Source organism: Mesorhizobium sp. WSM4840 (genome assembly GCF_055811755.1).
Map to the genome: position 1 here is coordinate 1 of NZ_JBVVQD010000028.1, position 57,671 is coordinate 57,671.

Genomic DNA, 57,671 nt, shown 5'->3' on the forward strand with positions numbered 1-57,671 from the left:
AAAATAGAACTGACTGCAACTTGATCATGATAACCTCCCTATATTGTTTTTCTTGTGTATCCGGGTAAGTGCAACCGCACATTGCACAGGTGGTTTTGCAACTCTTACGGTTGACGCTTCGATTGCTCTGACGAGTCTGTTTGCCAAGCGGCATCTGCTTAGCCTTGTGAGCTTTATAATTCCCCAGATGAATGCCAGTTCCAACATCCCTGGAAGTCGACGTCGGACACACCTCATCGGCGGTTTGTTCGACCTTGCCAACCTCGGCTCACATGATCGCCGAGCGATTGCCTACCTCTGGTTGCGATGCCGACGCGGGGCCGCCAACGACAGGTCGTGCTTCTGACTAAGGCTTGAATTGCCTCGACAACTCCGAGGCGGGCAGCGGCCCAGAGAGCTGGCACAGATGTTAAAGAGGCCGCTGATGCGCCCCTTCAGTGGTGTTCAGTTCGCCATGAGGGCAACTTAGGGCTGCTCGGGGTTCTCGTCGGCCAGTTCCTGCTCTCGCCGCTCAAGCTGCTTCTGAAGCTCCACCGCTAATGCGAAAAGCTTTGGTGGCAGAGTTTGGTCGGCCTCCATGCTCAATCGCTTACGTAGCTTCCGACGATTATCTTCCGAACTGATCAATTCCCGGAAGGCATGATCCCCATTTCGAGTTGCCATAACGGTTACCTTTAGTTTTGTGCGTAACTCATCGATTACTGAAGAGTTCCATAAAAGGTCCGAAATGTTTGCTAGGAGCTTCCGAGCGATATCAGCTAACTACGCTGGATTGAACGGAAAGCTACGAACAGGCCCAGGGCAGTAGCCGTCTCGACAATAGCCTCGGTTATCTCGTCTTGGATGCGACCAAATCAGGCGCAGCCTGCCGAATTTGGTTCAATGCCGCTTTAATCGAGACGGTGTCCCCATAGTCTGCCCTATTGAGGGTTGCGGTAATCGCCTAATCTAGAACTGGACTGACCCTTTGGACGATGCTCATCCACTTCCCCCCGGATAGCGATGGGGCAACAATAACGTGTCCGAAGCCAACGCGCGAAATTTCGGCTCACGACCCCAAGCGGTCATCTGCGGTGCAGGCGATGAACGTCTCAATTGAGCCCATTCCAGACCTTCCGGTGCATGCACAGCAAAGGGCCTTGCGGCGATACAATGCCTCCGACTTCTGCTATGGTGCATTCCTCGGGCATAGGTGGTCTTAAAGAACGCCGTCGTGGATCGCAAGCTTGCTGCCATTCTTGCTGCCGATGTGCTGGGCTACTCCGCGCTGATGGAGCGTGACGGCCAAGCAGGCGGCCGACGCGCGCATGTGGGCCGGGGTCCATTTTCGCTCCGATGTGGTTGCGGGCCAAAAGATCGGTGAGGGTGTGGCCGAGCAGGTCATAGCGTTCGCGGTTCCACCGCCCCAGCGGTGGGCGCGACGCTCGCCTTCGATTGGGGGCTCCTTGGGGCTAAGCACTACGGAGCCCGAGGTTCCGTAGTGCTTAGCCCAGAGCTATCGGAAAAAGGTGGCCGAAGCGCACGGGGGAGAGTCGGATTGTCAACCGAGCATGTAGAGCGGCGACTTACGGCCATTCTAGCGGCCGACATCTCCGGCTACAGCCGGCTGATGGGCAACGACGAGGAAGGTACGCTCGCCCAGCTGAAGGCGCATCGGCGTGCTCTGGTCGACCGAAAGATCAACGAACACCGCGGGCGGATTGTCAAGACCACCGGCGATGGGATGCTGGTCGAGTTCGCGAGTGTGGTCGAGGCCGTGCGCTGCGCCGTCGAGATCCAGCGCGGCATGGCGGAACGCAATGTCGCGGTGCCGGCAGGACAACGTATCGAGTTCCGCGTCGGCATCAATGTCGGCGACATCATCATCGAGGATGACGACATTTTCGGGGATGGCGTCAACGTGGCGGCTCGCTTGGAGGGGCTCGCGGAGCCTGGCGGCATCTGCGTCTCGGGCCGCGTGCAGGAAGACGTGCAAGGCAAGCTCGACATTGCCTTTGAGGATATCGGCGAACAGAAGCTCAAGAACATCGCTCGGCCGGTGCGCGCATTTCGCGTGCGGCTCGACGCCACGGCCGCTCCGGCGCCCGCCGGCTGGCGCCGGGGATTGTTCGCCGCTCTGGCTCTGATGATTTTGCTTATTGTAGGCGCGCTGTGGGCCGGTCTTGGCTCTGAGTGGAAATTTCTCAGCATTCTGCGCTCTGGCGATCAATTCACAAAGAGTGCTGAAGTCAGCACGAAACCCGCGATCGCCATTCTCCCGTTCCTGAACCAGAGCGACGATTCGGCTCGTCAGTATTTCGCGGATGGATTGACGCAGGATATCATCAACGCACTGGGTCGGTTCTCCGCGCTGACCGTGATGTCGTGGAACGCTGTCTTCCCCTACAAGGGAAAGCCCGCAAGCCCGGAGGAGATCGGCCGCGGTCTCGCCGTCAGCTATCTGGTCGAAGGCAGCGTCCGCCAGACCGGCGACCGCGTGCGGGTCATCGCGCAACTCGTCGACACAAGGCAGGGACAGGTGATTTGGTCTGCACGCTTCGAGGAGGCGCTGGCGGACGTGTTCGCGCTGCAGGACAACATTGTCACTCGCATCGTCAGAGTCCTGGCGATTCGCGTGACCCAGATCGAACAAAATCGGGTGTTCGCGAAGCCAACCGAAAATCTCGCAGCCTATGATTACGTGCTGCGCGCCAGGCCGGCATTGCAGAGCCCGACGCATGCAAACAATGTGGAGGCGCGCGCCCTGCTCAGACGCGCCATCGAGCTTGACCCGAACTACGCTGCTGCATATGCGGCACTTGCCGAAACCTATCACATTGCCAGCTCGATGGGCTGGGCGGAATCGCCAACCGCCTTCCTGAGCCGTGCCGAGGAACTGGCAATCAAGGCGCTGAGCCTTGATGATTCCGACGTGCGCGCGCGCATCACTCTCGGCCACATCCACCTCTTTCGTCAGAGATACAACCAGGCAGAGGTTGAGATCGAGCGCGCCATTGCGATCAATCCGAACGATGCTCACGGCCTCGCCGGGCGCGGCACCATCCTGTTGTGGCTGGGACAGACGGATGCGGCGATCGAGGCCTTGGAGCAGGCGCAGCGTATCGACCCCGATCTCAATGCGATCGATCGCTTTGCGCTGAGCCTGGCCTACTATCTGAAACGGCGTTACGACGCGGCGATCGAACAGGCGGAACTTAGTCTTCGAACAACCGCAGGCGCGAACTTCAGCCGTATCCTGCTGGCGGCCGCCTATGCACAAGACGATCGAGCGGAGGACGCCGCGCGTGTCGTGACGATGATACGCCGCATCGACCCAACCTTCGACCCGCAGGAGTTCGGAACCAAGTTTCTAAGCTCTGGCGATCTCGAACATCTGCGCGACGGATTCCGCAAGGCCCGCCTCTACCCCGTCACAGGCGACCTGCCACCGGCCGAGAGAATGAACCGCTAATGTCCTTGAAGTAGCGCGCGGTTCTGGTTGGCCTTCGCGATGTTCGCAGCAAGGTCCTGCTGGAAGAGCGCGGGTCCCATCGGGGCCGGTTTGCCGAAAATATAAAGCTTTCCGTCGCTGATCAGCCAGTTCTCCGGGTTGGCCTCGTCGAGCTCGCCCAGGGCCAGCGCCATTGCACAAAAATTTCCGAACTCTGGCGCGTAGCGAACAGGATCGGCCTTGAAAAGCTCGCGATGTTCGGCGTTCGCGAAGAGGTAGCGGTGCTCATCCCATTCGTACTCGATCTCCGGCAGCCCGCGCGTGGGGCTTCCGATGGTGAAATAGGCGACCGGGTCATAACCCTTGATCGCCAGCGGAACCGCTTCCGTGGCAAAAGAGGGCATCGAGGTCGCAAACAGGGCGGCTGTGACCGCCAGAACGAGGCGAATGGCATTTCGCCGAGAGACATTGTGCATGGCGAATTCCCTGATTTGACCGTCCCGGGCCGCTACCAGCCCCGCGGCAAGCGAAGCCGTCTGCGTCATTCCGTTCGGGCACTAATTATCGCTCTTGTAGCGCTCGGCCGCAACACGTTTCGGAGATTTTCGGAGTTCGAGTGTGGTGAGGCCAGCGCCCATTGCAGGGGCGCCGGGCTCCATTCTTCGTCTGCTTAGTCCGCATCGCGGTCATCGTGCTCATCGCATTGAGGGACTGCTTCCCACCCTTACCCGACATCCGGCATTCTTCGAGTGAACGACCAATCTCGGGCCACAATCTCGATGGACTTAGAGCGGGTGGTTTTAGCCGCATTTCTGCGACGCCAGGAGAAAAGTGATCCTGATCGGTCAAAGCCTTGCCTCATCGGCCGAAAGTGCATGCTCTCGCGTGCCGGAGACGATGATCTCCAGGACCTCATGCTCGTCGGTGTTTTTGATGTAGCGATCGCCGACGTTCTCACCGCGCTTCAGCACCATCACGCGGTCGCCCACAGCGAAGATGTCAACGAGGCGGTGGGAGATGATGATCTGGGCAACGCCCTGCTTCTTCAGTTCCAGCATGGTTTCGAGCAGCCGCTCGGTCGCCATCACCGAGAGATTGGCGGTCGGCTCGTCGAGGATCACCACGCGCGGCTGGAAGGAGATAGCGCGGGCAATCGCCACCGATTGCTGGCGGCCGCCCGAAAGGCTCTCGACCTTTTGATAGACGGAGTTCACGTCGACCTTGAGCCGCTTCAGCACACTGTCGGCTTCCGCGTACATTTTCCGCCGATTGACGAAAAGGCCCCTGCGCGGCCAACGGCCAAGAAAGATGTTCTGACCGACATCCATATTCCCGCAAAGAGCGAAATCCTGGTAGATCATCTCGATGCCGGCGTCGCGGCTTTCGTGCGGGCTCTTGAAGTGCACCGGCTGCCCGGCGACGAAGACCTCGCCGGCGTCGCGCTGGTAGGCGCCGGTCAGGATCTTCATCAGCGTCGACTTGCCGGCCGAGTTGTCGCCGACGAGGCCCAGGATCTCGCCGGGATAGAGCACGAGGTCGACGTTGCGGAGCGCCTGCACCGCACCGAAGGCTTTTTCGATGCCCCGCATTTCTACGATCGGTGCAGGCGTGGTCGGGTCACGCATGGGTGGTCTCCGCCGTTTTTGTGCGCCGCGCGAGGCGCGCCCGCAGGCGGCCAAAGATGTTGGCCTGGCGCACCCAGATGTCGATCAGCACCGCCACGATCAGGATGCCACCGATGAAGACGTTGATCCAGTGCTGCGGCATGGTAAAGCCCTGGACGTTGAGCTGCAGCAGCGCCCGGATCAGGGTGATCACCGCCGCCCCGGCGAGCGCCCCGATCACGGTGCCGTAGCCGCCGAAGATCGAACCGCCGCCGATGATCACCGAAGCGATGGCGTCGAGCTCGCGGAACTGGCCGGCTACCGGGTTGAAGCTGCGGAAGTAGGCGACGTTGATGATCCCGGCCATTGTCGCGCAGAGCGCCGCCAGCATGAGCGCGAAGAACCGCACCCGGTTGGTGTTGATCCCGGCATAAGCGGCGGCGCGAATGTTGCCGCCGGTCGCATAGACCTTCTGCCCGAACGGCATGTAGGCGAGCACGACGCCGGCAATGAGGGCGACCAACAGCATCCAGATGGTCTGGACGCTCACCACCTCGGCGATCGAGCGCAGCAGCCCGTCCGGCAGCGAGATGCGGTAGTGCAGCAGGATATCGTTCACCTTGCGGCCAAGCAGGTTGTAGCCCTCGGGCCAGCCGGTGAGCTGCTGCCCGGCGACGAACCAGGCGGCGAGGCCGCGGGCGATGTAGAACATGCCGAGCGTGGCGATGAAGGCCGGCAGCTTGAAGCCGACGGTGACGATCGCGTTGACGAGGCCGGCGCACATGCCCGCGAGCAGGCCCATTGCCACGGCGGTCACGGGGTCGGCGCCGAGGACCTTGAGGAAATAGGCGGCGGTGCTGCCGGCGAGAGCGAGCACCGCCCCGACGGAGAGATCGATATCGCCGGCGGCGATGACGTAGGTGAGTCCGATGGTGATCAGCGCAAGCTCGGTGTAGTTGAGCAAGATCGCGAAGCTGTTGGACAGGTTCCACCAGTAGTCCGGCCGCAGCGCGAGGCCGGTCAGCCACAGGAGCGCGGTCAGGATGATGGCGAGCGCGTCGCGCCGGGCGAGGAACTTGCCGAACCCGGTGGCCGACAACGCCATGTCGGTCGCCATCGCGCCCTTGGTCTGCACCCCCTCGATCGCGATGCCGCCGATCTCGTAGGCCGGTGGCGGCGGCCGGTCGCGGAGCCAGGCCCAGAGGCGCCCTGCCACCTGGCGGCGGATGAGATAGGGCTCGATGAGCACCGCGACGACGAGCAGCAGCCCGAGGAACACCGGCACCGCGCCGACCGGTAGCGAGAAAACGGCATTGACCGTGATCTCCTCGTCGCCGATCTTGATGATGCGCGTGATCGGCCAGCCCTCGCGCAATACCTTGTCGAGCAGCACCACCAGCAGGGCGCCAAGGCAGGATCCGGCGACCCGGCCGCGGCCGCCGAGGATCGAGGCGCCGCCGATGATCACGGCGGCAATGACGGTCAGCTCACCGCTGACGCCGTAGAGGGGCGTCACGCCCTTGTCCTGGGCAGCTGACATCAAACCGGCCAGCGCCGCGCAGAGCGAGGAGATCAGGAAGGCTCGGATGCGCACCCAGTTGGTCGGGATGCCGGCATAGGACGCCGCCTGCTCGTTGCCGCCGGTGGCGAAGGTCTCGTAGCCCCAGCGCGTCTTGGCAAGCACATAGGCGCCGATCACGGCGACAACGAGGAAGATCACGATCTGGTTGTTGAAGCCGAGGAGGTTGGTCTCGCCGAGGTGAAAAAAACCCGGATAGCCGGTCGCCTTGGCAGGGTAGTAGATCGCCTGGCCGTGAGTGAGCGCCAGCACGAAGCCGCGGCCGATGAAGAGGACGGTCAGCGTGGCGATGAACGCCGGCACCTTGAGGATGGTGACGAGCACGCCGTTGATCAGCCCGATAAGCGTGCCGAGCAGCAGGCAGAGGATCGCCGACGTGACGACGCCGAGGTCAAGGAAGTTCGGCGCGAACAGCCTGGCAAAGACGACGGCGACTAGGCCGTAAGTTGAACCGACCGAAAGATCGAGGTCCTTGTTGACGATGACGAAGGTCACTCCGACCGCGATGATGGCAACCCGCGAGGTGTCGCGGAGCAGCGAGTGAAACGCTCCTGTTGACCCGAAGAACGCGGGATTGACGAGAGCGCCGCCGAGATAGAGCAGCAAAAGCAAGGCAACGAGCCCCACCTCCCAGCCGCCGACAATCTGGGACGGCGCACGGCCGAGCGATGTGGTCGCGGTAAGCGCCATGGTCTCTTCTGGTCGATTTCCTGCTGCCGCATTGCGGGAGAGCCTGCGCCCTCCCGCAATGATTTCAGACGTTCCGAGTGGACTCAGTTCTCGAAGCGCTTGCCGACGTCCTCGACGGTCTCCTTCGTCACCAGTTGGGCGCGTGTGTCGAGGTTGGCCGCCGCGATGCCGCGATCGATCTCCAGATAGAGTTGCATGACCGGCCAGAAGCCCTGCAAGAAGGGCTGCTGCCCGAGCGCGCCGGTCAGATCGCCGCTCTTCATCGCATCCTGCTGGGCCGGGCCCAGGTCGAAACCGTAGGCGCAGATCTTGCCGGTCATTCCGGTCTGAGCGACGGCCTTGGCAAGCGCCGGCGTGAACACGTTGTTGCCGGCGAACGCGCCAACGACATCGCCGCGCGATTCGAACAGCGTCACGATGCCGTTCACCGGATCATTCGGATTGGTGTCTATACCGGTGTTCTCCGGACCCGCGTCGACCTTGAAGGCATCAAGCTTGCCGGCATCCCTCAAGCCCTTGACGATGGCGTTGAAAGCCGAAGTGACGCGATTGTTCACCTCGATGTTGCCCATTGCGGTCGACGACGGCAGGACGATCGAACCCTTCTCGATACCCTTGTCCGCGAGGCACTTGACGAGCGCCTCGCCGGCGATTGCGGCAGCGGAGGCGTCCTGGCCAGTGTGGCCGATGCCGCTGCGGTTGAGGATCGTGCCGTCAAAGGAATTGGTCGTAGCGACCGGTATGCCCTTCGCCTCGGCGGCCTTGACGATGTCGTTATAGGCGCCGACCTGGGGCGTTGTCATGATCAGCCCGTCGATCGTCGGATCCTGCACGATCTGGTTCAGGATTTCGATCTCGCGGGCAGGGTCGTCGGTCGGCGATTCCGAGCCGAGCAGCAGGACCTTGGCGCCGATCAGGTTGCCGGCGACGGTCGCGCCGACGTAGACCGGATCGAAGAAGCCATTGCCGGCAGTGTGTGTCACGATAGCGAAAGTGAGGTGACCATCGGCCGAATGGAAGTCCTTGGTACCGGGGGCCTCCTTTGCGGCTTCTTCGAAGCTGTAGCCGCCGACCGCCTTATCGACGCCGCCCGATTGTGCGTAGGCGTTCGATACGCCGAGCGATAATGCCGCGGCACACGCCGCGAGCGAGAAAATACGTTTCATGATTTTCCTCCCTTGCAACCAACGGTCGGAAGCCGTTCGGGCGCATTTATTCAGGATTCCGAATGCTTCCTCCCACCCCGTATATTCTGCCCAAAGCCTGCCCACGTAAATAGTGCTAGCGCGACGCGGTGTCAGACAGACGAGGAGACTTGGTGTATTATGATCCCTACCTGGGCCGCATTTCAAAAGGGAGCGACACAGAGAGCACCAAGAATAAAGTTTCACAAACGCGTAGGGAGGATACCGCGATGAATCTGCGACCAGACCCCACATTCTATGCGTCACCGAAGCTGGCTATGGAAGGGCCGCCGGAAACTCTGGCCTACACGTTGATGCTTAGCCCGGACTTCTCGCAACCCGACGGCCTGGCTGTGGTGAATGTCGATCCAAATTCGCCGGAGTTCGGCAAGATCGTCCACACTGTCATCATGCCAAACAAGGGCGATGAGTTTCATCACTTCGGCTGGAATGCGTGTTCTTCGGCGCTATCACCACTGACTGGCCACGCCTTTTTGGAGCGTCGTTATCTGATCATTCCGGGGATGCGTTCGTCGCGCATCTACATAATTGATGTGAAGGGCGGGCCGACGGCCGCCAAGATTCACAAGATCATCGAACCCGCAGAAGTCTTTGCCAAGACGGGCTATTCCCGCCCGCATACGATCCACTGCGGACCCGAGGGCATCTATGTCTCGACCCTGGGCGGCGGCGGCAAGGACGGTACCGACGGTCCTCCGGGCATCTTCATCATGGATTGCCAGACCTTCGATGTCATTGGCCGCTATGAGATAGATCGTGGCGCCCAGGACAAGCACTACGATTTCTGGTGGAACCTGCCGCGCGACTACATGGTCAGTTCCGAATGGGCCCTGCCGCCGCAGTTCGAAAACGGCATCGTCCCGGAGGATCTACTGTCCAACAAGTACGGCCACCGCATGCATTTCTGGGATCTGCGTGCGCGTAAGAACATTCAGACGATCGATCTGGGCGCCAATCACCAAATGGCGCTCGAAATCCGCCCGGCGCATGATCCAGTCCAGCAATACGGCTTCTGCGGCGTTGTGGTCGATACCACCAATCTCGAAGGCTCGATCTGGACTTGGTGGCGCGACGCAGATGGCAAGTTCCAGGCCAAGAAGACGGCGATCATCCCGCCTCAACCGGCCAATGCCGACGATCTGCCGGATCTTCTGAAGGGTTTCTCGGCGGTGCCCCCGCTGGTCACCGACATCGACCTCAGCCTCGACGACAAATATCTCTACGTGGCTTGTTGGGGTACGGGTGAAATGCATCAATACGATGTCAGCGACCCGATGAAGCCGGTTCTGGTGGGCAAGGTCGAACTGGGTGGGATCGTCAAGAAGACCAAGCACCCCTGTGGCAAGGTCTTCGGCTATGGGCCACAGATGGTCGAGATTAGCCGCGACGGCAAGCGTGTCTATTGGACCAATTCGCTCTATTCGACCTGGGACGATCAGTTCTATCCCGGCGAGCGCGGCGGGGCTATGGTGAAGGCCGATGTTGGCGCCAATGGTGGCCTGACGCTCGACACCAACTTCTTCGTCGAGTTCCCCAAAGGCTATCGAACGCACCAGATCCGACTTGAAGGCGGCGACTGCTCTACCGACAGTTTCTGCTACCCATCGGTCTAGGTGTCGCCCGAACTCCTTTCGACCACAGCCGGCCTCTGGTTTGCTGTGGTCGCCAGCGGGATTTACCATGGCGTAAACCCGGGTATGGGCTGGCCGCTTGCTGTTTCGGCCGCCCTGATGGAACGGCGGGCCTATGCGCTGCCGGGCGCACTCCTGGCGCTGGCGTTCGGGCATCTTGTCGCCATGACGGTGGTCCTCTTGCCCTTCGCGCTGATGACCGTGCTGGTTGATTGGCAAACCGAGATCCGCGTTGGCGCAGGTCTAATTGTCGTCGCGCTCGGAGTCTGGCTGCTCTTCAACCGGCGGCATCCTAGATTTCTGGCGCGCGTGCCGCCGTCGCGACTGGCGCTCTGGTCCTTTCTGGTCGCCGTCGCGCATGGCGCCGGCCTGATGCTGGTGCCGATCTACCTCGGCCTGTGCGGCGTCGTTGAAACGGATGCTGGGCACCGTGCCGCGACCGCCCTCATTGCACGAACTGCAGCGCTCTCGATCGGCGTGGCAGCGGTCCACACCGGCGCGATGATCACTGCGGGCGGCGCTTTGGCCTTCGGCGTCTATCGGTGGCTGGGATTAAGGTTTCTTTCGAAAAGCTGGTTTGACCTAGATGTGGTCTGGGCGCTAAGCCTAGTTCTGGTCGGGGCGATCGGCGTATTTTCCGCGCTCTAGTTGGTCACCACGATCCGCGTGTTGCGGAAGCCGGCTTGCCGCACCATCGAATAGAAGGCGGCGGCATTGGCCGGGTGCAGCCGCACGCAGCCATGCGACGCCGGGCGCCCGAGAGATTTTACCGCGCCGGTGCCATGGATGGCGTAGCCGCCGCGGTAGAATACCGAATGAGGCATCGGCGACATGTCGTATTTGCGCGAATACCACATCCGTGCCGTTCGTTGCGGCCGGTAGCTGCCGCGCGGCGTGATATAGCCTTTGCGCGCCGTGGATACGCGCCATCGGTAAACCGCCTGACCGTATCTTACAGTCATCGTCTGCGATGACACGTCGATCCTTGCAACCAGCTTGGCTGCCCAGCCCTCGACCGAAGAACCGAGCAGCATCGTTGCCAGTGCCGCCATGAAAACGGTTTTTTTCATGCGATCAAACCCCTTTGACTGCCCCTTGCCTGCTTGCCTTCACGCAATTCTTCATCTTTTTAATCGCAAGTGAATGAGGTAACCACACACCTCTGACGAATTCACCAATCCAAAGCAGCGAATTTGAACGATTTCCCGCGATAGTTGCCGTGACGACACGTAACCACGTAACTAAGGCGCGAACCCGCCAACAGGCTTGCCAAAGCGCATCGTTGGCTGCTCAATTCGCCGAATGAACGAAATGAATGAACGGCTCCTGAAAGCGGTCGGTGATCGGGTCGACGACCTGGTCGCGTTGACCGCGGACCTGATTCGCTTTCCGACCATCAATCCGCCCGGCGAAGCCTATCGGCCATGCGCCGAATACGTCGGAGCGCGGCTGAAGAAGCGCGGTTTCGAAGTCGAATTCATCCGCGCCGAAGGCACGCCCGGTGACACCGACCGCTACCCGCGCGTCAATGTCGTCGCCCGCTTCGATGGCCGCTCGCCCGGCGCCTGCTTGCATTTCAACTCGCATATCGACGTGGTCGAAGCCGGCGACGGCTGGAGCCTCGATCCCTTCGCCGGCATTGTCAGGGATGGCAAGGTCTATGGCCGCGGCGCCTGCGACATGAAGGGCGGCCTGGCCTCGTCGATCATCGCCGCCGAGGCCTTCATGGAGGTCTTCCCCGATTTTCCGGGGGCCATCGAAATATCGGGCACGGTCGACGAGGAGTCCGGCGGCCTCGGCGGCGTCGCCCATCTGGCAAAGCTCGGCTATTTCTCCAAGCCGAAGGTCGACCACGTCATCATCCCCGAGCCGTTGAACAAGGACCGCATCTGCCTTGGCCATCGCGGCGTCTGGTGGGCGGAGATCGAGACCAAGGGGGAGATTGCGCACGGCTCGATGCCGTTCCTCGGCGACAACGCGGTGCGCCATATGGGTGCCGTGCTAAAGGCCTTCGAGGACGAGCTGTTTCCGGCGCTCGACCGCAAGGTCACGCGCATGCCGGTCGTGCCCGACGGGGCCAAGCGCTCGACCATGAACATCAACTCGATCCACGGCGGCCAGACCGAGGATTTCCGGCCTGGCCTGCCCTCGCCCAACGTCCCCGATTCCTGCCGGCTGACCATCGACCGCCGCTTCCTGCTCGAAGAGGACCTCGGCACGGTCAAAAGCGAGGTGACCGATATCCTCGACCGGCTGAAGCGCGAGCGCAAGAAATTCGACTACGAGATCCGCGATCTCATGGAGGTGCTGCCGCTGATGACCGAGCGCGATGCGCCGGTGGTCAAGGCGGTGGCGCAAGGCATCATGGAGATATTCGACCGCGAGCCCGACTATGTGATTTCGCCCGGCACCTACGACCAGAAGCACATTGCAGGCATCGGTCACATCTACGACTGCATCGCCTATGGCCCGGGCATTCTCGACCTCGCCCACAGGCCCGACGAATGGGTGGGGATATCAGACATGGTCGAATCGGCCAAGGTGATGGCGATCGGGCTCAACGTGCTACTGAGGGGCGCGGGCGCTCGGTAGTCGGTGATGGGCGAAAAAACATTCCTGCCGGCGCTGCCGGAAAACACGAAACGCAATTTACTCGTTGGTGAAATCACGCTTCTATCCACCGGGTTTTGAGCATGTTTTTGAGCATATCGGGAGTTGCACGATGAAATTGTGGAAAACCATTCTCACCGCCGCGGCCCTGGTGCTGTCTGCCGGAACATCGGCATTTGCCGCGCGGACCGATCTGGTCATCGGCATTACGCTCGAACCTCCGCATCTCGATCCGACCGCAGGTGCTGCGGCGGCGATCGACGAAGTGCTTTACGCCAATGTGTTCGAGGGGCTGACCCGCATCGGTCCGAACGGCGATGTGCTGCCGGATCTCGCCGAAAGCTGGATGATTTCCGACGACGGCAAGGTCTACACCTTCAAGCTGCACACCGGCGTGAAATTCCATGACGGCACCGACTTCAACGCCGACGACGTGAAATTCTCGCTCGACCGCGCCCGTGCCGACAACTCCGTCAACGCACAAAAGGGCCTGTTCGCCGGCATCGATACGGTCGAGGTGGCCGATCCGGCGACGGTCAAGATCACGCTGAAGAACCCGCAAAGTTCGTTCCTCTACAATATGGGCTGGGGCGACGCGGTCATCGTCGCGCCGGAGACAGCCGACACCAACAAGGAAAAGCCTGTCGGCACCGGCCCGTTCAGGTTCCAAAACTGGGCCAAGGGCTCGTCGATCACGCTGATCAAGTCCGACACTTACTGGGGCGCCCCGGTGTCCCTCGACAAGGCAGAGTTCCGCATTGTTCCCGATGCCGCTGCCGCTGTGCCGGCATTGCTTTCCGGCGACATCCAGGCCTTTCCCTTCTTCCCCGATCCCGACAGTGTCGCCCAGATCAAGGACGACCCACGCTTCAAGGTGGTGATCGGCGCGACCGAGGGCGAAACCATTCTCTCGATCAACAACAAGAAGCCGCCTTTCGACAGACTGCAGGTCAGGCAGGCGATTTCGTTTGCGCTCGACCGCAAGGCGATCATCGACGGCGCCTCGGCCGGTTTGGGTGTGCCGATCGGCTCGCATATGTCGCCCGCCAACAAGGCCTATGTCGACCTCACCGGCCTCTATCCGCACAATGTCGAGAAAGCCAAGGAACTCTTGAAGGAAGCCGGCCTGGAGAACGGCTTCAAGGCGACGCTGAAACTGCCGCCGCCTCCCTATGCGCGGCTTGGCGGCGAGATCATAGCGTCGCAGCTTCGCGATGTCGGCATCGATCTGCAGATCGTGCCCGTGGAATGGGCGCAGTGGCTGGACCAGGTCTTCACCAAGAAGGACTACGACCTGACCATCGTCTCCCACACCGAGCCCAACGACATCGATATCTATTCGCGCAAGGATTACTACTTCAACTACGACAACCCGACCTTCGACAAGAGCATCGCCGATCTGAGCCTCACCTCCGATGAGGCCAAGCGCATGACGCTGCTCGGCGAGGCGCAGAAGATACTGGCCGACGATGCCGTAGTCGGCTTCCTCTACGAACTGCCGAAAGCCGGCGTCTGGGACGCCAAGCTCGAAGGTTTTTGGGAAAACGCCCCGATCCAGGCCAACGACCTGACCAAGGTAAAGTGGACGGAGTGAGGCAGCGTAGCGGTCCTCCCCCATGACCGCCTATCTCCTCAAGCGCCTTGCCATCGCGCTCATCACGCTGGTTCTGGCCTCGATGGTGGTCTTTGCCGTGCTGGAGATCATTCCCGGCGACCCGGCGCGGCTGATGCTTGGCATGAACGCCAGCGCCGACCAGGTCGAGTTGCTGCGCAACCAGATGGGCCTCAACGCACCCCTTGCGCTGCGCTATCTGCACTGGGCCGGCGGCTTGCTGAGCCTCGATTTCGGCCGCTCCTACACCTATTCGGTGCCGGTCATCGACCTGGTCCGCGAGCGCGTCGTCGTCTCGCTGCCGCTGGCCCTGATCGCGCTGGCGCTGTCCACCATCATTGCCATTCCGGTCGGGCTGTTTTCAGCCGGCCGGCACGGGCGGGCCGGCGACACGATTGCGATGGGCGCCGCACAGCTTGGCGTCGCTGTGCCGAACTTCTGGTTTGCGCTGATGCTGATCTACCTCTTCGCCGTCTGGCTGCGGCTGGTGCCGGCAGGTGGCTTTCCGGGATGGAGCGCCGGCGTCTGGCCGGCGCTGAAATCGCTGATCCTGCCGGCGATCGCGCTCGCCCTGCCGCAAGCGGCGATCCTCGCCCGCGTCACCCGCTCGGCGCTGATCGAAGTGCTGAACGAGGACTACATCCGCACCGCCCGCGCCAAGGGCCTGCCCTTTCGCGCGGTGCTGTGGCGGCACGCGCTGCGCAACGCGATGATCCCGGTGCTGACCATTCTCGGCCTGCAGTTCGCCTTCCTGCTCGCCGGCACCATCATCATCGAGAACGTCTTCTACCTGCCCGGCCTTGGCCGGCTGGTATTCCAGGCGATCACCCAGCGCGACCTGATCGTCGTCGAAAGCGTCGTCATGCTGCTGGTTGCCGCCGTCATCGCGGTCAACCTGCTCGTCGATCTCTCCTATGCGGTCGTCGATCCGCGCCTGAGAAGCCGCCAATGACGCTGCGCTTCGACATCCCAGAGGAAAATTTTGCCGACATCCTCGTCAAGGCCTTCACCAACCGCTCGTTCCTCGCCGGCTTCGCCATCACCGCACTGGTGGCAGCGGTCGCTATCGTCTCGTTCTTCTGGACGCCTTTTGACGTCACCAGGCTGATCATCGCCGACAAGACCCAGGCACCCTCGCCGGCGCACTGGTTCGGCACCGATCATTTCGGCCGCGACATTCTTTCCATGATCATGGTCGGCGCCCGCAATTCGATCGCCGTGGCGCTGGTCGCTGTCGGCATCGGCATGGGCGTAGGCGTGCCGCTCGGCGCCTTCGCCGCGGCGCGCGGCGGCATCGTCGATGAAGCGGTGATGCGGCTGAACGATCTCGTCTTCGCCTTCCCTGCCCTGCTGTCGGCGATCATGATCACCGCCATCTTCGGGCCGGGCGCGCTCAACGCCATCATCGCCATCGGCATCTTCAACATCCCGGTCTTCGCCCGCGTCGCCCGGGCCGGTGCGCTGGCGATCTGGCCACGCGAATTCATCCTCGCCGCGCGCGCCGCCGGCAAAGGCAAAACGCTGATCACGCTGGAGCATGTGCTGCCCAACATCGTCAGTTTGCTCCTGGTGCAAGGCACCATCCAGTTCGCGCTCGGCATCCTGGCCGAAGCCGGGCTTTCCTATGTCGGGCTCGGCACACAGCCGCCGATGCCGAGCTGGGGCCGGATGCTGTTCGACGCGCAGACCCGCATGGTGGCGGCGCCGTGGATGGCGATCTTTCCAGGCATGGCGATCGTCGTCACCGTGCTTGGCCTGAACCTGCTCGGCGACGGTATTGCCGACATCCTCGACCCTAAATCGCGGCGGCAGCGATGAGCCTGCTCGAAATCGAGCGATTGTCGCTAAGCATCGGCGATACGCCGATCCTGAGGGATGTCGAGCTCTCCGTCGCGCCCGGCGAGGTGATGGGGCTGGTCGGCGAATCCGGCTCGGGCAAGTCGATAACGGCGCTGACGGTGATGCGGCTTCTGCCCTGGGCGGCGCGCGCCACCGGGCGCGTCGTCTTCGACGGCATCGACATCCTTGCGGCCAGCGAAGACCAGATGTGCGCGCTGCGCGGCGACGATATCGGCATGGTTTTCCAGGAGCCGATGACGGCACTTAACCCGGTCAAGACCATTGGCGAGCAGGTCGCCGAAGGCATCCGCTGGCACACCAGGGCAAGCCGCGCCGACGCCGAGGACCGCGCGCGAAAAATGTTCGACCGGGTCGGCCTGCCGGCGGCACAGTTCCCGCTGTCGCGCTATCCACACGAGCTTTCCGGTGGTCAGCGCCAGCGTGTCGTCATCGCCATTGCCTGCGCGCTGAAGCCCAAGCTGCTGATCGCCGACGAGCCGACGACGGCGCTCGACGTCGTGCTGCAGGCGCAGATCCTCGACCTGTTGCGCGACCTGGTCGCAGAGAGCCGCATGGGCCTGCTCTTGATCTCGCACGACCTCGCGGTGGTGGCCGAGATGGCGGACCGCATCACCATCCTGCGCCACGGCGAAGTGATGGAGGCCGGCGACACGGCGCGCACTTTGTCCGAGCAGCTCCATCCCTACACGCGACAACTGGCGCAGGCCTCGATGCATGTGCCGGCGCGTGCCAGGACGCACAGGGTCGGCCAAGACAACCCCCAGCTCCAGGCTGCCAACCCTCTTCTCCAGGTGGCCAAACCTCTTCTTCAGGTAGAGAGCGTGACGCGGGACTATCCGGGACGGCGCAAATCGTTGCTGAAGCGCGCGGCCCCGATCCGCGCCGTCGACGATGTCTCGTTCTCGATTGATCCCGGGCAGTCTGTGGCGCTGGTCGGGAGTTCCGGTTGCGGCAAGTCCACGCTTGCCCGCATGGTCCTGGCGCTGGACGGGCCGACATCGGGAACGATCCGGTTTCGCGGTCAGGTCATCACCGGCAAGAGCGAAGCTGAGCTCAAGCCGGCGCGACGCGACATGCAGGTGGTGTTCCAGGACCCTTACGGCTCCTTCGATCCGCGCCAGAAGGTCGAAAAACTGGTCGCCGAGCCACTGCATGTCCTGGAGAAGAAGCCGACGGATGCGGAACGGCGCGAGATGGTGGCAAAGGCCTTGCACGAGGTCGGCCTTAGTCCACGCGACATGGACAAATATCCGCACGAGTTTTCGGGTGGCCAGCGCCAGCGCCTGTCGATCGCCCGCGCCATCATCACCCGCCCCAAGCTGGTCGTCGCCGACGAGCCGGTCTCGGCGTTGGATGTCTCGATCCGCGCCCAAATTCTCGACCTGTTCGCCGAGCTCAACCAAAAGCTCGGCGTTGCCTATCTATTTATCACCCACGATCTGACCGTTGCCCGCGCCATCACCGACCAGGTGATGGTCATGCATGACGGCAAGATCGTCGAGCGCGGCAGGACGAGCGAGGTTCTCGACCATCCGCAGTCCGAAGCCGCCAAGGCGCTGGTCGCAGCCGCTCCCGATTTGCATCGGGCGATCGCGAAACGGCTGCAGGAACAGGGGTGAGCGGCTTCGTGGCACGGCTAATTCGTCGGGCGCACGGGCGGGAGAATGGCTATTGACAGCCAACAGTTCTGAAACGCGCGAAGGGCCTGAGCCTCCTCCACTGGGCCTGGGCGGCTCTGCTGCGCTGTTCGGGGCGGGTGCTCTGCTGCTGTTCCTGGTAACGCGGATAGCCGTCCCAACGTTCGTCTCCGCTAGCGGGGCTGAGACTGTGGTGATGTGGTTCTTGGCCGCAAGCATCATTCTTTTTGGCCCCCTGCTTCTCACGGCTGCCCTGCTATTGCATCGAGAGCGGAGACAAGGAAGGCTGGTGTCGTTGGGCGCGCGGCTGTGGCTTCGCACTATGAATGGCGGCGATTGGCTCTGGGCTATTGGAGGGCTGGTGGCTGTCAGCGTGCTGACCGGCGGCATCGGCGCGGCGCTCCGGATGCTGCAAGACGGGAAGACTCTTCATCCCTCGTTCATGGCTTTCGAGCCGCTAGGTCCTGGGCGGTACTGGATTCTCGGCGCGTGGCTGCCGTTTTTTGTACTGAACATCGTTGGGGAAGAGTTTGTCTGGCGGGGTGTCGCACTGCCGCGGCAAGAGGTTGCCTTCGGGGGGTGGGCTTGGCTGGTCAACGGGATAATGTGGTTACTGTTCCACGCTGCCTTCCCTTGGCAAGTCCTGTTGACGCTCGTGCCGATCACGTTGCTCCTGCCCTACGTTGTCCAGCGGCGTCGCAGTACATGGGCCGGGATCGTTATCCATGCCGGGTTCGGGGCGATGGGCTTCCTGGTCCTAGCATTCGGGCTCGCCTAAGCGGCGCTGCTCTCGCAATCGGTTACGACCCGACTCGCCTCCAAGGGGCGGCGACGCTTCCATGGCCCATCAAATCGTTATCACACGATGCCTCAGCCTTGCGGCTTCACCACATCGGCAGGGCTGATTTCGAGCAGGTCGAGCGTGCGCCGCAAGAGCTGCATCTCGCTCCCGGCAAGTTGCGAATCGGCCTTGGCGATCTCGGCCATGTGGCGGGCGAGCAGCTTGCGCCGTTCGATGTCGAGGTCGCGGAACTGAGCGATGGCTTGCGAGCTGTTGGTCTCGTAGCCGAATTCGTTGAGATATTCGATGACGCTGTCGATGCTGGTTTCGGGAATGCCGAAGGCGTCCCGGCAGATACGCCTGAAGGCGGTCATTTCGCTTTCGCTGACCGACCCATCGGCCAGGATCATGCGAAACAGCATGAGCAGTTCCGCCGACAGTACAGGATCGTCCGCGACCTTGCGCACGCCGGGGTCGCCTTCGAAGATCGAGCGTATCTGGTCCAGCAAAGCGAATGACATCAGCGTCCCTTTCCGATTCGTCAAATGCATGTCGCTCAAAAGTGCGCAGCGGTTTTGAGATAACGACATGCATAAAACAAAAGAGCCAAGCGCATCGCGGCGCGCTTGGCATAGGTAGCGCGGAATCGGCCTTGCGCAAACGGGTCGGCTGTGGTTCGAACGCCCACATCTTCCCGCTGGCCAGAAGCCCTTCCCGCAACCATCCGATGTTCGATCTCGCCACCCAGACCGTCGTCATCCTCGGCGTCGCCGCCTTCGCTGCCGGCTTCGTCGATTCGATTGCCGGCGGCGGCGGCTTGATCACCATTCCAGCACTGCTGCTGGCGGGCTTCTCGCCGGTCGAGGCGCTGGGGACCAACAAGCTGCAGGGCATGTTCGGCTCGGGGTCGGCGACCATCCACTACGCCGCCAAGGGCCATGTCGATTTGCGCCGGCAATTGCCTTCGGCCCTGTTGGCGCTTGCCGGCAGTGCTCTCGGCGCTTTGCTGGCGACATTCGTGCCGGGCGACCTGTTGCGGGCTCTTCTGCCGATCCTGCTGATCGCCATCGCGCTTTTCTTCGCCCTCAAGCCAAACATGGGCGACGTCGACCGCGCCCGGCGCCTGTCGCCGTTCCTGTTCGGGCTGATCCTGGTGCCGATTGTCGGCTTCTATGACGGCCTGTTCGGGCCGGGGGCCGGTTCCTTCTACATGCTGGCCTTCGTCACCCTGGCCGGCTACGGCGTGCTTAAGGCGACGGCGCATACCAAGCTGCTCAACTTTGCCTCCAACATCGGCGGCTTCATCGTCTTCGCTGCTGCCGGGGTCGTCTACTGGAAGATCGGCCTGATGATGGGTGTCGCCCAGTTTCTCGGCGCCCGTGTCGGCGCCAGCCTCGCCATCCGCAATGGCGCAAAACTGATCAAACCGCTGCTGGTGATCGTCTGCCTGGCACTGGCCAGCAAACTGCTGGCCGATCCGGCGAACCCGCTGCGCACGCTGATTGGTGTGTGACGACGCGACTGATACTATGCGGTTGTACGAATCATGTTGGAGGAGCCACGCATGAATCTCAGTGCGCCTACGCAGCTTATTTTTATCATATCCCTTGTTATCGCCCTCATCGGCCTGCTCGCCGCTCTCGGCGTTCTTGCATTCATTCCTCTGGCCGCGGTGTGGATCGTCCTCATCGCTTATATCGTGCTTGCTGGCGGCTGCCTGGTTCGCGGCGCTTAAGCACTCAGACCTCAGGCAACTCGGAGCGCCCGGCCACAAGCGGGGCGCTTTTGATTCTGAGGACTGGTCTGCTAGACTCCTTGGGCGGAAGGAAAGCTCATGCCCGCCGAGAGCGAAGACGGAAGCCGCCATGAAATTCCCGGCCTCGGCCGGGTCGAGATGGTGCGGCGTGCGCCCGGCCCTCGGCTCCACGGCTCAGTCACCGACATCTGCGGTTATCGTGAAACCGCGCCCGGCCGCTTCCGCAACGTCGAATATGCATCGCTGACCGTGCCGCTGGTCATCAGCTTTGCCGAACCCTTCGCAATCGGGCTCGGCAAGAATCCAGGCAACAATGACCGCTTCGCCAGTTTCGCCGCCGGCCTCTATGCCGGTCCGGTGGTGATCGAATCCTTCGGCGGCGCCTGCTGCGTCCAGGTCAATTTCACGCCGCTCGGCGCCCGACGCTTCTTCGGCCTTCCGATGAGCGAACTGACCGATCGCATGGTCGGCCTCGACGATGTGCTTGGCCCCGAAGGGATCGCGCTGCGCGAAAGACTTGGTAATGCGCGCGACTGGACCGCACGCTTCGCCATCGCCGAGACGTTCGTCGCCGCACGGCTGACTGAGGCCCGGGAAACGCCGGCCGAAATCGCCTGGGCCTATGACAGGATCATCGTCTCAGGTGGCCGCATTCGCGTCGCATCGCTCGCCGACAGGCTGGGCTGGAGCCGCAAGCATCTCTCGGGAAAATTCTCCAATGCGATCGGCGTCGGCCCCAAGACGCTGTCGCGCATCGTCCGCTTCAACCGGGCGCTCGGCCTGTCAAGGCAGGACAAATCCGGTTGGGCTGATATCGCCGCCGATTGCGGCTATGCCGACCAGGCGCATCTGGTGCGCGAATTCCGCGACCTTGCCGGCGAAACGCCGACGACGCTTGCGCCCGGCCATAGGTTCTGAAACGCCCCTTGCCACGCCCAGTGGGCGCACGGGTAACATTTCTTCAAGACGTGCGAACAGCTTTCGCCCAGACTGGGTTATCGACAATCCAATTGAAGGAGATCGCCATGACCATGTCAGTCGAACCGCCCAGGCTCTATCCCACCTTGCGCTACCGCAATGCCGCGAAAATGATCGACTGGCTGGGTGAAGCCTTCGGCTTTGCCGTTCATGCCCGCTACGGCGAAGGCGACATTGTCCATCACGCCGAACTGACTTTCGGCTCCTCGATGATCATGCTGGGCACTGCACGCGACGACAAGTTTGGCCAGATGATCGGTGCACCGGGCCCGGGTGGCGGCAGATCGATCTATGTTGCCGTCGACGATGCCGATGCCGCTTATGCCAGAGCAAAAAAGGCCGGCGCCGAAATACTGGAAGAACTCACCGACCGCGATTATGGCAGCCGCGAGTTCATCTGCCGCGATCCGGAAGGCAATGTCTGGTCGTTCGGCACCTACTGGCCGAAGGCCGGTGAAAAAGCCTGAACTGGTAACGCTGCACAGGGAATGTGACGGTTGAGGGCCTGTTGGCGGCCAAGGTTTCATCGTTCGTTTCGGTGGGCTATCACAACATTCGGGGTTGACCGAAGCCTCCCCCAACTTCGTCATCCCTGGGCGAAGCAGGAGCGAAGCTCCGTCGCGGAGACCCTGGGATCCATGCCGTTACCTCAGCCGAAAGTGCAGCGGAGCAGAATTCTGCACCGTCGCGACACTTCGACGTTACGGCATGGATCCTGGGGTCTGCGCCGCGTCGCTTCGCTCCTTGCTCCGCCCCAGGATGACGAAGCGATAGGCGTTTCCGCTAATCGCCAAGGTATGCAGTCGGTCAACGCCAGCACATCCGATCCGTCAAAACTTCTGCGCCGGGGAGCTAACGCGCCAAACCAAAAATCGCGTCGCAGTCGAGGTGAGTCTCCAGCTCGGCTGCGACCTCGTCCAGTGCCCGTTCGACCTCGGCGCGATAGTCGATGCCGCCGCCCTTAACGCCAAGGTTTTCCAGAAATTTCGCCCGAAAAGCGTCAGCGGAAAACAGCCCGTGCAGATAGGTGCCCGACACCTTGCCGTCGGCCGAGATGGCGCCGTCAGCGGCGCCGTTGATGACGGCGGATGGTCGCAGCGTGTCCGGACCGGTGGTGCGGCCGAGATGAATCTCATAGCCTTCGAGCGGCAGGTCGAACTGGACCGAGCGCGCGCTGACATTGCGCACCGTCTTTTCCGGCTCCATCACCGTTTCGACGTCGAGCAGGCCGAGCCCTGCCGCCTCGGTAACGCTGCCCTCGATGCCGTCGGGATCGCGCACGACACGGCCGAGCATCTGGAAGCCGCCGCAAATGCCGACGACGTGGCCGCCGCGCCTGCGGTGGGCAAGCAGGTCGCGGTCCCAGCCATTCTCGCGGAATCTCAGGAGATCGCCGATCGTCGACTTCGAGCCGGGAATGACCACCAGCCCGGCATCCTCTGGCAAGTGCTGGCCGGGCGGCACGAACACCACCTCGACCTGAGGCTCGGCGTTGAGCGGGTCGAAATCGTCGAAATTGGCGATACGCGAAAGCATCGGCACGGCGACCTTCAGCGCGCGCTTCTCGCCGGACGCCAGGCGTTCGAGCACCACCGAATCTTCCGAGGGCAATCGCGCCGCCGCCTTCAGCCACGGCACGACGCCAAAGCAGCGCCAGCCGGTGAAGCTCTCGATCGCCTTGATGCCGTCATCGAACAGCGAGACATCGCCGCGGAACTTGTTGATGAGATAGCCGACGATCATGCGCCGGTCCTCTTCCGGCAGGATCAGATGCGTGCCGGCGACCGAGGCGATGACGCCACCGCGATCGATGTCGCCGACGAGGATCACTGGCACATTGGCGCGCGTGGCAAAGCCCATATTGGCAATGTCTCGGCTTCTGAGATTGATCTCGGCCGGCGAGCCGGCGCCCTCGACGATGACCAGATCGGCGCCCTCGCCGACCTTGGCCCAGGAGTCCAGCACGGCATCCATCAGCCGGCCCTTCAGCGCCTGGTAGTCGCGCGCCCGCGCCTCGCCGAATACCTTGCCCTGCACCACCACTTGCGCGCCGACATCGGTCTGCGGCTTGAGCAGCACCGGGTTCATGTGGACGGAGGGCACAACGCCACAGGCGATCGCCTGCAGCCATTGGGCGCGGCCAATCTCGCCGCCGGAGCTGTCGCCCGGAATGTCGGCGACGGCGGCGTTGTTCGACATATTCTGCGGCTTGAACGGTCGTACCTTCAGCCCACGGTTCCTCGCCGCGCGGCACAGGCCCGCGACCAGCACCGTCTTGCCGACATCGGAGCCCGTGCCCTGCAGCATGATCGCCTTGGCCATTAATTCCTGCCCTGTGAAACGCTGCCGGTGATAGTGGATTTCGCCGCCAGCGGCCCGCCGCGCCAGATGTAGAGCGCCAGCAGCGGCTCCTTGCCGGTGCGCATGGCGTGACTGATATCAGAGGCATGGTGGATCACCTCACCCGCCTCGCGCCTACGAAATTCGCCTTCGCCCATGCGCCATTCGGTGCCGCCGGTCAACGGAATGTAAATCTCCTCGGCGACGTGGTGGTGGTCGGGATAGACGATATCAGGTCCGAGGATCAGCAGACCGGCCGCGACCTTGTCGTTGACGAAATGGCCACGCGTGCCGAAGACTTCCAGCCAGCCATAGTTGTCGATGAATGTCTTGCCGAAATCCGCCTCGCTGTAGGTCTGCCCCCAGCACAGATCGCGACGCTCCGCAAGCAACTGGACCAGCGACTTGGCGCCTGCCGGAGCAAGCTCGACGATACGGTCGAGCTGGCGCAGGCAAGCAAGCGGATGCGGCTCGAGCGGACGCGCCGGCATGGCCCAGCCGATCCGGGCCACCGCATCGCGCACCAGCGCATCATCGAACCTTTCGAGGTAGGCATGAAAACACTCGAGCAGTTCATCGAAATTTGTGGTCACGCCTTGCTCCGCACACGCATTCGCGCACGCCGCTCCACAGATGGTTGGATGGAGATGGTCGGCTTGCGCGGCGGCATCATTGGTCTAGATTGGACGGCGCGCAAAGCCAAAAAGCGACAGGCCAGCAAGCCGAAGAACATCAGGGAGCACGCGATGGACGCCGCTGTCGATGCGGGCACCAGCCAGTTCGAACTCAACGAGGACCAGCGCGCCATCCAGGAGATGGCCGAGGCATTCGCTGCCGACCGCGTCGCGCCGAACGCGCTCGACTGGGACCGCAACAAGCATTTTCCGGCCGACGTGATCCGCGAGACAGGCCCGCTCGGCCTCGGCGGCATCTATGTCAGCGACGATGTCGGCGGCTCAGCGCTCGGCCGGCTCGACGCGGTGCTGATCTTCGAGGCGCTTTCGCGCGCCGATCCGGCCTTTTCATCCTTCATCTCAATCCACAACATGGTGGCTTCGATGATCGACCGCTTCGGCAGCGACGAGCAGCGCCAGCGCTTCCTGCCGAAGCTGACCTCGATGGAATGGCTGGCCAGCTATTGCCTGACCGAGCCGGGTTCGGGATCGGATGCGGCAGCGCTGAAGACGCGCGCGGTGAAGAGCGGCGGTGACTATGTGCTGAACGGCGTCAAACAGTTCATCTCCGGCGCCGGCGACAGCGACATCTACATCGTCATGGCGCGCACCGGCGCCGACGGGCCGAAGGGCATTTCCACCTTCGTCGTGCCGAAGGATGCGCCGGGCCTTTCCTTCGGCGCCAACGAGCACAAGATGGGCTGGCACATGCAGTCAACCCGCCAGGTCGTCTTCGAGGACTGCAAGGTGCCGGCGCAAAACCTGCTCTCGGCCGAAGGCGCCGGCTTCGGCATCGCCATGGCCGGGCTCGACGGCGGCCGGCTCAACATCGCCGCCTGTTCGCTGGGCGGGGCGCAATCGGCGCTCGACAAGGCACTGTCCTACACGGCCGAGCGCAAGGCCTTCGGGTCGAAGATCAACCAGTTCCAGGCGCTGCAGTTCAAGCTCGCCGACATGGAGACGGAGCTGCAGGCAGCACGAATCTTTCTCTACGCCGCCGCCTCGAAGCTCGATCGCAAGGCCGCGGATGCCTCGAAATGGTCGGCGATGGCCAAGCGCTTCGTCACCGACATCGGCTTCAACGTCGCCAACGATGCGCTGCAACTGCATGGCGGCTACGGTTATCTGCACGACTACGGCATCGAGAAGCTGGTCCGCGACCTGCGCGTCCACCAGATCCTCGAAGGCACCAACGAGATCATGCGCGTCATCATCGCACGCGCCCTGATCGGCCGGTAAGGCAATAGGCAATAGGCAATAGGCAATAGGCAATAGGCAATAAGCAATAAGCAATAAGCAATAAGCAATAAGATGACCGGCAAGATCAATTCGTACAAGGATCTTATCGTATGGCAGCAGGCGATGGATCTGGCCGTCACCACCTACTCCTTGACCAAGGCATGGCCAAAAGAGGAATTGTATGGGTTGACCAACCAAATCCGCCGCTCAGCAACCTCTATCCCTGCCAACATCGCGGAAGGTTATGGCCGAGACAACAGAGGCTCTTATCAGCAATTTCTCCGGATTGCCCAAGGGTCGCTGAGGAGTTCGAGACGCACCTTCAGATCGCTGAACGCATTGGCCTTGCTACGCATGATCAAGCTTATCAGATCCTGTTAGCGACCGAGGGCATCGGAAAAATGCTTCGCCAACTTATTAGCAAACTCGCGCCCGAATAGGCTGCCTACTGCTACTGCCTACTGCCTTACCCAAACCACGGAGTGCCATTATGACCACCATCGCCTTCATCGGCCTCGGCAACATGGGCAACCCGATGGCCGCCAATCTCGTCAAGGCGGGATATGCAGTGCACGGCTTCGACCTGATGCCGGAAAATCTCGTCATCGCCAGGGACCATGGCGTCGTCGTCATGGCCAATGCCGTTGCCGCGGTGAAGGAGGCCGATGTGGTCATCACCATGCTGCCGGCCGGCAAACATGTCCTGTCGGTCCACGAGGACATCGCGCCTAAGGCGAAAAAAGGCGCGCTGTTCATCGATTCCTCGACGATCGACGTCGAATCGGCACGAAAAGCCCACGCCATTGCCGCCAAACATAAGCTGCTGTCGATCGACGCGCCGGTTTCCGGCGGCACCGGCGGCGCCGCAGCCGGCACGTTGACCTTCATGGCCGGAGGCTCGAAGGAAGCCTTCGCCAAAGCCGAGCCAATCCTCAAGCCGATGGCCGGCCGTATCGTCCATTGCGGCGACGACGGCGCCGGACAGGCGGCAAAGATCTGCAACAACATGATATTAGGCATTTCGATGATCGGTGTCGCCGAAGCCTTCGTTCTGGCCGAAAAGCTCGGCCTGTCGCATCAGGCGCTGTTCGACGTCGCCTCGACATCCTCCGGCCAATGCTGGTCACTGACCACCTACTGCCCGGTGCCCGGACCGGTGCCGACATCGCCGGCCAACAATGGCTACAGGCCGGGGTTTGCCGCAGCACTGATGCTGAAGGACCTGAAACTGTCGCAGGAAGCCGCGCAAAGCGCCGGTGCGGTGACGCCGCTGGGCGCCGAGGCCGCCCAGCTTTATGAGTTGTTCAATGCCCAGGGCCATGCCGGCGCCGATTTTTCCGGCATCATAAATTTCCTGCGCGGTACCCCGGCCTAATGCATGTCGCCCAAAAGCTCGCCCTCGGGCTTGACCCAGGGCTTGACCCGAGGGTGCGCAGCGATTTTGGGACAACGACATGGATAAAAACAAGAACTTAAAGCGCGTCGCATGAGTCCCATCAGACGCGCCGCGCTTTAAGCCTTGAACTCGACTGGGCTTTTCGATTTCCCGGCAAAGAGAAACATCGCAAATTTAGATTTGCTTAAACTCTCGATAACCCCCCGGTAACGATGTGCCTGTAAAACGGAATGCGAGGCGGCATATCGCATCCGCCCGGCGCTCCGGATCAGGTCTCGCGTACCGGAGCCCGTAAGTTTCGCAAGTGTCCTGGTAGCGAAGCGCCATGCGTATCTGGCAAAGCCGCGTTCCCGATGGAGCGCGGTTTTTGCGTTTCGCATTATTCAAGGACAGTGAGACGATCGCCCTGGCGCGTCTCCAGATGGTCGTCTGCCTCGTGGCGGCGGTCCTGACCGATGTCGACCCACAGGTGGTCGCTCCAATGCTCCCCAGCGCGAGGGTTCGGTGAGCGATCTGAGATTACCTAACTCCCGAAGCTCGTCAGTCCAGTCGACAGGACTATCGACAGCATCACGAAGTGGCAGCAGATCAAGGAAGACGCCAAGAACGACGCCGACCACATCCGCGCCGACGTGGAGATCAAGCGGCTTGAGCGGACCTCATGAAACCTTCTGATTTCTAAGCCGTTATCGCCGGTATGTCCGGGGCTAAATTCAAGCCGAAATCGGTCTCCAAATCACGCGATGCCGAGAAGTCGCGCCAGGAGAAGCAGTCGACTGTCGAAGTCGCGTCTGAGATCGGCGCGGCGCCGCCGCCGCTGGATTTCATCGAACCCGATCCGGAGCTGGCTCCTGAGGAGGTCGAGCAGGCGCGCAAGAGATACTTGCTGACGCGTTTCTGGATCAGCGCGCGCGGTTACTGGGGCCGCGGAGGCGATAGGCTCGCTTGGCCGTACACGATCGGGCTATTGGTCCTGATCGTCATCAATGTCGGCTTCCAGTATGGGATCAATGTCTGGAATCGCGCAATTTTCGACGCCCTTGAGCAACGCAATGCTCGCACCGTCTATGTCCTGAGCGCCGTTTTTGTGCCGCTCGTGCTCGGAAGCGGAAGCCTTGTCGTTGCACAGGTCTTCCTTCGCATGACGATTCAGCGCCGCTGGCGTTCCTGGCTCACCAACGCGGTCATCGCGCGTTGGCTTGCAAGCGGGCGCTACTTTCAGTTGAATCTCGTCGGCGGCGACCACCAGAACCCCGAAGCCCGCATCACGGAGGATTTGCGGATTGCCACCGAATCCCCGGTCGACTTCATCGCCGGTGTCATCAACGCGTTTCTGTCGGCCTCGACCTTCATCGTGGTGCTCTGGACGATCGGCGGGGCCCTGACCCTGACGATCGCAGGTTCGACGGTGACCATTCCCGGCTTTCTCGTCATCACCGCGGTATTGTATGCCGCGATCACATCCACCTCGATGGCGGTCATTGGCCGCCATTTCGTCCACCTCTCCGAGGAAAAAAATCAGGCGGAGGCCGAATTCCGCTACACGCTGACGCGCGTGCGGGAAAACGGCGAGAGTATCGCATTGCTCGGCGGCGAGGAGGAGGAGCGTAGCGGCATCGACAAGACGTTCGCCCATGTGCTCAGGCAATGGGCGCTCCTTACAGGTCAGCACATGCGCACAGCGCTGGTATCGCAGGGGGCGAGTTTGTTTGCGCCTGTCGTGCCGGTTTTGCTTTGCGCTCCAAAGTTTCTCGAAGGCAGCATGACGCTTGGACAGGTAATGCAGGCTGCCTCTGCCTTTGCCATCGTGCAGGGCGCGTTCGGATGGCTGGTCGACAATTACCCCCGTCTCGCCAATTGGAACGCCTGTGCACGGCGCATCGCCTCGCTGATGATGTCGCTCGACGGGCTCGAGCGCGCGGAACAGAGCAACACTCTGGGACGCATAAAGCGCGACGAAACTGCAGGCGATGCGATGCTCAGCCTGAACAATCTGTCCGTGTCGCTCGACGACGGCACCGCCGTGGTCAAGGAAACCAAGGTCGTAATCGGATCAGGCGAGCGGGTGCTCGTCGCCGGCGAATCCGGCTCAGGCAAGAGTACGCTGGTGCGGGCCGTCGCAGGTCTGTGGCCGTGGGGTGGCGGCAGCGTCAACATCCACGCCGACAGACGGCTGTTCATGTTGCCGCAACGGCCCTATGTCCCCACCGGGACGCTTCGCCGCGCAGTCGCCTATCCAGGCGCCGCCGATCGCTGGACGCTGGACAAGATCAAGGCTGCCCTCGACAAAGTCGGACTCGATTATCTGAACGACAAGATCGAGGACGACGCGCCATGGGACCAGACCTTGTCGGGTGGCGAAAAGCAGCGGCTCGCCTTCGCGCGTCTTCTGCTGCACAGCCCCGATATCATCGTGCTGGATGAAGCAACGTCAGCACTCGATGAAAAAAGCCAGGACAAGATGATGGAGATGATCGTTCACGAATTGCCGAAGGTCACCATCATGAGCGTGGCGCATCGCGCCGAGCTGGAAGCCTTTCATAGCCGAAAGATCACATTGGAGCGGCGCGAGGGCGGCGCAAAGCTTGTCAGCGATATCGATCTTGTCCAGCGCAAGAGAAGACGGAACTTGCTTGCGCGATTTATGGGGCGCCGGCGCGCCGTAGCGAAGCGCAGCACGACCTTGAGCAAAGCGGCGCTGCCCGAGACAAAAAAGTAAAGTCCGCCGGTCGGGCCTGGTGACAAAGGCAGCAAGGAAGAGGTCGCGTCGAGCGCACTGTGAACTAAGTGGCCCAAGAAAAAGTTCCTGGGCGTCTCTGCCGGCGCTTAAGCCGATGGCAGTGTCAGCTACGAACGTTCAAATGAAGCATCGGATGATGCTCATAATGGCCGGCGCCATTTCTTACGATGGGGTCCTCTGAGGTTATCGCCTGGATGTTTTGATCATCGGCGATCCTGTAGAGCGACACGCCATAGCCGCCACTCGGATCCATTACCGGGCCGTGTGCGACGATCAGCCCACGATCGAGCAGATCGTCCAAAAAGGCTCCATGCTGCTTCATCCACTCTCGCTCTTCGTCCGTCATGGTCGCGAGAAAGTCGGTGCGCGGCGGAATATACTTGCACAGGTAACACTTCATTTTGAGCTCCGATTTAAATCCATTTGCCTGCTTGCCTTGGCGATCGCGTCGCCGCCGGCCTTCGCATTCATTTTTTGATGGAACGTCGACGAGCGATCAGATACTATCATTTTAGGAGTAAGTCGCTATCAAAAAGATATCAACATGAAGGATCTTTCGAACCAACCCTGTCTGATCGCTCGCAGTCTTGCCTTGGTAGGGGATGCATGGAGCATGCTGATCATGCGCGATGCGCATGCCGGGCTCAGTCGTTTCGACGAATTCCGCAAGAGCCTCGGTATAGCCCCGACTATGCTGACCAGCCGGTTGGCAGCCCTGACGGAGGAAGGGCTGCTGGAGAGACGGCGATACTCCGAGCGGCCGCCGCGCGATGAATACGTGTTGACGCAGGCTGGTCAGGATCTGCTTCCAGTGCTGTTCTCACTCGTCGCTTGGGGAGGCAAGCACCGCGGTGGAGGCAATTTCACCCGGTTCTTTGACGCAGAGACAGGATCCGAAATCGACCCGATTAGCATCGACCGTTCGACCGGAGCGCCGATCGGCACCCGTCCCATTCAGATTGTTATGCCCAAGTCCACAACCAACGAGTAAGTAGCGCGGTCTATCGGCCCTTCGGATCACTTGTTGAAGTCGACGAGACACGCCCCGCCGGCACCAGTCGATGTAGACCGGCAGAATGCGGCATTCAAACGCCGGACGTCCGGTTGGACGCCCGGCGATCGTTCTGTCTTATTGCTTGCGCAAATCCGCTTGCGCCAGATCAAGCGCCTTGGCGATACGGCCGCAGGCCATGTCGATCGTCTCACGCGTCCAGATCAACGGCGGCGACAGGATCATCGTGTCGCCGGTGGCGCGCAGCATCATGCCTTGGACAATTGCGTGATCGCGGACAAGCACTGCCGCACTCCCGGCCGGCAGGAAGCGCTCCTTGGTCGCCCTGTCCCTAACGATCTCGATCGCCCCCATCAGCCCGATCGAGCGCACCTCGCCGACCAGATCGTGACCGCCGATGTGCTCCTGCAGCGCCTTGGCGAAATAGGGTCCGGTGTCGTTCTTGACCCGATCGACCAAACCTTCCCGCTCGATGATCTCGAGGTTCTTCAGCGCCACGGCGCAGGCCACGGGGTGGCCGGCATAAGTATAGCCATGATTGAACTCGCCGCCCTTCTCGACCAGCGTCGCGGCGATGCGGTCACCGACCAGCAGCGCCGACAGCGGCTGATAACCGGAGGTCAGCGCCTTGGCGGTGGTGATGGTATCGGGCTCGATGCCGAAGGTCTGAGCCGCGAACCACTCGCCGGTGCGGCCGTAGCCGGTGATAACCTCGTCCAGCATCAGCAGGACATCGTATTTGCGGCAGATGCGCTGCACTTCCGGCCAATAGCTCATCGGCGGTATCTTCACGCCGCCTGCCCCCATCACCGGCTCGCCGATGAAGGCGGCGACCTTGTCGGCGCCGGCTTCGAGGATGGCGTCCTCGACGGCCTTGGCCGCGCGCAGGCCGAAATCATGGTCGCTTTCGCCGGGCAGAGCCAGCTCGTAGGCATACGGCATCATCACATGGACGATGTTGGGAACCGCACCGTTGAGCTGCTTGTGCATCGGCTCCATGCCGCCCAGCGACGCACCGGCGATGGTCGAGCCATGATAGGCTGTCTTGCGCGAGATGATGCGGTTCTTCTCCGGCTTGCCTTCCAATGCCCAATAGTGGCGGACAAGGCGCAGCGCCGTGTCGTTGGCCTCCGAACCGGACGAGCCGAAGAACACCTGGTTGACGTGCTTCGGCGCCAGTTCCGCCAGCTTTTTGGCCAGCAGCACCGGCGTCGGGGTCGAGCATTTGAAGAAGGAGTTGTAGTAAGGCAGTTCCTTCATCTGGGCGTAAGCCGCGTCGGCCAGCTCATCGCGGCCGTAACCGATGTTGACGCACCACAGCCCGGCCATGCCGTCGAGGATTTCCGTCCCTTCGGAATCGTAGATGAACGGTCCGTTGGCGTGGGTGATGATGCGTGAGCCGGCCTCGCGCATCTCCTTGTGGTCGGTAAACGGATGAAGGTGATGCGCAGCATCGATCTGCTGAAGCTGCTTCAGCGAATAATTCTGGTAGGTCATGTCCGATCTTTCCTCTTGAACCAATCCGGCAATTGCAGATCAATCCAGCAATTGCAGCGGGGGCGGATTCGTCAGAGGAAGGCGGGCGGCGAATAGCCGATGCGGGCGCAAAGCCGCAAAAGCTCGGCGCGAAGCGTGCGCGGCGACGGCGTCACCGCCACCCCAAATGCGCAACATGTCCTCACCCGAGCCATGGGCTTCACCTTAGGCGGTCTGATGCGATCAGTTCAAGCCGTTCAGTTCAAGCCGTTCCGTTCAGCGTCCGTTGTAGGAAGACATACTTCATCGCCGCCTGTGCCGCTTGCGGCCGGCGATCGCCGCGCCCGCCATGGCCGCCCTCGGTCTCTTCGAAGAATAGCGTCTTCGTGTGGCCGACAGCCTGCAGCCGCCCGGCCATCTTGCGCGCATGGCCGGGATGGACCCGGTCGTCGGCGGTCGAGGTGGTCAGCAGCACAGGCGGATAGGCAGCATCGGCCTCGACATGCTGATAAGGCGAGTAAGCGGCAAGCCACTCGGCCTCTTCAGGCTTCGCTGGATCGCCATACTCGGCTATCCAGGATGCCCCAGGCGGCAGCTCGGTATAGCGCAGCATGTCGAGCAGCGGCACGTCGATGATCACCGCACCGAAAAGCTCCGGATGCTGGGTCAGCGAAACGCCGGTCAGCAGGCCGCCATTCGAGCCGCCCTGGATGCCGAGCGTGGCCGGCGTGGCGATGCCGCGTTTCACCAGGTCTTGCGCGACCGCTATAAAATCGTCGAAGGCATTCTGGCGATTGGCCTTGAGCGCGGCCTGGTGCCAGTTCGGGCCGAACTCGCCGCCGCCGCGGATATTGGCCTGCACATAGGCATTGCCTTTTTCCAGCCACAGCCGACCGCGCACGCCGGCATAGCCTGGCAGCAGCGGCACTTCGAAGCCACCATAGCCGTAAAGCAGCGTCGGCACCGGCCCGTTCTGATCGCGCCGCCTGACGACGAAGTAAGGGATCTCTGTGCCGTCTTTCGAGCGTGCCTCGAACTGTTCCGAGACAAGGGACGACGCGTCGAAACGTGCCGGCTGCGCCTTCACCGTCGCAAGCGTCGCAGCATTGTCGTCCGACCAGATGATCGAGCTCGGCGTCAGGAAATCGGTGAAGGAGAAGGAGACGCTGGAGCCGAAACGCTCGGCGTGGCTGATGCCGACATTGCCGTTTTCAGGTAAGGCTACCGGCTCCAGTGACCAGCCGCTGCCGCTGCGATCGCAGGCGACGACCTTGCCGCGCACATTGTCCATCAGATTGATGAACAACCGGTCTTGCGTGCGGGCGACGCCGGCGATCGAAACACGATCCGCCGGTTCGAGCACGGTTTCGACAGGTCCCAGCGCATTGGTTTCGATCCAGCGCGCGAAATCCAGTGAATAGAGGCCGTCGGGTCGGCACAGCGTGCCGTCCGGCGCCGTCCACGGGCTGCGCACCCCGAAGACGAGCTGATTCCTGAACAGCATCGTGTCGGTGACGTCGTCCGGCAGCGGGATACGCCTGTTTTCGCCGGAAGACAGACGCAGAAAGCTGTGCGAGGCAAAGAAATCGAGCGTCCGGGTCAGGAACAGATGCCGCTTGTCGCCGTCGAATTCGAGGGAACCGCCGGCAGCGAGATCCTGCTTCTGCGCCTCGAAGATCGGCGTCGCATCCTCCAGCCTGGTGCCGCGCTGCCACAGCTTGACCACGCGCGGATAACCGGACTGGGTTTTTTCGTCCTCTTCGAACGCAGCCGAGACGATGACCGTGTCCTTGTCCAGCCAGTTGAAGCCCGACTTCGAGGCGGGCGCGCGAAAGCCGCCCTCGACAAAGGACTTGGTGTCGATGTCGAATTCGCGCATCTCACTGGCGTCGCCGCCGTCCGGCGACAGGCTGAGCAGGCAGCGGCTGAAGTCGGGGTAAAGCCGGCTGGCGCCGCTGAACACCCATTTCACGCCCTCTTTCGCGGACAGACTGTCGAAGTCGATGATCGTCTCCCAATCCGGCTTCTCGGTCTTGTAGGAAGCGACCGTCGTGCGCCGCCAGAGGCCGAGCACATTGGTCTTGTCCTGCCAGAAATTATAGACGTGGCCGTTGAGCGCGGAGCCGACCGCAATGTTGTCTTCGGCGGTCATCAGGTCGAGTGCGGTTTGGAAGTAGGCCTGGTAGGACGGATCGCCCTGCAATTCACCTGTTGTAGCCTCGTTCTGACGGTGAACCCAGTCGAGCGCTTGCTTGCCTGTCCTGTCCTCCAGCCAGAGAAAGGGATCTTCGTCCGCCGAATTCGGCTGCGTCTTTGTGTTCGACATCGTCAAATGGTCTCCGATAAATTGGTCAAGTTCGGTGCCGCAAACATCGGCATGGCGCTATCAACATTCAATTGGAACACGTAAAATCGACGGATCTCCGCAGTTGCGATAGCCAAGCCTTCAGTGCGGACGGCAAGGGAAACTTCATGCAACGTCTCTACATCGCGACTGAGAGATTTGGCCCTTCCGATGGTACCGAATGGAGGAACTACATCGAGTGGTCAGGCCTCAGCCAGTTGACCGAGGTCGTCACGCTCGACGGAATGCTGTGCCCGTTCGCGCTCCCAGAGACCAAGGAGAGCCACTGGCCGCATATTGTTCAAGAAGACAATATGCTCAATTTCTTCTTGGACCTGGATTTCCTTCTTTCGGAACTGGCCGATACGGGCAACCTCAACATCCTTGGCGTGATCCGGAGGCCAACGGTCGATGTGCGCTCGCTTGATTGGGACGGGTTTGCCTTCATGGGCTACGAGTTGCTGGACAAGGACGTCAGCATCAGCGCATTGACCAATTGCGGCGGATTCCCCGACGTGTTTGCAAATGCAGAACTTTCCAGTGTCGGGCTGATAGATGACTTTGATCGCGCGGCCGAAATTCGGGATTTGCTGCATGAAATGCACCCCGAAGAACATCATGCCGACTGTGACCTCTGGGCTGTTTTCAGACGGCAGGGCAATTAAGCGACTGCACTGCGCCGATAGATGCCTCACGCCGTCCGCCGACGCAAAACCGTGGCAACCGCCAACGCCAGGCAAATCGCGCCAAGCGTGATCGGCAGGCCGTCCGCACCGAGAATATCCATGGCGCCGCCCGCCAGCGGCGGCACGGCGATGCCGCCGACGCCCCACATCAGCGAGAAGGCGGCATTGCCGGCGACCAGCGCCGAGCCGGTGAACCGCTCGCCAAGCTCGATGATCGACATCGTGTAGATGCCGTAGGAGACTGCACCCCAGATAAAGACGCATGGCCAGATCAGCGGCGTCTCGATGAGAACCGGCAGCAGCACGCATCCGAGCAGCGTTAGCGATACACAGATAAATCGGACCAGACGCGCCGTCAGCCGTTCCGCCAGCAGGCCGAGCGGCACCTGCATGGCGATGTTGCCGGCGATCATCATCGACAGCAGCGCCGACATGCGGGTTTCCGCGATGCCATAATGCGCTCCGTAGACCGGCAGCAGCGCCAGCACCGCCTGTTCGAAACCGGCGGCCACGACGACCGCCGACAGCAGCAGCCATGCCATCGGCATGAACCCCATGACCGAAACCCGGTGCCCGGCCTCATCGACCTTCGGCAGCCGTCGCAGCACCAGCGCCAGGCAGGCGCCGCAAAAAACGAATGCGGCGATGCCGACGAGAAACGGCGGCCATCCTTCGGTGCCGACGGCAAGCAGGCACAGCGGGCCGGCGGCGAAGCCAGCCGAAATGACCGTGGAATAGATCCCCATCACGCGGCCGCGGCGCAAGGGTGGCGCCAGCGCGATCACCCAGATCTCGCTCAGCACATAGAGTGGATTGGTCACCACGCCGATCAGGAAGCGCAGCGGAAACCAGAGATAGACATTTTGCGTCCAGCCGATCAGCGCCAGCATGATCGCGGAAAGCGCTGCGCAGGTGAGCGCCGTGCGCCCTGCCCCGAACCGGCGCGCCAGCGCCGGGATGAGCGGCGACGAGACGATAAAGCCGACCGGCGTCATTGCCGCCGAAAGGCCGATCATGGCCGGCGAGACGCCCTGGCGCTGCAGGATGAAGCTCAGCAGCGGATAGCTCAGCCCTTGCGCGATGGCGAACACCGAAACGGTGGCGATCACGCCGGTGATCGCCGCCCACTGCATCGTCTCGCCGCTGTTCTGTTCCGCCAGGTCCATGATCCGCACCAATAAGAACCTGCACGATTAGCGTTTCGGCGCCGTGCCGGGAAGCACCGGCGGCAAGAACCGCTTGCGCCAGCCAGAGCATGACTTGTTCAAGAGTCCCCGGCGCCATTCAGACCACTACGGAAAATACCGGGCAATCGCCCCCTTCCTGCCCTCCGCGTAAGGCTTCAGCCACTTGTCGTCGATGGAGAGCCCATCATTGTCCGACGGTCCTTCTCCAATCGTTCTGCGCCAGGCGCGGAACTTGTAGTGGTCGAACACGTCGAGCATATGCACCGCAAAGGCCGCAGCGAACGTCTTGTCGCCTTCTACAATCACCATGTTCTCGTCGTTTTCATAGGACGCCTTGTAGCCAAGGTTGTGGCTGCCGGCGATGACGGTCGCGTTGTCGGCCATCGGATCGATGATGACGATCTTGTCGTGCACGATCGCATGGCCGACGGTCAGCACTTCCGCCTGGAAATCCCGCGCAACGGAGGTCCCCGTCAGGTTGGCCGCCCTGACGATGGAGACGTTCGGCGCCTCCCAGACCTTCTCCGGAAAGACAAATGGCGATTTGCCGTCCTTGTTCGATCTGTTGGTGACTGGATCCCTGGTCGGGGCAACATAGTTGGGCATGGCGGTGTGATCGCTGATTGCGCCTTGCACGATCAGTTTTGGATTCGCCGTCGCCGCCGCGACCGCCTGATCGACGACCGAATTGTTGCCAAGCCGCGAAGGATTGAACACGAGAAAGAGCACCGCCTCCTTCGCCGCCTTGATCCGTGCGAAAACGTCTTCGAGATCGACAGGCCGCACCGAGATGTCCTTTTTGCTGCGGTCGGGATCGTTTGGCGAGAACCAGATCGTGGTCCCATTGACATGGTTCGGTGTGCGATTCTTCAGGCGAAACGGCTTGCCTTGCTTCTGCGCCACACGTCCGGCGGCGCTATCGCTCGCCGGCGGCGGGAACACGTCGGCCTTCATCCGCTCCCAATAGGCATCGAACACTTTGGCCATGGCAGGGTCGTCGCGGATGAAGGCGTTGTTGGACTGTCCGCAAATGCCCGTCGACGTCCAATTGGTGCTGCCAGTCATCACCGCTTGCGGGTTGCCCTGGGCGTCGCGGTAGACGGCAAACTTGTTGTGGCCGATATGGTTGTTGTTGAACAGACGATCGGTCAGCACGACGCCGGCGTCCCGCAGCCGCTTTCTGAAGGGCGCGTTGCCCGCGTCCCACGCCTTCGTTTGTTCATCCCTGCCCGAATTCGAAAGAATGACGTCAACGAGATCCTTGGCGTCGATGATAGCGTCGCACAACTCGTCATCGCCAAGTTCATAGAGGGCAAGCCTGACAGTGCCGCCCTCGGCCTTGGCCCGTTTCATCAGGCTGGTGAGCACATCCGGAACCTCGCCGTGAAGATAGGCGCGCATCTTGCTGCCGGGACGCTGAAGCTCGGCCCTGATCTTATCGCGCTGCCCGACTTTGATGCCGGCATCTTCCAGGGCGCGCGACAACCATTGCGTCGAGAGCACGCCGTTGGTGAAGGCGAGCCTCGCCTTGCCGAACATCGATCCCAGGAAGATGGTCGGGCTGACGGCACCTTGTCCGAGATAGCCGAGCGGCCGAGCCGCTCCGGTATAGGCTTTCTCGGGGCGCACCGGCACCGGATCGAGGCCGGGGCGCATGTCGCCGACCGGACGCACCCGGTAGGCGACCATTTCGCCATCCGGCCTGATGTCAAGGCTGTCACGGCGCCGCCGCACCGTAAGATCGCGCCAGAATGTCTTCTGCACCGGCCAGACGCCGGTATCCTGCGGAATCCAGTCCTTGTTGCGTTGCCCCCGGAAAGGCACCCAGGACGCCAGACAGCGTTCCTCGCCGGTGCCGGGATAGATGCGGACGATTTCGAAGCCGAGACAGCCGTCGATCATTCCGTCAATATCCCAGGCAATGAAGGCGACTTCATTGTTGGTCGCAGCACGCACGCTGACAACATCCGACATGGAGACAGTCTCCCTCAGGACCGGTTTCATTCAATTTACTTATTTCATATGACGTGATCGCAACGTGACACGTTTCACAGTTCGGGCCAGACCTGGTTTCGCCTGGTCGTCCGGCTGGCGAACGTCCATGTCGCTTCCCTCGTCCTAGTGGTCGCCGCCTCCGCAATGGCGGGGCGGCCGGCGGTCCATTATGCCGCCGCACTGTCGCAGCGTACGAGGACTATCATGACCGCCGCCCTTCATCCCGCCGAGCCGGCATTGGCAAACGACCGCGCCCGTCGCGGCGGTCGCGCGGGAAAGCGCGCCGGCGGATCGGCGGCGTTCGAGCAGCCGCCTTTCCGTCAGCTGAAAATCCCGCTGACGCCGACCAAGCTGGTCTCCGACGACGAGCTGGAATCGATCCATCTCGCCTCGCTGCGTGTTCTCAGGGAAATCGGTGTCGACGTGCTGCACGACGAGGCAAGGCGCATCATGAAGGCGCATGGCGCGGATGTCCGCGAAGGCAGCGAGCGGGTGCGCTTCGACAGCGACATGATCCTCGAGCTGGTTTCCCACTGCCCGTCGGAATTCACCATCCATGCTCGTAATCCGGCGCACAATGTCCGCTTCGGCGGCGACAACCTGATCATCTCGATGATGGCGTCGGCGCCCAATTGTTCCGACATCGATCGCGGCCGCCGGCCGGGCAACCAGCAGGACTACCGCAACTTCCTCAAGCTTGCGCAGATGCACAACATCCTCAATTGCACGGGCGGTTATCCGGTCGAGCCGATCGATATCCATCCGTCCGTCCGCCACCTCGAATGCATCCGCGATCTGAGCGTGCTCACCGACAAGGTGTTCCACATCTATTCGCTCGGCAAGGAGCGCAATGTCGACGGCATCGAGATCACCAGGATCGCGCGCGGCATCAGCGACGAACAGCTTCTTGAAGAGCCGTCGGTGTTCACCATCATCAACACCAATTCGCCGCTCAAGCTCGACGTGCCGATGATGGAAGGTATCATCCAGATGTCGAGCAAGGGCCAGGTCGTCATCGTGACGCCGTTCACCCTGTCGGGCGCCATGGCGCCGGTGACCATCGCCGGCGCGCTGGTGCAGCAGAATGCCGAAGCGCTGTCCGGCATTGCCTTCGCCCAGATGGTGCGCAAGGGCGCGCCCGTCGGCTATGGCGGCTTCACCTCCAACGTCGACATGAAGTCCGGCGCGCCGGCCTTCGGCACGCCGGAATACATGAAGGCGCAATTGGTCGGCGGCCAGCTCGCCCGCCGCTACAACATCCCCTACCGCACCTCCAACACCTGCGCCGCCAACACGGTCGACGCGCAGGCGGCCTATGAAAGCGTGTTCTCGCTGTGGGGCGCCATCCAGGGCGGCGGCAATCTGATGATGCATGCGGCCGGCTGGCTGGAAGGCGGCCTGCGCTGCTCCTACGAGAAGACCATCCTGGACATCGATCTGCTGCAGATGGTGGCCGAGTTCCTGACCCCGCTCGACCTCTCCGAGGAGGCCCTCGGCTTCGACGCCATCCAGTCCGTCGGTCCGGGCGGCCACTTCTTCGGCACCCAGCATACCCAGGACCGCTACAAGACCGCTTTCTATTCGCCTATCATCTCCGACTGGCGCAATTTCGAGACCTGGGCGGAAGCCGGATCGCCGACGGCTATCGAAAAAGCCAACCGGGTGTGGAAGGAGCGGCTGGCTACTTATGAAGAGCCCTACATGGACCCGGCTATCCGCGAGGAGATCAACGCCTTCGTCGACAAACGCCGGTCCGAAGGCGGCGCGCCGACCGATTTTTGACCATCTGTATTGGTTTGATGAACAGTCGACCCCCACTCCGTCGAGCTTCGCTCGACACCTTTCCTCCGTTCGACGGGGTAGAGGAAGGGCGTGAGATTATTCCAGCCGGCGCCCTTCTCCGCTTTGTTTTCAGGCCCCGCTCACTCGATTCAATCTCTTCAAAAACGGAACTATCTTCATGAAATCTCATGCAAAAGCGGTTGTCATCGGCGGCGGCGTCGTCGGCTGCTCGGTGCTCTACCATCTGGCCAAGGCCGGCTGGACCGACATCGTGCTGATCGAGCGTTCGGAGCTCACCTCCGGCTCGTCCTGGCATGCGGCGGGCGGCTTCCATACGCTCAACGGCGATCCCAACGTCGCCAAACTGCAGGCCTATACGGTGCAGCTCTACAAGGAGATCGAAGAGCTTTCCGGCCAGTCGTGTTCGCTGCACCTGACGGGCGGCGTGATGATGGCCGACACACCCGAGCGCATGGATTTTTTGCGCCTTGCCCACGCCAAGGGCCGCTATCTCGGCATGGATACCGAGCTGATCACGCCGTCCGAGGCCAAGGCGATGTTCCCGCTGATGGACGAGACGAATTTCGTCGGCGCCATGTGGGATCCGGTCGAAGGCCATCTCGACCCTTCCGGAACCACCCACGCCTATGCCAAGGCCGCCAGGAAGCTCGGCGCCGAGATCGTGCTGCGCAACCGCGTCGTAGAGCTGACGCAGGAGGTCGACGGCACCTGGAACGTCGTTACCGAGCAAGGCACGGTCAAGGCTGACCACGTCGTCAACTGCGGCGGCCTGTGGGCGCGCGAGATCGGCCGCATGGTCGGGGTCGAGCTGCCGCTGCTTGCCATGGAGCATATGTACCTTTTGACCGAGCCGATGCCGGAGGTCGAGGAATTCAACAAGTCGACCGGCCGCGAAATGATCGGCGTTATGGACTTCAAGGGCGAGATCTACACCCGCCAGGAACGCAACGGCATCCTGCTCGGCACCTATGAAAAAGCCTGCAAGCCGTGGTCTCCGGTCAACACGCCGTGGGATTTCGGCCACGAATTGCTGCAGCCCGACATCGACCGCATCGCGCCGTCGCTGGAGATCGGCTTCAAGCATTTTCCCGGCATCGAGAAGGCCGGCATCAAGCAGATCATCAACGGTCCCTTCACCTTCGCGCTCGACGGCAATCCGCTGGTTGGCCCGGTGCAGGGCCTGACCAATTTCTGGTGCGCCTGCGCCGTCATGGCCGGTTTCTCGCAGGGCGGCGGCGTCGGGCTGGCATTGTCGAACTGGATGGTCCATGGCGATCCCGGCTTCGACGTTTGGGGCATGGACGTCGCCCGCTTCGGCGAATGGGCGACGCTGCGCTACACCAATGCCAAGGTGCGCGAAAACTATTCGCGCCGCTTTTCCATCCGCTTTCCCAACGAGGAATTGCCGGCCGCCAGACCGGCGCAGACGACGCCGCTCTACGACACGATGCTGGCCAACAATGCCGTAATGGGCGACTCGTGGGGCCTCGAAACCCCGCTCTGGTTCGCGCCGAAAGGCACGGAGCCGAAGGATATCGTTTCGTTCCACCGTTCCAACGATTTCGGGCCGATCGGCGAGGAAGTGCGCACCACCCGCGAGAAGGTCGGCGTCACCGAGATCGCCAACTTCGCCAAATACGAAGTGTCCGGGCCGGGATCGGAGGATTTCCTCAACCGGCTGATGACCAACCGCATGCCGAAGATCGGCCGCATCGTGCTGACCCCGATGCTGAACGAGTTCGGCAGGCTGATCGGCGACTTCACCATCGCCAAGGCTGGTGAAGAGCGCTTCATGATCTGGAGCTCGTCGGCGGCGCAGAAGTATCACATGCGCTGGTTCGAGAAGCACCTGCCGAGGGATGGTAGCGTCCGCATCCACCGCTTCGACCAGACGCTTGTCGGCCTCTCGATCGCTGGGCCGAGATCGCGCGACCTGCTGCAGAAGCTTGTTGACGTGGATGTCTCGACCAAGGCTTTCCGCTTCATGGATTTCCGCGAGATGGCGGTCGGCGGCGCGCCCTGCATGGTCAATCGCATCACCTATACCGGCGATCTCGGCTACGAGATCTGGATGGCGCCGGCCTACCAGCGCCTTGTCTATAAGGCGATCAAGGATGCCGGTGCAGAGTTTGGCCTCGTCGATTTCGGCATGCGCGCCTTGCTCTCGATGCGCCTGGAAAAGAATTTTCCGACCTGGTTTCGCGAGCTGCGCCCGATCTACGGGCCGTTCGAAGGAGCAATGGATCGCTTTATCAAGCTCGAGAAGAACGATTTCATCGGACGCGAAGCGGCGGCCAAGGAACAGGCAGAAGGGCCGAAACTGCGCCGTGTCTCGTTCATCGTAGATGCCGCGGATGCTGACGTGATGGGCGACGAGCCAATCTGGGCCAAGGTCGGCGGCAAGGATTTTGGCACGGTGGAAAAGCCGCATGGCTATGGCGCGCCGCGCTTCGATATATCAGGCAAGGAAGTGCGCGGCTCCATGGCCGCGGAAGGCGCCTCGGCCGTGCGCGGCATTGTCGACGGCGACTGGCGCGTGGTTGGCTGGATCACCTCCGGCGGCTATGCGCATTACGTCCGGAAATCGATGGCGCAAGGCTATGTGCCGGCCGCCTTGGCCGAGAACGAGAGCGCCGGACTGTTCGAGATCGAAATCCTCGGACACCGGCGGCCAGCCCGCATCAATGTCGAGCCGCCCTTCGACCCGAGCGGCGAGAAGATGCGGACCTAGAGCACCGGACCCAAAGGCCAGCCCTCGCGCTTGACCCGGGGGTGGGACCGATTTGGGAAATCCGATGCTAGAACAAAAGAGAGAGCGACGGTGCGATTCGACTTGCCTGCCCGCCGCTCCGGCAGCGATCAGGGCTGCCACATTGTGCGGGGCATGGTCTTCATGCTAGCGGAGGCGGCGGCAACTGGCACGGGCGATGAGAACTCGTTGAAGTATTCGATGAAATGGGACGAATGGCTTGCCGAGAGCAGAATCGGCCCCTTCCCGGCGGCGATTGTCATGGTCGCCGCTTACTTGGCCTTGCAAACCGTCATATTGTCCGTTCTGGCCACTTGGGCAGGAACTGGCGTCGGCGTCGATGACGCGGAGCAGCTGATTTATCTTCCCTATCTTTGGGCTGGATATGGCGGCTCGCAACCGCCTCTCTACACATGGATCAACTGGCTGGCCGCGCAAATTTTCGGCACCAATATTTTTACGCTGAAGCTCGTCAAATACTCCGTGCTGTTCCTCGCCGCCTGTAGTGTGTTCGCCGCCATGCGGCGGTTCGGCTACACGAAAACGACGGCAGCGGCAGCCATGCTCGGACTTTTCACAATCCCGCAAATCGCCTGGGAATCACAGCGCGCCTTGTCGCATTCGGTCGCCGTTGTCGCCTTCTGCGCGCTGCTGCTGCTCGCCATGGCTAATCTGATCGAGCGGCGAAGCGTGATCGCCTATGCGATGTTTGGCTTGGCAACGGCTGCGGCAATTCTTGCCAAATACAACGACGTATTCCTGGTGGTAGCGCTTGTTGCGGCGGTGTTGTCGCTGCGCGAGTTGCGCGGCGCGATCCTCGATCCGAAATTCGCAATCAGCGTTGCCGTCGCGATATTGGTGCTGGCGCCAACCACATATTGGAGCCTCATGCATCCTGCCGATTTGCTGGCGAGAGGCGAGAAGTTCGGAATAGACCTACAGCAGGGGCGCATGACGGCCACGGCCATCGGCGCCGGCAAGTTTATCATGGGGACCTTCAATTTCGCTGTCTTGCCGGCGCTCGTTTCCGCGCTGGCTTTCGCGCTGGTGGGGTTCCGTTTCTCTGAGCGTCCCCCCAAGGCTCCGGCCAGGGAAGTTCTCTTGTGGCGTACCTTGGCGCTCGGCTTGGCCATGCTGGCGATACTTGTGGTGGCCACCGGCGTGACGGAGGTCAAGGCCCGTTGGCTGGTGCCGGTCCTGGTCATCTTGCCACTGGCGACGGCCGCCTACATGGAACGGCTCTCACCACGCGGCAGGGACGCCCAGCTCCTGGTGATCGCGGCCGGAGCGATCATCGCCGTTCTGCTCGCGCCCGCCACTTGGTACTTCCAGATAAACGGGACCAGTGGTCTCTCGCGGATGATCCGGGTGGATTACCCGGCCCTGTATCGCCAGCTGACTGCTGACGGGCCGGTGAAAACCGCAATATCCGACGGTGCATGGGTCGGAAATCTGCGGCTGGTCGACGAAAAATTGGTCGCGCTTAACCAGGAAGTGCCGAATTTCGACAGGCTGGTGCAAGAGCCGGCCGTACTCGTCTGGCTCGACCGCGACGATCCGCGGCCGGTCATTCTGGATCAGCTCAAAAAAGCCGGCCATGAGCCGGACGGCCAACCAAGGCAAATCATGGTTCCCCTATTGCCTAGCACCGACAAGTCTGCCCGGCCCGGCGCGTATATAAGATTGAAGAGAGCGGCTGCGGAAAAAGCCACAGCGCCCGAGGAAGGCGTTAGCAAAGGAGCCGAGGGTGGACAGGAACCCGACTGATCGGCCTCCTCGTCACCGCAGGATCATGCCGTTCGAGCCGGACGAAGCAGGCTCCATCGATGCGTTGCGCCTGAAGTCGCGGCGGAAGGCCGCTGAGCTCAACCAGCATGTGCTGGGCTTCGGCGCACTGGCGGAAGCCGAGTGGCACGCCGCCGGCATTGCCGCCCCCGACCTGCCCGCCATGCGTCAGTACCGGCTCGACCGCATCCGCGCCGAGCTGAAGCGCCGCGACTATGCGGGGGCCCTGTTCTACGATCCGATCAATATCCGCTACGCGACCGACTCGACCAATATGCAGCTCTGGGTCGCGCACAATCCGACAAGGCATTGTTTCGTTGCCACCGAAGGCCCGGTGGTGCTGTTCGACTATTTTTCCTGCGAGCACCTTTCCGACCACTCCGGCGTGGTCGACGAGGTGCGGCCGGCAGTGTCGTGGATGTATCTCTACAGCGGCGAACTGACCGAGCAAAAGGTCCGCCGCTGGGCGGCCGGCATTGCCGATCTGGTGAGGGAGCATGGCGGCGGTATCAGCCGCATCGCCGTCGATCACATCAATCCCGAGGGCGTCGAAGAGCTCGCCCGCCTCGGCATCTCGATCGGCAATGGCGAAGCGCTGATGGAAAATGCACGTCTGATCAAATCGCCCGACGAAATCCTGGCCATGCGCCGGTCGATCGTCGCTTGCCAGGCGGCAATGGGCGAGATGGAAGCAGCATTGAGGCCAGGCATTTCCGAAAACGAACTGTGGGCCGAACTCCACCGCGGCAACATCGCGCGTGGCGGCGAATGGGTCGAAACCCGGCTCCTGACGTCCGGCCCGCGCACCAATCCCTGGTTCCAGGAATGCTCGTCGCGAACGATCGAAGCCGGCGATCTCGTCGCTTTCGATACCGACCTGATCGGCCCCTACGGTTTCTGCGCCGACCTGTCGCGCACCTGGCTCTGCGGCGACACCGAGCCGTCCAACGAGCAACGCGACCTGTTTCGCATCGCCGCCGACCAGATCGCCCACAACATCCGCCTGATGCAGCCGGGCATATCCTTCCGCGACCTTGTCGAACGCTCGGCGGTGCCGCCCGGAGATTGCTTCCCGGCGCGCTACGGCGTGCTCTATCACGGCGTCGGCCTGGCCGACGAATACCCGACGCTGCCGCATGCGATCGACTGGACTGAAGACACGCCCGACGGCGTGCTCGTGTCAGGCATGGTGCTTTGCGTCGAAAGCTATATCGGCCGGCTTGGCGGACGCGAGGGCGTCAAGATCGAGGAGCAGATCCTGATCACCGAAACCGGCAACGAGCAGCTTTCGACCTATCCGCTCGACGAGCGGCTGCTCGGCGGCTGACTGTTTTTATGCGATCGCCGCGACTGCCTCACGCAGCGCCACCACGATCTTTTCCGGTGTCGCTCTGGCAGTGATGAACGGCAGGCCCTTGCGCCGCCTTGTCCAGCCAACGGCCGCTACCTTCTGTGCCGCAGGCTCGAAGCGCCGCGCCAGCGCCCAGCTCTGGCAGTCGATGGCCGCGACATCGGCCTTGCCCTCGGCAATGGCGACGATCGAGGCGCGGTGGCCACCGCTTTCGCTGCGCTCAGAGAAGATGTTCAGGCTTTCGCCCAGCGCCTCCAGGTCACGCGTCAGCCCGACGAAGCCCGACATCGAATCGGAGTGGTTGAAGGTGAAGCGCATGTTGCGCAGCAGGTCGAGAGAAACAAGAGGGCTGCCGTCATCAGGTGCTCGAACAGACGGCGAGCCGTCCGCGCGCATCACGATGGCGCTCGAATAGAGTTCGCCCTGCCCGCCCTCGTATGCGTCGTAGCTCGGCTGGCCGACCACCTGGACATGCTCCGACAGGCCGAGTTCCATCGGCCCCCAGCAGGTCTGTGCGAACAGCAGCGCCGGATGCAGCCAAAGCCCGTGAAAATCCAGCTCGTCCGGCGGCAGCGTCGCCGGATCGGGCGCGATCACCTTTCCGGCGGCGTCACGGATGCCGCCGTCTACAGGCCACAGATCGGCATTGACGCGAGCGATGGTCTGCGGCGCGTCGATGCCTCTTTGCCGGAAGGCATCACGCAGCCGTGCCCATTGGGCATCGACCTCGCTCCGCATTTCGGGCCAGTCATACATCGGCAAGGCGGCAACGAAATCGCTCGTGCCGGGATTTTGGTCGCTACGCTGAGAAACTGACGAGACCATTGACGCGCACCTGGGCATCGCCGCCGGCGATGCCGCAAAATTCATTCTTTCGGCGGCTCGGCGGGCACCGGCGCACTGCCAAGCCCATTGAGGCTGCGCGCCCTGACGCGCGGCTTGAACGCCCGGCCCGGTTCCGGCGTGCGCCGCAGCACCGGGTGGACGATCGGCTCCTTCGCCTTGAACGCATAAGCCTTGAGCAGCGCGAAATAGTTTGGATAGGCGTAGCCATTGTTCATTCGTAGCCACTCGTCACGGCGCTCGCGAAACAACTTCGGCAGCCGGTACCAAGCCACCGTCGGGCTCTTGTGATGCACGAAATGCAGATTGTTGTTGAGGAACAGCAACGACAGCGGCGAACGCTCGACAATCACCGTTCGGCCTTCCGGATGCTCCGACCATTGATGCTCGGCGAAGGTACGGATCGAGATCAGCGACTGGCCGAGCCACACCGGCACTAGCACGTAGAGCCACAGCGGGATGCCGAAGCCGAACTGCACGACCGGCAGCACCACGGCGAGGCCGATGGCGTGCAGCAGCCATGCCTTGCGGATCACCTTGTCGCCGGCAAGCATCTGCTTGGCATCGTCGATGAAGAAGCCGGTGCACGACAGCCACGGGCCGAGAATAAGGCGGCCGATCATGGTGTTGTTGATTTTCAGCAGGAACTTCATCGCCGGCGGCAATTCGTCATGGTGCCACAGCGCCTTGTAGTAGCTTTCAGGATCGTCAAGCGGATCGGTCAACCGTTCGTCGGCATGGTGGCGCAGATGAATGGTCTTGAACCGGCGGAACGGCCAGACGAGGCCGATCGGCAGGAAGACGATAGCTTCGTTGAGCTGCGCATTGCGGGTCGGATGGCCGTGCAGGACTTCGTGCGCCAGCGAGGATTGCAGCGCAGCCATCAAGGCCAGAACGACGAGCGCCAGCAACGGATAGGACGGCCACAGGAACAGGCCGGCTGCGAGCCATGTGCCGTAACAGAAGAACGCGAGAAACACGGTCGGCCATTCGATGGCCGGTGCATTGCGTCGTCTGTTATTCATGCTCGTCATGGATCGACCACTGCCCTTCCAGTCGCCGGAACCGTTTTTGATTCCTGACAGTATTGTGTCAGGAGCGTTGACATGCTGCAACGCGACAAAGCGCACAAAATGTTGCGATTGCGCATTTTAAGTCGCATATGTTATTTATTGTAAACGAGCTGGCGGATTCATTTACGCCTGAGGTGCCACTTTGGCGAACTCGGCGGAATTTTTTCCTCCCAATGGCCGGAATGACGATATGGACAAACGCGACCTGTCGACGATCTTTCGGGAGCGCCTGAAAATGCTCCTGACACGATCCGACTTGAACCAGTCCGCCTTCGCGACGGCGGTGGGCATCGATCGCTCGGCGCTTTCGCAGCTGCTGTCCGGCGCCTCGACACGCCTTCCCCGCGCCGAAACGCTGCTCAACATCGCCGCCGAATTCAAGGTGTCGCTCGACTGGCTGCTCGGCCTCAGCCAGGACGAAGGCGTCACCGGCGAAATCCGCGAGAGCCTGGAGATCGAGGAAGCGCCCGACGGCTTCGACCGCACGCTGCTGGCCAAATGGCATGCCGAGGCTGCGGGCACGAAGATCCGTTACGTGCCCGCCGGCATTCCCGATCTTCTGCGCACCGAGGCGCTTGTCGACTACGAGGCTGGTATTGCCAACAAGAGCCGCGAGGCGCAGGCCGGTGAGACGCAGTACCGCATCGACTACAACCGGCGGCCGGAAACCGACATGGAAGTCTGCATGCCGCGCCACACGCTGGAGATCTTTGCGCGCGGACTGGGCGTCTGGGACCGTTTCCCTGAGGCCGACCGCCACCAGCAGCTTCTTCACATGGCGACGCTGCTCGACGACCTTTATCCCACCTTCCGCCTGTTTCTCTATGACGGCCGGATGCGCTACTCGATCCCCTACACTATCTTTGGGCCTTATCGCGCCGCCATCTATGTCGGCGACATGTATCTGGTGCTGAACGCGACCCAGCCGGTCCGCACGCTGACCAGCCATTTCGACAATCTGATCCGCGCCGCCGACATCAACGCACATGAGGCGGCCAGCTTCACGCAAAGGCTGGCGGAAATGCGATTTTAACGGCTTGTTTACCACGCCGACATTGACGCCATATAAAGATTTCTTTATATCCTTATCTCGACAAAGAATTCCCGGAAGGCGTATTTCCAATGACCAATCCAATTGACGCGCTGCTTGCCGAAAAGGGCGTTCTGCTTGCCGATGGCGCCACCGGTACCAATCTGTTCGCCATGGGGCTCGAGGCTGGCGAGGCTCCAGAGTTGCTGAACGAGACGGCTCCCGACACCATCACCAGTCTGCACCAGAACTTCGTCGATGCCGGCGCCGACATCATTCTCACCAACTCCTTCGGCGGCACCCGCCACCGGCTGAAGCTGCACCATGCGCAGGACCGCGTGCATGCGCTGAACAAGCGCGCCGCCGAGATCGCCCGCGCTGTCGCCGATAAAGCAGGCCGCAAGGTCATCGTGGCGGGCTCGGTCGGCCCGACCGGCGAGTTGCTGGTGCCGCTCGGCGCGATGACCTATGACGAGGCGGTCGAGGCCTTTGCCGAACAGATCGAGGGCCTGAAGGCCGGCGGCGCCGAAGTCGCCTGGATCGAGACTATGTCGGCGCCGGACGAGATCCGCGCCGCAGCCGAAGCCGCGATCCGCGTCGGCCTGCCCTATACCTATACCGGCTCCTTCGACACCGCCGGCCGCACCATGATGGGGCTGTTGCCGAAGGACATCCATGGCGTCGCCGATGGGCTGCCGCAGGCGCCGCTCGGTGTCGGCGCCAATTGCGGCGTCGGCGCCTCCGACATCCTCGCTTCGCTGCTCGACATGACCGAGGCGAAGCCGGAGGCGACGGTGATCGTCAAGGGCAATTGTGGCATTCCGGAATTTCGCGGCGCAGAAATCCATTATTCCGGCACGCCCGAACTGATGGCCGACTATGTCAGGCTGGCCGTCGATGCCGGCGCCAAAATCGTCGGCGGTTGCTGCGGCACCTCGTTCGCCCACCTCGCCGCCATGCGCAAGGCACTCGACGCGCACACCAGGTCGGATCGCCCGACCGTTGAGAAAATCGTCGAGCGCATCGGCCCGATGCGCAACAAGCAAGCCACAGTCAACACCGTCGAGACCAGCGAAGCCCGCCGCGAGCGCCGGCGTAGCCGCGCCTGACAAATGTTGAAAAAGGCCGGCAAGGTTTTCCTTGCCGGCCTGTCTCACCCGCCCGTGTGTCGGTTTCCCGTATCAGGACGATTCCATCTGAGGAAACCGGCCGTCATCACCATTACCGGTTACCGCCGAGCGCCGAGGCAAGGCGCACCAGCGAGAGGAACTCGGACCGGTACCCAAACGGGTCGGCTCCCCGGGCGGCAGTGGCAATCTCCAGGATCTTGTCGTAGCCGAACTTCGCGGTCGCATCCTCGTCGCGCAGCTTCTGGCCGAAGGCCGCGACGGCAACGGAGAAACGCTGGTCGGTGCTGGCCTGGTCGAAATCAGCCACTTCATTGGCCGATGTGACCGGCGTGGTGATCAGCTTCGAGGCACCCTCATTCGGCAACTTGTAGCGGATCTTCACGAACGCATATTCGTCGGCATTGGCGACGCCGCCATTGTTCACTGCAGCCTGGCCGTAGCGCAGCGGATCGATTTGCTCGCCGCCGTTGCCTTTCGGCGTGATCTCGTAGATCGCAGTGACCGAATGGCCGGAGCCGATCTCGCCGGCATCGACGCGGTCGTTGTTGAAATCCTCGCGGTTCAAGGCGCGGGTCTCGTAGCCGATCAGCCGGTATTCCGAGACTTTTTGCGGGTTGAACTCGACCTGGATCTTCACGTCCTTGGCGATGGTGAACAACGTCGAAGACGCATCCTCGACCAGCACCTTCTCCGCCTCGGCCAAAGTGTCGATATAGGCGGCGGTGCCGTTGCCGTTCTGGGCGATGGTCTGCATCATCTGATCGTTCAGATTGCCGCGACCGAAACCGAACACCGACAGGAACACGCCGGTCCTACGCTCCTTTTCGATCAATCGCTTCAGATCGTCGTCGTCGGTCTGGCCGACATTGAAGTCGCCGTCCGTGGCCAGCATCACGCGATTGATCCCGTCGTTGACAAAGGATTTCTGCGCCAGCCTGTAGGCTTCCTTGATACCCGCCTCGCCGGCAGTGCTGCCGCCGGGCGCCAACGTGTCGATGGCATTGAGAATCTTGTCCTTCTCCGAAACCTTCGTCGGCTCCAGGACAGTGCCGGCATCGCCCGCATAGGTGACGATCGAAACCGTGTCGTCGGGCTTCAATTTGTTGACCAGAAGCCGGAAGGCGGACTGCAAGAGCGGCAACTTATCCTGCTCGTTCATCGAGCCCGACACGTCGATCAGGAAGACCAGATTGGCCTTGGGCTGCTCGGCCGGCTTCGCGTCGAAACCTTTGATGGCGACATGCATCAGCCTGGTGTGCTCGTTCCACGGCGTCGGCATGACGCTGACGGTCGAGTTGAACGGCGTCGAGGCAACGTCCGGACCTTTCCAGTCATAGGGGAAGTAGTTGATCATCTCCTCGACGCGGACCGTGTCGGCCTGCGGCACAACACCATCCCTGAGCGAACGCCGCACGAAGGAATAGGAGGCAGTGTCGACGTCGATCGAAAAGGTCGACACCGGGTCTTCGAGCGCGGCACGCACCGGATTGCTCTTGAAATCCTCGACGCGGTCGCGGTTTTGCTCCTGCGGCAGCATCTGGTCGGCCGGGGCGGTCGAAGGCTGAGCCATCAACTTGGATTGGGCCACAGTACCGGTCACACGGCCAACCCGCGCGGCGCCATCGGCTGCAGGAGCCGCGGTACTTGAACCGCCAGCCAGCGCCTCGCGAGGCGAGGGCTCGGGCGCATTGCGAGCCACCATATCCTGCTGCACCAGGCCACCCATCGCGTTCGATTCGGGCTTCGGCGGCGATGCCGGCGCAAGCGCCTCGGCTGCGTCGCGGCTTTCGACGTCGGCATCGGCTTTCTTCCGCTTGTCGGCCTCGGCTACGGTGAGCGGCCTCACCGTTGCCGGGCCTTTAGCCACTGGTTTATCGGCCAGCGTTTCACTGATCTTCTCGTCCCCACCGGAATGGAACGGCTGCTCCTGCAGCATATAGATGGTGACGTATCCGGCGATCGGCAGGACGATGAGCCCGGCAATGGCCGGGGTGGCGAGGAGTTTCTTTTGCATGATTTCGCTCCAGAGCTTTTGTGCTCGCTCTGTGAGACGAAGCCCTTTCGCCGATCCTTGGGCGGCAGGTGACGTTTTTTCGTCCAGGTCGTAAGCCCGCATGGCGGCCTCGAAGGCACGCGCCTTCGCGTCGGTGCCCGGTGCCGGTGCTGCGATGTCGCGCAGCCTGTTGAGTTCGTTGTCGTCAACCATGATCACACTTCCCCGGCTGAAAGCATGAGCGTCTTCAGCCGTTTCTTCGCTTCATGGATGTGCCAGGAAACCGTCGACTCCGAGATGCCCATCGCCTCGGAAGCGAGTGCGTGGCTCAGCCCTTCGCCATAGACGAGCAGCACCGCGTCGCGCTGCTTGTCCGGCAGCATCCGCACCGCCGCCCAAAGCGCCTCGGCTGGATCTTCGGGCTCGGCCGGGGCCTCTCCCGAGATCAGCTCATAAGCCCCGTAGGCTTCGGTCTTGATCGTCTCGCGGACGGTTTTTCGCATCATGTCGCGTGCCGCATTCAGCGTCATGGTGTAGAGCCAGGTGGTGAAGGCGCCGCTGCCATGATAGTCGCGGATCGCCCGGCCGAGCCGAACGCAGACTTCCTGGGCGATATCCTCGGCGTCGGCCTTTTTCCCGCACCAGCGATACGCGGCGCGATAGACGAAGTCATAGTGCCTTTCGAGCAATTTGCCGAAAGCCCCCCTGTCTCCGCCCTTCGCCCGACCGATCAGCTCGGCGTCGGAGGCTTCGCTTTCATCCAGCATCAGCGCCATCATTTGCCTGTTGGACGAAGGCTAGCGGCGATTCCTTGGGCAATGGAAAGAATTTTTTTGTCAGCCGTCAGACGACGACCACGGTCGCGCGATATCCACGCAGGCCAACAGGGCAAGTCGCAATGGGGCAACCCCTGCAAATCCGTGCGGCATTCGGCGACGCTACAGGCTCGCGAACGCGGTCATGTGGAAGGCTTGAACCTGTGGTGGATAGCGATAGGCCGCGCCGTAGGGACAGGCGTTGCGGTCGAGACAGCCGCCGGTCCGGCAAGGCGCGCCGTTTTGCCCACGCACATGCGCCAGACATGTTCCATGCGCGAAACCATCTGCAGAATAGGCACCGACCGGACAAGATTTCAGGCAAGGTTTGTCGAGACATCCATCGCAAAGGTGAATCACGTCGCGGGGTTCTGGAAGCGCTATTTCGTCCTCGAACAGCAGCGCGCCGCGATAGGCGTGCCAGAGCCCGTATTGCGGATGCATGAGGATGCCGAGCGGCGACGGCCGCAAGCCCTCCGCCCGCATCGCCCATTGCTGGAACGGCAGATACGGCCTGTCGGAGGGCGAAACCGCCCGCGCCCCGAATGTCTTCGCCACCGCGCCGATGACTTCGCGCGACCAGGTGTCGAGCGGATTGGCAACGGTCTGCAATTGACTCTCCCGCCAGCGCAGGAAATGCGGCCATGGCGCGGCGCCCGCCTGCCCGACCAGCAGGACGGATTTGGCGACAGCGCCGGAGAGACCGGAGGGTGTTTCCTCACCGCCTGCAAAATTGAAGCCGCCGCGAAGCATGAGGCCGGAGGCGGAAAGCGCTGCCGCCATATTTTCGATCAGGCTGCGCTCGAGGATCATCCCTTCCTGTCCGGCTCGGAGAAGGCGCTCCGCCAGACTTCCTTGTGGATGATGTTGGCGACTTTAGCCCCGCCTGACTCGGGCTCCTTTCAGGTGAAGGCGTCGGCCATCGACGCCTTCTTCCTGGCGATGAACTCCTTCAGCCCGTCGTCAATACCCTGATCGAGATGCGGCGCCTCGTAGCTTTCCAGCCAGCGGCGGGCGAGTTCGTTGGCGCGCTGCGGCGCGGTTTTTTCGCCCTCGGCCAGCCACTGCTCGTAGGAATTGTTGTCGGCGATATTGGAACGGTAGAAGGCGGTCTGGAAATTGGCCTGGGTGTGGTCACAGCCGAGATAGTGGCTGCCCGGACCGACCTGGCGGATGGCGTCCATCGCCTGGCCGTTTTCCGACAGGTCGACGCCTTCGGAGAACTTCTGCGTCATGCCGAGCTGGTCGATGTCCATCATGAATTTTTCGTAGCAGGAGGCGAGCCCGCCCTCGAGCCAGCCGGCCGAGTGCAGCACGAAGTTGGTGCCGGCAAGGATCGTCGAGTTCAGTGTGTTGGCGCTCTCATAAGCCGCCTGCGCGTCCGGTATCTTCGAAGCACACAGCGAGCCGCCGGTGCGGAACGGCAGGCCAAGCCGGCGGGCGAGTTGCGCCGCACCATAGGAGACGAGCGACGGCTCCGGCGTGCCGAAGGTCGGCGCGCCCGACTGCATCGAAATCGACGAGGCGAAGGTGCCGAACAGCACCGGCGCGCCCGGCCGGATCAGCTGCGTGAACGACGCGCCGGCCAGCACTTCGGCCAGAACCTGGGTCAGCGTGCCGGCGACCGTCACCGGGCTCATTGCGCCGGCGAGAATGAACGGCGTGACGATACAGGCCTGGTTGTGGCGCGAATAGACTTTCAGCGCGCCCAGCATGGTCTCGTCGAACACCATCGGCGAGTTGGCGTTGATCAGGCTGGTCAGCACCGTATTGTTCTCGACGAAATCGTCGCCGAACACGATCTTGGCCATCGCAACCGTGTCTTCGGCGCGCTCCGGCGCGGTGACCGAGCCCATAAACGGCTTATTCGAATATTTGATGTGGCTGTAGATCATGTCGAGATGGCGCTTGTTGACCGGCACGTCGACCGGCTCGCACACCGTGCCGCCCGAATGGTGGATCGACGGCGCCATATAGGCGAGCTTCACGAAATTCTGGAAATCCTCGATCGTCGCATAGCGCCTGACGCCATCGAGGTCGCGCACGAAGGGCGGGCCGTAGACCGGCGCGAAGACCGTGGCGTTGCCGCCGATCTGCACCGAACGTTCTGCATTGCGGGCATGCTGGGTATAGACGGACGGCGCGGTTTTCAAAAGTGAGCGGCAGAGCCCCTTCGGGAAATGCACGCGCTCGCCCTTGACGTCGGCACCGGCTTCTTTCCAGAGTTGCAGCGCCTCGGCGTCGTCGCGAAAGATGATGCCGATCTCCTCGAGCACCGTGTCGGTGTTCTTCTCGATCAGCGCCAGCCCTTCCTCGTCCAGCACCTCATAGACGTTGATCTTGCGCTTGATGTAGGTGAGCTGGGTGCCGGGGCCGCCACCCGAGCGCGCCGCCCGCCGGGCAGCGGCGCCACCGCTGGCGGCGCGTCCGCGCCGCGCGTTTGACGCTTCCTGGTCGACCGCCGTGTTCTCACTCATGATCGTTCTTCCCTGACTTTGTTCTGGCGCAATTGTTACGGCCGCATATCGCGGCTTCTGGCCGGATCGTAGTCATGCACCCTATTCGAAACGGCCCGCCAGCGCCAACGCCTGTCGCAAAATCGACAAGAATTCCAATAGATTTGCAGTCGCTTTCCTTTTGCGGGAAGTCGCAAATCAGCTATGGACGCAAGCCTGTAGCGGGTTAGGTATTGACGTGATATTTGAGGCCCCGCAACTGTATCCGTGCGGCAAGGAGCTGGATTAAAAATGGCCGACGACGAGATCATCCTTTCCGAGCTTTCCGACGACGAGCTCGTGCAGCAGATGCACGACGATCTTTATGACGGGCTGAAGGAAGAGATCGAGGAAGGCACCAACATCCTTCTCGAGCGCGGCTGGGCGCCTTACAAGGTGCTGACCGAGGCGCTGGTCGAAGGCATGCGCATCGTCGGCGAGGATTTTCGCGACGGCATCCTGTTCGTGCCGGAAGTGCTGTTGTCGGCCAACGCGATGAAGGCGGGCATGTTCATCCTGCGTCCGCTGCTCGTCGCCACCGGCGCGCCAAAGCAGGGCAAGATGGTGATCGGCACCGTCAAGGGCGACATCCACGACATCGGCAAGAACCTTGTCGGCATGATGATGGAGGGCGCCGGCTTCGACGTCATCGACCTCGGCATCAACAATGCGGTGGAAAAATATCTCGACGCCATCGAGCAGCACCAGCCCGACATCATCGGCATGTCGGCGCTGCTGACGACGACCATGCCCTACATGAAGGTCGTCATCGATACGATGAAGGAAAAGGGCATCCGCGACGACTATGTCGTGCTGGTCGGCGGCGCGCCGCTCAACGAGGAGTTCGGCAAGGCAGTCGGTGCCGACGCCTATTGCCGCGACGCTGCCGTGGCGGTCGAGACCGCCAAGGACTTCATGAAGCGCAAGCACAACGTCCGCGCTTCGGCCTGAGCTTTTTAACCAATTCCCCGCAGGGACTGGCCCGGTGCCGTCGGCCGCGCGCCCCATTGACCTCGGCGGCAAGCTCGCCACTGGATTCTCGATCGGCATAGGCATTGCCATCGGCATGGCGCTGGCTGGCTAGCTATTGGGAAGCACGGTACTTCCGCGATCACGCCATACCTACGGTCCCAACCTATGTTAGCTTATTCGTGCGGCGGACCCCAACGCCGCCCGGCCGGCGCCCTACAAGGCACTCTACCCCAACGCCCCCCAAAGCGGCGCCGGCCACCCCTTATCTGCATCGCACTGACAAGGAGAAGCCCGCGCTCCTCCTCTGAGCGCGGGCCGATCGGGCTGCGGCCCGATCTGCAGCGGGGGCCAAGCGGGGGATAGGCCCACCGCTCCCAGACAACTGTTAGAAACTCCTAATGTTCCGCTTGATCAGCACCGCAAAACGGAGGCGTGATGCCGGTCACTCTTCCTCCTGTTAGGCACCAAATTGACTCTAGGCTCATCCGGTTTGATGACTAAGGGAACGGATCATGACCATTTTACTAAATTAGAAATGTTGCATGGAATGACCTATAGTTCGGCCCAACCGGCGAACGGACCCAATTGCCCGCTGGTTAGGCCCGGCGGCCAGCTTGTCGCCCCCCGATTGGCTGTCGGGCCGTCTTTCAAACGCCCCGTTTGGCCCAAACGTTCGACAAGCGGAACCTTGCCGAGGTGCTGCATCATCATCTCCCCGACCATGAGCCGCTGCCGACCGAACAATAGGTTCCGCCAGCCGCTCGACATGGGGGCAAAATGCGGCTCCTCATAGTCCGCTGGCCTGGCTTGCCCTTCGGATGTCCAGCATCAGGAACATGCTGACGAACAGTGTTCGTTCGAATGATGCTATTCCGTTGCCTTGAGCGTAAGTTTTTGGTCAGCCAGCACAGCGCCTCCTCTTAAGCTAGCTGGCCAAGGCCCAGCGGCCTCCAGCTGCCAGTCCCCCTCGCAACCAAGCCGCTGGGCCGTTCCCGCTAGAGCGAAGCGCGTTGTCTCGTCTATCAGCAACCTCTTGACGTGGTGGCGATCACAGCCACTGTGCGAAGGCGGTAAGCGAGGGACCGCGTAAGCGTCTCCATCCCCTCCTACGGATTCCCGCACTCCATCCGCGATTCTACAAAGGTCAAGCGCGGCCAGCATATTGAGCTT

45 protein-coding genes and 1 pseudogene are annotated in these 57,671 nt (G+C 62.0%); 26 read left to right on the forward strand and 20 right to left on the reverse strand.

The genetic code is table 11. The features are described 5' to 3' along the window. Window positions 1–1,537: 1,537 nt before the first annotated feature. Window positions 1,538–3,451, forward strand: coding sequence for an adenylate/guanylate cyclase domain-containing protein (locus AC0L3I_RS28340; RefSeq protein WP_473529078.1), 1,914 nt, complete (start codon window positions 1,538–1,540; stop codon window positions 3,449–3,451). Here AC0L3I_RS28340 and AC0L3I_RS28345 read toward each other — a convergent pair. The 4 genes from AC0L3I_RS28345 to AC0L3I_RS28360 all read right to left on the reverse strand — a co-directional run bounded on the left by AC0L3I_RS28345 (window position 3,448) and on the right by AC0L3I_RS28360 (window position 8,469). After that, window positions 3,448–3,834: a YHS domain-containing (seleno)protein gene (locus tag AC0L3I_RS28345; protein ID WP_258117745.1), complete on the reverse strand. Its 387-nt coding sequence runs from the start codon at window positions 3,832–3,834 to the stop codon at window positions 3,448–3,450. The two genes, AC0L3I_RS28340 and AC0L3I_RS28345, sit on opposite strands and share 4 nt — an antisense overlap. A gap of 441 nt (window positions 3,835–4,275) precedes the next feature. Then, window positions 4,276–5,055 carry an ATP-binding cassette domain-containing protein gene (locus AC0L3I_RS28350; RefSeq protein ID WP_473486557.1) on the reverse strand — a complete coding sequence of 260 codons (780 nt, stop codon included), beginning with the start codon at window positions 5,053–5,055 and terminating at the stop codon, window positions 4,276–4,278. Beyond that, entirely contained in the window at window positions 5,048–7,303 is a 2,256-nt protein-coding gene (locus AC0L3I_RS28355) for an ABC transporter permease (RefSeq protein ID WP_473486558.1), read from the reverse strand. The genes AC0L3I_RS28350 and AC0L3I_RS28355 overlap by 8 nt, the downstream gene beginning before the upstream one ends. 83 nt (window positions 7,304–7,386) lie before the next feature. Then, window positions 7,387–8,469, reverse strand: coding sequence for a substrate-binding domain-containing protein (locus tag AC0L3I_RS28360; RefSeq protein WP_287187388.1), 1,083 nt, complete (start codon window positions 8,467–8,469; stop codon window positions 7,387–7,389). 248 nt (window positions 8,470–8,717) lie between these two features. Here AC0L3I_RS28360 and AC0L3I_RS28365 point away from each other — a divergent pair, with 248 nt between their 5' ends. Together AC0L3I_RS28365 and AC0L3I_RS28370 are read left to right on the forward strand one after the other, a co-directional pair. After that, complete coding sequence (locus AC0L3I_RS28365) at window positions 8,718–10,121, forward strand: selenium-binding protein SBP56-related protein (RefSeq protein ID WP_473529079.1); 1,404 nt, start codon at window positions 8,718–8,720, stop codon at window positions 10,119–10,121. Then, window positions 10,122–10,787: a hypothetical protein gene (locus AC0L3I_RS28370; protein WP_473529080.1), complete on the forward strand. Its 666-nt coding sequence runs from the start codon at window positions 10,122–10,124 to the stop codon at window positions 10,785–10,787. Here AC0L3I_RS28370 and AC0L3I_RS28375 read toward each other — a convergent pair. Then, a complete protein-coding gene (locus AC0L3I_RS28375) occupies window positions 10,784–11,209 on the reverse strand; it encodes a L,D-transpeptidase (RefSeq protein ID WP_473529081.1) in 426 nt (141 codons plus the stop codon). The genes AC0L3I_RS28370 and AC0L3I_RS28375 overlap by 4 nt on opposite strands. Before the next feature lie 241 nt (window positions 11,210–11,450). Between AC0L3I_RS28375 and AC0L3I_RS28380 the strand changes: the two genes are divergently transcribed. The 6 genes from AC0L3I_RS28380 to AC0L3I_RS28405 all read left to right on the forward strand — a co-directional run bounded on the left by AC0L3I_RS28380 (window position 11,451) and on the right by AC0L3I_RS28405 (window position 18,636). Further along, window positions 11,451–12,731 (forward strand): acetylornithine deacetylase/succinyl-diaminopimelate desuccinylase family protein, encoded by a 1,281-nt coding sequence (locus tag AC0L3I_RS28380; protein WP_473529082.1) that lies wholly within the window; start codon window positions 11,451–11,453, stop codon window positions 12,729–12,731. 130 nt (window positions 12,732–12,861) lie between these two features. Continuing rightward, window positions 12,862–14,343: an ABC transporter substrate-binding protein gene (locus tag AC0L3I_RS28385; protein ID WP_473529083.1), complete on the forward strand. Its 1,482-nt coding sequence runs from the start codon at window positions 12,862–12,864 to the stop codon at window positions 14,341–14,343. Between the two features lie 22 nt (window positions 14,344–14,365). After that, window positions 14,366–15,313: an ABC transporter permease gene (locus AC0L3I_RS28390; RefSeq protein ID WP_473486564.1), complete on the forward strand. Its 948-nt coding sequence runs from the start codon at window positions 14,366–14,368 to the stop codon at window positions 15,311–15,313. After that, window positions 15,310–16,179 carry an ABC transporter permease gene (locus AC0L3I_RS28395; RefSeq protein WP_473486565.1) on the forward strand — a complete coding sequence of 290 codons (870 nt, stop codon included), beginning with the start codon at window positions 15,310–15,312 and terminating at the stop codon, window positions 16,177–16,179. The genes AC0L3I_RS28390 and AC0L3I_RS28395 overlap by 4 nt, the downstream gene beginning before the upstream one ends. Beyond that, entirely contained in the window at window positions 16,176–17,840 is a 1,665-nt protein-coding gene (locus AC0L3I_RS28400) for an ABC transporter ATP-binding protein (RefSeq protein ID WP_473529084.1), read from the forward strand. Before AC0L3I_RS28395 ends, AC0L3I_RS28400 begins: the two co-directional genes overlap by 4 nt. A gap of 52 nt (window positions 17,841–17,892) precedes the next feature. Next, window positions 17,893–18,636 carry a CPBP family intramembrane glutamic endopeptidase gene (locus tag AC0L3I_RS28405; RefSeq protein WP_473486567.1) on the forward strand — a complete coding sequence of 248 codons (744 nt, stop codon included), beginning with the start codon at window positions 17,893–17,895 and terminating at the stop codon, window positions 18,634–18,636. Window positions 18,637–18,728: 92 nt separating this feature from the next. On the opposite strand, the gene AC0L3I_RS28410 is transcribed toward AC0L3I_RS28405, so the two are convergent. Further along, window positions 18,729–19,160: a tellurite resistance TerB family protein gene (locus AC0L3I_RS28410; RefSeq protein WP_123150746.1), complete on the reverse strand. Its 432-nt coding sequence runs from the start codon at window positions 19,158–19,160 to the stop codon at window positions 18,729–18,731. A 206-nt stretch (window positions 19,161–19,366) separates the two neighbouring features. On the opposite strand from AC0L3I_RS28410, the gene AC0L3I_RS28415 reads away from it, so the two are divergent. The 4 genes from AC0L3I_RS28415 to AC0L3I_RS28430 all read left to right on the forward strand — a co-directional run bounded on the left by AC0L3I_RS28415 (window position 19,367) and on the right by AC0L3I_RS28430 (window position 21,840). Further along, window positions 19,367–20,152, forward strand: a complete 786-nt coding sequence (locus tag AC0L3I_RS28415) for a TSUP family transporter (RefSeq protein ID WP_473486630.1) — start codon at window positions 19,367–19,369, stop codon at window positions 20,150–20,152. Window positions 20,153–20,203: 51 nt separating this feature from the next. After that, window positions 20,204–20,374 (forward strand): hypothetical protein, encoded by a 171-nt coding sequence (locus AC0L3I_RS28420; RefSeq protein WP_084646958.1) that lies wholly within the window; start codon window positions 20,204–20,206, stop codon window positions 20,372–20,374. Window positions 20,375–20,473: 99 nt separating this feature from the next. Then, window positions 20,474–21,313 (forward strand): helix-turn-helix domain-containing protein, encoded by an 840-nt coding sequence (locus AC0L3I_RS28425; protein WP_473529085.1) that lies wholly within the window; start codon window positions 20,474–20,476, stop codon window positions 21,311–21,313. Between the two features lie 107 nt (window positions 21,314–21,420). After that, window positions 21,421–21,840: a VOC family protein gene (locus AC0L3I_RS28430; RefSeq protein ID WP_473529086.1), complete on the forward strand. Its 420-nt coding sequence runs from the start codon at window positions 21,421–21,423 to the stop codon at window positions 21,838–21,840. A 385-nt stretch (window positions 21,841–22,225) separates the two neighbouring features. Here the strand turns inward: AC0L3I_RS28430 and AC0L3I_RS28435 are convergent, their stop codons facing one another. Together AC0L3I_RS28435 and AC0L3I_RS28440 are read right to left on the reverse strand one after the other, a co-directional pair. Next, window positions 22,226–23,695, reverse strand: a complete 1,470-nt coding sequence (locus AC0L3I_RS28435) for a cobyric acid synthase (protein WP_473529087.1) — start codon at window positions 23,693–23,695, stop codon at window positions 22,226–22,228. After that, window positions 23,695–24,306, reverse strand: coding sequence for a dimethylsulfonioproprionate lyase family protein (locus tag AC0L3I_RS28440; protein WP_473529088.1), 612 nt, complete (start codon window positions 24,304–24,306; stop codon window positions 23,695–23,697). Before AC0L3I_RS28440 ends, AC0L3I_RS28435 begins: the two co-directional genes overlap by 1 nt. Before the next feature lie 153 nt (window positions 24,307–24,459). On the opposite strand from AC0L3I_RS28440, the gene AC0L3I_RS28445 reads away from it, so the two are divergent. From AC0L3I_RS28445 to AC0L3I_RS28460, 4 genes and pseudogenes are all read left to right on the forward strand, one after another. Next, a complete protein-coding gene (locus AC0L3I_RS28445) occupies window positions 24,460–25,626 on the forward strand; it encodes an isobutyryl-CoA dehydrogenase (RefSeq protein WP_473529113.1) in 1,167 nt (388 codons plus the stop codon). A gap of 72 nt (window positions 25,627–25,698) precedes the next feature. After that, window positions 25,699–26,066: pseudogene (locus AC0L3I_RS28450) on the forward strand (four helix bundle protein). Window positions 26,067–26,116: 50 nt separating this feature from the next. Continuing rightward, window positions 26,117–27,001 carry a 3-hydroxyisobutyrate dehydrogenase gene (gene mmsB / locus AC0L3I_RS28455; protein ID WP_473529089.1) on the forward strand — a complete coding sequence of 295 codons (885 nt, stop codon included), beginning with the start codon at window positions 26,117–26,119 and terminating at the stop codon, window positions 26,999–27,001. 718 nt (window positions 27,002–27,719) lie between these two features. Beyond that, on the forward strand, window positions 27,720–29,741 hold the full coding sequence (locus tag AC0L3I_RS28460; RefSeq protein WP_473529090.1) for an ABC transporter ATP-binding protein/permease: 2,022 nt from the start codon (window positions 27,720–27,722) through the stop codon (window positions 29,739–29,741). 124 nt (window positions 29,742–29,865) lie between these two features. Here the strand turns inward: AC0L3I_RS28460 and AC0L3I_RS28465 are convergent, their stop codons facing one another. Beyond that, window positions 29,866–30,162 (reverse strand): YciI family protein, encoded by a 297-nt coding sequence (locus AC0L3I_RS28465; RefSeq protein WP_123150496.1) that lies wholly within the window; start codon window positions 30,160–30,162, stop codon window positions 29,866–29,868. 144 nt (window positions 30,163–30,306) lie between these two features. On the opposite strand from AC0L3I_RS28465, the gene AC0L3I_RS28470 reads away from it, so the two are divergent. Next, the gene (locus tag AC0L3I_RS28470; RefSeq protein ID WP_095494557.1) at window positions 30,307–30,753 is read left to right on the forward strand and encodes a winged helix-turn-helix transcriptional regulator; all 447 of its coding nucleotides are present in this window, start codon (window positions 30,307–30,309) and stop codon (window positions 30,751–30,753) included. A 138-nt stretch (window positions 30,754–30,891) separates the two neighbouring features. On the opposite strand, the gene AC0L3I_RS28475 is transcribed toward AC0L3I_RS28470, so the two are convergent. The 3 genes from AC0L3I_RS28475 to AC0L3I_RS28485 form a co-directional block, all read right to left on the reverse strand. After that, the gene (locus AC0L3I_RS28475) at window positions 30,892–32,271 is read right to left on the reverse strand and encodes an aspartate aminotransferase family protein (protein ID WP_473529091.1); all 1,380 of its coding nucleotides are present in this window, start codon (window positions 32,269–32,271) and stop codon (window positions 30,892–30,894) included. A gap of 71 nt (window positions 32,272–32,342) precedes the next feature. Beyond that, window positions 32,343–32,465: a capsid protein gene (locus AC0L3I_RS28480; RefSeq protein WP_095494560.1), complete on the reverse strand. Its 123-nt coding sequence runs from the start codon at window positions 32,463–32,465 to the stop codon at window positions 32,343–32,345. A gap of 47 nt (window positions 32,466–32,512) precedes the next feature. After that, on the reverse strand, window positions 32,513–34,576 hold the full coding sequence (locus tag AC0L3I_RS28485) for a prolyl oligopeptidase family serine peptidase (protein ID WP_473529092.1): 2,064 nt from the start codon (window positions 34,574–34,576) through the stop codon (window positions 32,513–32,515). Window positions 34,577–34,722: 146 nt separating this feature from the next. Here AC0L3I_RS28485 and AC0L3I_RS28490 point away from each other — a divergent pair, with 146 nt between their 5' ends. After that, a complete protein-coding gene (locus tag AC0L3I_RS28490) occupies window positions 34,723–35,259 on the forward strand; it encodes a hypothetical protein (RefSeq protein ID WP_473486580.1) in 537 nt (178 codons plus the stop codon). Between the two features lie 26 nt (window positions 35,260–35,285). Here the strand turns inward: AC0L3I_RS28490 and AC0L3I_RS28495 are convergent, their stop codons facing one another. Both AC0L3I_RS28495 and AC0L3I_RS28500 read right to left on the reverse strand, forming a co-directional pair. Continuing rightward, on the reverse strand, window positions 35,286–36,446 hold the full coding sequence (locus AC0L3I_RS28495; protein ID WP_473529093.1) for an MFS transporter: 1,161 nt from the start codon (window positions 36,444–36,446) through the stop codon (window positions 35,286–35,288). 126 nt (window positions 36,447–36,572) lie between these two features. Beyond that, window positions 36,573–38,441 carry a phospholipase D-like domain-containing protein gene (locus AC0L3I_RS28500; RefSeq protein ID WP_473529094.1) on the reverse strand — a complete coding sequence of 623 codons (1,869 nt, stop codon included), beginning with the start codon at window positions 38,439–38,441 and terminating at the stop codon, window positions 36,573–36,575. Between the two features lie 225 nt (window positions 38,442–38,666). Here AC0L3I_RS28500 and AC0L3I_RS28505 point away from each other — a divergent pair, with 225 nt between their 5' ends. The 4 genes from AC0L3I_RS28505 to AC0L3I_RS28520 all read left to right on the forward strand — a co-directional run bounded on the left by AC0L3I_RS28505 (window position 38,667) and on the right by AC0L3I_RS28520 (window position 46,126). Beyond that, on the forward strand, window positions 38,667–40,244 hold the full coding sequence (locus AC0L3I_RS28505) for a trimethylamine methyltransferase family protein (protein WP_123150742.1): 1,578 nt from the start codon (window positions 38,667–38,669) through the stop codon (window positions 40,242–40,244). A 178-nt stretch (window positions 40,245–40,422) separates the two neighbouring features. Continuing rightward, the gene (locus tag AC0L3I_RS28510) at window positions 40,423–42,996 is read left to right on the forward strand and encodes a GcvT family protein (RefSeq protein WP_473529095.1); all 2,574 of its coding nucleotides are present in this window, start codon (window positions 40,423–40,425) and stop codon (window positions 42,994–42,996) included. 90 nt (window positions 42,997–43,086) lie between these two features. Continuing rightward, complete coding sequence (locus AC0L3I_RS28515) at window positions 43,087–44,781, forward strand: ArnT family glycosyltransferase (RefSeq protein ID WP_473529096.1); 1,695 nt, start codon at window positions 43,087–43,089, stop codon at window positions 44,779–44,781. Between the two features lie 25 nt (window positions 44,782–44,806). Next, window positions 44,807–46,126 (forward strand): M24 family metallopeptidase, encoded by a 1,320-nt coding sequence (locus AC0L3I_RS28520; RefSeq protein WP_473529114.1) that lies wholly within the window; start codon window positions 44,807–44,809, stop codon window positions 46,124–46,126. A gap of 6 nt (window positions 46,127–46,132) precedes the next feature. On the opposite strand, the gene AC0L3I_RS28525 is transcribed toward AC0L3I_RS28520, so the two are convergent. Together AC0L3I_RS28525 and AC0L3I_RS28530 are read right to left on the reverse strand one after the other, a co-directional pair. Further along, window positions 46,133–46,975 (reverse strand): phosphate/phosphite/phosphonate ABC transporter substrate-binding protein, encoded by an 843-nt coding sequence (locus AC0L3I_RS28525; protein WP_473529097.1) that lies wholly within the window; start codon window positions 46,973–46,975, stop codon window positions 46,133–46,135. Between the two features lie 41 nt (window positions 46,976–47,016). After that, entirely contained in the window at window positions 47,017–48,018 is a 1,002-nt protein-coding gene (locus AC0L3I_RS28530) for a fatty acid desaturase (RefSeq protein WP_473486587.1), read from the reverse strand. 238 nt (window positions 48,019–48,256) lie between these two features. Between AC0L3I_RS28530 and AC0L3I_RS28535 the strand changes: the two genes are divergently transcribed. Both AC0L3I_RS28535 and bmt read left to right on the forward strand, forming a co-directional pair. Beyond that, complete coding sequence (locus AC0L3I_RS28535) at window positions 48,257–49,099, forward strand: helix-turn-helix domain-containing protein (protein WP_473486588.1); 843 nt, start codon at window positions 48,257–48,259, stop codon at window positions 49,097–49,099. Between the two features lie 89 nt (window positions 49,100–49,188). After that, entirely contained in the window at window positions 49,189–50,205 is a 1,017-nt protein-coding gene (bmt, locus tag AC0L3I_RS28540; protein WP_473486589.1) for a betaine--homocysteine S-methyltransferase, read from the forward strand. A gap of 112 nt (window positions 50,206–50,317) precedes the next feature. Here bmt and AC0L3I_RS28545 read toward each other — a convergent pair whose 3' ends face one another. The 4 genes from AC0L3I_RS28545 to AC0L3I_RS28560 all read right to left on the reverse strand — a co-directional run bounded on the left by AC0L3I_RS28545 (window position 50,318) and on the right by AC0L3I_RS28560 (window position 55,511). Continuing rightward, on the reverse strand, window positions 50,318–52,432 hold the full coding sequence (locus AC0L3I_RS28545; RefSeq protein ID WP_473529098.1) for a vWA domain-containing protein: 2,115 nt from the start codon (window positions 52,430–52,432) through the stop codon (window positions 50,318–50,320). Window positions 52,433–52,434: 2 nt separating this feature from the next. Further along, on the reverse strand, window positions 52,435–52,995 hold the full coding sequence (locus AC0L3I_RS28550; protein ID WP_473486632.1) for an RNA polymerase sigma factor: 561 nt from the start codon (window positions 52,993–52,995) through the stop codon (window positions 52,435–52,437). A 162-nt stretch (window positions 52,996–53,157) separates the two neighbouring features. Next, window positions 53,158–53,847: a hypothetical protein gene (locus tag AC0L3I_RS28555; protein WP_473486591.1), complete on the reverse strand. Its 690-nt coding sequence runs from the start codon at window positions 53,845–53,847 to the stop codon at window positions 53,158–53,160. Window positions 53,848–53,936: 89 nt separating this feature from the next. Beyond that, the gene (locus AC0L3I_RS28560; protein ID WP_473486592.1) at window positions 53,937–55,511 is read right to left on the reverse strand and encodes a trimethylamine methyltransferase family protein; all 1,575 of its coding nucleotides are present in this window, start codon (window positions 55,509–55,511) and stop codon (window positions 53,937–53,939) included. A gap of 270 nt (window positions 55,512–55,781) precedes the next feature. Here AC0L3I_RS28560 and AC0L3I_RS28565 point away from each other — a divergent pair, with 270 nt between their 5' ends. After that, window positions 55,782–56,480 carry a corrinoid protein gene (locus tag AC0L3I_RS28565; RefSeq protein ID WP_095494578.1) on the forward strand — a complete coding sequence of 233 codons (699 nt, stop codon included), beginning with the start codon at window positions 55,782–55,784 and terminating at the stop codon, window positions 56,478–56,480. Window positions 56,481–57,671 lie beyond the last annotated feature (1,191 nt).

Coding starts and splice junctions, on each gene's coding strand:
- AC0L3I_RS28345 (WP_258117745.1), bottom strand. CDS start 3,834: ATGCCCTCTTTTGCCACGGAAGCGGTTCCGCTGGCGATCAAGGGTTAT.
- AC0L3I_RS28350 (WP_473486557.1), bottom strand. CDS start 5,055: ATGCGTGACCCGACCACGCCTGCACCGATCGTAGAAATGCGGGGCATC.
- AC0L3I_RS28355 (WP_473486558.1), bottom strand. CDS start 7,303: ATGGCGCTTACCGCGACCACATCGCTCGGCCGTGCGCCGTCCCAGATT.
- AC0L3I_RS28360 (WP_287187388.1), bottom strand. CDS start 8,469: ATGAAACGTATTTTCTCGCTCGCGGCGTGTGCCGCGGCATTATCGCTC.
- AC0L3I_RS28365 (WP_473529079.1), top strand. CDS start 8,718: ATGAATCTGCGACCAGACCCCACATTCTATGCGTCACCGAAGCTGGCT.
- AC0L3I_RS28375 (WP_473529081.1), bottom strand. CDS start 11,209: ATGAAAAAAACCGTTTTCATGGCGGCACTGGCAACGATGCTGCTCGGT.
- AC0L3I_RS28380 (WP_473529082.1), top strand. CDS start 11,451: ATGAATGAACGGCTCCTGAAAGCGGTCGGTGATCGGGTCGACGACCTG.
- AC0L3I_RS28385 (WP_473529083.1), top strand. CDS start 12,862: ATGAAATTGTGGAAAACCATTCTCACCGCCGCGGCCCTGGTGCTGTCT.
- AC0L3I_RS28390 (WP_473486564.1), top strand. CDS start 14,366: ATGACCGCCTATCTCCTCAAGCGCCTTGCCATCGCGCTCATCACGCTG.
- AC0L3I_RS28395 (WP_473486565.1), top strand. CDS start 15,310: ATGACGCTGCGCTTCGACATCCCAGAGGAAAATTTTGCCGACATCCTC.
- AC0L3I_RS28400 (WP_473529084.1), top strand. CDS start 16,176: ATGAGCCTGCTCGAAATCGAGCGATTGTCGCTAAGCATCGGCGATACG.
- AC0L3I_RS28410 (WP_123150746.1), bottom strand. CDS start 19,160: ATGTCATTCGCTTTGCTGGACCAGATACGCTCGATCTTCGAAGGCGAC.
- AC0L3I_RS28415 (WP_473486630.1), top strand. CDS start 19,367: ATGTTCGATCTCGCCACCCAGACCGTCGTCATCCTCGGCGTCGCCGCC.
- AC0L3I_RS28420 (WP_084646958.1), top strand. CDS start 20,204: ATGAATCTCAGTGCGCCTACGCAGCTTATTTTTATCATATCCCTTGTT.
- AC0L3I_RS28425 (WP_473529085.1), top strand. CDS start 20,474: ATGCCCGCCGAGAGCGAAGACGGAAGCCGCCATGAAATTCCCGGCCTC.
- AC0L3I_RS28430 (WP_473529086.1), top strand. CDS start 21,421: ATGACCATGTCAGTCGAACCGCCCAGGCTCTATCCCACCTTGCGCTAC.
- AC0L3I_RS28435 (WP_473529087.1), bottom strand. CDS start 23,695: ATGGCCAAGGCGATCATGCTGCAGGGCACGGGCTCCGATGTCGGCAAG.
- AC0L3I_RS28445 (WP_473529113.1), top strand. CDS start 24,460: ATGGACGCCGCTGTCGATGCGGGCACCAGCCAGTTCGAACTCAACGAG.
- mmsB (WP_473529089.1), top strand. CDS start 26,117: ATGACCACCATCGCCTTCATCGGCCTCGGCAACATGGGCAACCCGATG.
- AC0L3I_RS28460 (WP_473529090.1), top strand. CDS start 27,720: ATGTCCGGGGCTAAATTCAAGCCGAAATCGGTCTCCAAATCACGCGAT.
- AC0L3I_RS28465 (WP_123150496.1), bottom strand. CDS start 30,162: ATGAAGTGTTACCTGTGCAAGTATATTCCGCCGCGCACCGACTTTCTC.
- AC0L3I_RS28470 (WP_095494557.1), top strand. CDS start 30,307: ATGAAGGATCTTTCGAACCAACCCTGTCTGATCGCTCGCAGTCTTGCC.
- AC0L3I_RS28475 (WP_473529091.1), bottom strand. CDS start 32,271: ATGACCTACCAGAATTATTCGCTGAAGCAGCTTCAGCAGATCGATGCT.
- AC0L3I_RS28480 (WP_095494560.1), bottom strand. CDS start 32,465: ATGGCTCGGGTGAGGACATGTTGCGCATTTGGGGTGGCGGTGACGCCG.
- AC0L3I_RS28485 (WP_473529092.1), bottom strand. CDS start 34,576: ATGTCGAACACAAAGACGCAGCCGAATTCGGCGGACGAAGATCCCTTT.
- AC0L3I_RS28490 (WP_473486580.1), top strand. CDS start 34,723: ATGCAACGTCTCTACATCGCGACTGAGAGATTTGGCCCTTCCGATGGT.
- AC0L3I_RS28495 (WP_473529093.1), bottom strand. CDS start 36,446: ATGGACCTGGCGGAACAGAACAGCGGCGAGACGATGCAGTGGGCGGCG.
- AC0L3I_RS28500 (WP_473529094.1), bottom strand. CDS start 38,441: ATGTCGGATGTTGTCAGCGTGCGTGCTGCGACCAACAATGAAGTCGCC.
- AC0L3I_RS28505 (WP_123150742.1), top strand. CDS start 38,667: ATGACCGCCGCCCTTCATCCCGCCGAGCCGGCATTGGCAAACGACCGC.
- AC0L3I_RS28510 (WP_473529095.1), top strand. CDS start 40,423: ATGAAATCTCATGCAAAAGCGGTTGTCATCGGCGGCGGCGTCGTCGGC.
- AC0L3I_RS28520 (WP_473529114.1), top strand. CDS start 44,807: ATGCCGTTCGAGCCGGACGAAGCAGGCTCCATCGATGCGTTGCGCCTG.
- AC0L3I_RS28525 (WP_473529097.1), bottom strand. CDS start 46,975: ATGGTCTCGTCAGTTTCTCAGCGTAGCGACCAAAATCCCGGCACGAGC.
- AC0L3I_RS28530 (WP_473486587.1), bottom strand. CDS start 48,018: ATGAATAACAGACGACGCAATGCACCGGCCATCGAATGGCCGACCGTG.
- AC0L3I_RS28535 (WP_473486588.1), top strand. CDS start 48,257: ATGGACAAACGCGACCTGTCGACGATCTTTCGGGAGCGCCTGAAAATG.
- bmt (WP_473486589.1), top strand. CDS start 49,189: ATGACCAATCCAATTGACGCGCTGCTTGCCGAAAAGGGCGTTCTGCTT.
- AC0L3I_RS28545 (WP_473529098.1), bottom strand. CDS start 52,432: ATGGTTGACGACAACGAACTCAACAGGCTGCGCGACATCGCAGCACCG.
- AC0L3I_RS28550 (WP_473486632.1), bottom strand. CDS start 52,995: ATGGCGCTGATGCTGGATGAAAGCGAAGCCTCCGACGCCGAGCTGATC.
- AC0L3I_RS28555 (WP_473486591.1), bottom strand. CDS start 53,847: ATGATCCTCGAGCGCAGCCTGATCGAAAATATGGCGGCAGCGCTTTCC.
- AC0L3I_RS28560 (WP_473486592.1), bottom strand. CDS start 55,511: ATGAGTGAGAACACGGCGGTCGACCAGGAAGCGTCAAACGCGCGGCGC.
- AC0L3I_RS28565 (WP_095494578.1), top strand. CDS start 55,782: ATGGCCGACGACGAGATCATCCTTTCCGAGCTTTCCGACGACGAGCTC.